The sequence below is a fragment of the Agarivorans sp. Z349TD_8 genome (assembly GCF_050870825.2).
GTDB lineage: Bacteria > Pseudomonadota > Gammaproteobacteria > Enterobacterales > Celerinatantimonadaceae > Agarivorans.
Genome location: NZ_CP194037.2, coordinates 1,152,278 through 1,209,312 on the forward strand (window position 1 = coordinate 1,152,278; position 57,035 = coordinate 1,209,312).

General features: G+C 45.7%; 54 protein-coding genes (1 of these 54 cut by a window edge). 30 read left to right on the forward strand and 24 right to left on the reverse strand.

The genetic code is table 11. The annotated features are described in order from the left end of the window. Both mgrA and ACRRS1_RS05140 read right to left on the reverse strand, forming a co-directional pair. Positions 1–720 carry the 5' portion of an L-glyceraldehyde 3-phosphate reductase gene (mgrA, locus tag ACRRS1_RS05135; RefSeq protein ID WP_432454220.1) on the reverse strand. 306 nt of this gene lie to the left of the window's left edge, so only the first 720 of its 1,026 coding nucleotides appear in the window; it begins with the start codon at positions 718–720; its stop codon lies beyond the left edge, outside the window. Positions 721–817: 97 nt separating this feature from the next. Next, the gene (locus tag ACRRS1_RS05140; protein ID WP_432461079.1) at positions 818–2,353 is read right to left on the reverse strand and encodes a phospholipase effector Tle1 domain-containing protein; all 1,536 of its coding nucleotides are present in this window, start codon (positions 2,351–2,353) and stop codon (positions 818–820) included. A 321-nt stretch (positions 2,354–2,674) separates the two neighbouring features. Here ACRRS1_RS05140 and ACRRS1_RS05145 point away from each other — a divergent pair, with 321 nt between their 5' ends. The 11 genes from ACRRS1_RS05145 to ACRRS1_RS05195 all read left to right on the forward strand — a co-directional run bounded on the left by ACRRS1_RS05145 (position 2,675) and on the right by ACRRS1_RS05195 (position 13,764). After that, on the forward strand, positions 2,675–2,866 hold the full coding sequence (locus ACRRS1_RS05145) for a hypothetical protein (RefSeq protein ID WP_432458812.1): 192 nt from the start codon (positions 2,675–2,677) through the stop codon (positions 2,864–2,866). A 488-nt stretch (positions 2,867–3,354) separates the two neighbouring features. Beyond that, a complete protein-coding gene (locus ACRRS1_RS05150) occupies positions 3,355–4,278 on the forward strand; it encodes a LysR family transcriptional regulator (protein ID WP_432458813.1) in 924 nt (307 codons plus the stop codon). 296 nt (positions 4,279–4,574) lie between these two features. Beyond that, positions 4,575–6,068 (forward strand): ABC transporter substrate-binding protein, encoded by a 1,494-nt coding sequence (locus ACRRS1_RS05155; protein WP_432458814.1) that lies wholly within the window; start codon positions 4,575–4,577, stop codon positions 6,066–6,068. A gap of 65 nt (positions 6,069–6,133) precedes the next feature. After that, the gene (locus tag ACRRS1_RS05160; protein WP_432454216.1) at positions 6,134–7,078 is read left to right on the forward strand and encodes an ABC transporter permease; all 945 of its coding nucleotides are present in this window, start codon (positions 6,134–6,136) and stop codon (positions 7,076–7,078) included. Beyond that, positions 7,075–7,893: an ABC transporter permease gene (locus ACRRS1_RS05165; RefSeq protein ID WP_432454215.1), complete on the forward strand. Its 819-nt coding sequence runs from the start codon at positions 7,075–7,077 to the stop codon at positions 7,891–7,893. Before ACRRS1_RS05160 ends, ACRRS1_RS05165 begins: the two co-directional genes overlap by 4 nt. Then, positions 7,890–8,717 carry an ATP-binding cassette domain-containing protein gene (locus ACRRS1_RS05170; protein WP_432458815.1) on the forward strand — a complete coding sequence of 276 codons (828 nt, stop codon included), beginning with the start codon at positions 7,890–7,892 and terminating at the stop codon, positions 8,715–8,717. The genes ACRRS1_RS05165 and ACRRS1_RS05170 overlap by 4 nt, the downstream gene beginning before the upstream one ends. Next, positions 8,714–9,529, forward strand: coding sequence for an ATP-binding cassette domain-containing protein (locus ACRRS1_RS05175; RefSeq protein ID WP_432458816.1), 816 nt, complete (start codon positions 8,714–8,716; stop codon positions 9,527–9,529). The genes ACRRS1_RS05170 and ACRRS1_RS05175 overlap by 4 nt, the downstream gene beginning before the upstream one ends. Next, positions 9,465–10,973: an amidase gene (locus ACRRS1_RS05180; RefSeq protein ID WP_432468254.1), complete on the forward strand. Its 1,509-nt coding sequence runs from the start codon at positions 9,465–9,467 to the stop codon at positions 10,971–10,973. Before ACRRS1_RS05175 ends, ACRRS1_RS05180 begins: the two co-directional genes overlap by 65 nt. Before the next feature lie 108 nt (positions 10,974–11,081). After that, positions 11,082–12,311, forward strand: a complete 1,230-nt coding sequence (locus ACRRS1_RS05185) for an ISL3 family transposase (protein WP_432467308.1) — start codon at positions 11,082–11,084, stop codon at positions 12,309–12,311. A 314-nt stretch (positions 12,312–12,625) separates the two neighbouring features. Next, complete coding sequence (locus ACRRS1_RS05190; protein WP_432458818.1) at positions 12,626–13,018, forward strand: UPF0158 family protein; 393 nt, start codon at positions 12,626–12,628, stop codon at positions 13,016–13,018. Between the two features lie 428 nt (positions 13,019–13,446). After that, a complete protein-coding gene (locus tag ACRRS1_RS05195) occupies positions 13,447–13,764 on the forward strand; it encodes a YciI family protein (protein ID WP_432454208.1) in 318 nt (105 codons plus the stop codon). Between the two features lie 227 nt (positions 13,765–13,991). Here the strand turns inward: ACRRS1_RS05195 and rnr are convergent, their stop codons facing one another. Continuing rightward, positions 13,992–16,334, reverse strand: coding sequence for a ribonuclease R (gene rnr, locus ACRRS1_RS05200; protein ID WP_432468253.1), 2,343 nt, complete (start codon positions 16,332–16,334; stop codon positions 13,992–13,994). 524 nt (positions 16,335–16,858) lie between these two features. On the opposite strand from rnr, the gene ACRRS1_RS05205 reads away from it, so the two are divergent. Then, entirely contained in the window at positions 16,859–17,653 is a 795-nt protein-coding gene (locus tag ACRRS1_RS05205; RefSeq protein ID WP_432458821.1) for a PEP-CTERM sorting domain-containing protein, read from the forward strand. A gap of 64 nt (positions 17,654–17,717) precedes the next feature. Here the strand turns inward: ACRRS1_RS05205 and yjjX are convergent, their stop codons facing one another. The 3 genes from yjjX to ACRRS1_RS05220 all read right to left on the reverse strand — a co-directional run bounded on the left by yjjX (position 17,718) and on the right by ACRRS1_RS05220 (position 20,122). Next, positions 17,718–18,263, reverse strand: a complete 546-nt coding sequence (gene yjjX, locus ACRRS1_RS05210; RefSeq protein WP_432468252.1) for an inosine/xanthosine triphosphatase — start codon at positions 18,261–18,263, stop codon at positions 17,718–17,720. 527 nt (positions 18,264–18,790) lie between these two features. After that, positions 18,791–19,303 (reverse strand): methylated-DNA--[protein]-cysteine S-methyltransferase, encoded by a 513-nt coding sequence (locus ACRRS1_RS05215; RefSeq protein WP_432458823.1) that lies wholly within the window; start codon positions 19,301–19,303, stop codon positions 18,791–18,793. A gap of 30 nt (positions 19,304–19,333) precedes the next feature. Beyond that, positions 19,334–20,122, reverse strand: a complete 789-nt coding sequence (locus ACRRS1_RS05220; RefSeq protein WP_432458824.1) for an isocitrate lyase/PEP mutase family protein — start codon at positions 20,120–20,122, stop codon at positions 19,334–19,336. A gap of 148 nt (positions 20,123–20,270) precedes the next feature. On the opposite strand from ACRRS1_RS05220, the gene ACRRS1_RS05225 reads away from it, so the two are divergent. Further along, positions 20,271–21,170: a LysR substrate-binding domain-containing protein gene (locus ACRRS1_RS05225; RefSeq protein ID WP_432458825.1), complete on the forward strand. Its 900-nt coding sequence runs from the start codon at positions 20,271–20,273 to the stop codon at positions 21,168–21,170. Between the two features lie 207 nt (positions 21,171–21,377). Here ACRRS1_RS05225 and ACRRS1_RS05230 read toward each other — a convergent pair whose 3' ends face one another. Then, the gene (locus ACRRS1_RS05230; protein WP_432458826.1) at positions 21,378–21,851 is read right to left on the reverse strand and encodes a DUF1203 domain-containing protein; all 474 of its coding nucleotides are present in this window, start codon (positions 21,849–21,851) and stop codon (positions 21,378–21,380) included. A 158-nt stretch (positions 21,852–22,009) separates the two neighbouring features. Between ACRRS1_RS05230 and ACRRS1_RS05235 the strand changes: the two genes are divergently transcribed. Next, positions 22,010–22,852, forward strand: a complete 843-nt coding sequence (locus ACRRS1_RS05235) for a methylated-DNA--[protein]-cysteine S-methyltransferase (RefSeq protein WP_432454200.1) — start codon at positions 22,010–22,012, stop codon at positions 22,850–22,852. A gap of 116 nt (positions 22,853–22,968) precedes the next feature. On the opposite strand, the gene ACRRS1_RS05240 is transcribed toward ACRRS1_RS05235, so the two are convergent. After that, positions 22,969–23,448: a GNAT family N-acetyltransferase gene (locus tag ACRRS1_RS05240; protein WP_432454199.1), complete on the reverse strand. Its 480-nt coding sequence runs from the start codon at positions 23,446–23,448 to the stop codon at positions 22,969–22,971. 514 nt (positions 23,449–23,962) lie between these two features. Between ACRRS1_RS05240 and ACRRS1_RS05245 the strand changes: the two genes are divergently transcribed. Beyond that, complete coding sequence (locus ACRRS1_RS05245) at positions 23,963–24,952, forward strand: transposase (RefSeq protein ID WP_432468251.1); 990 nt, start codon at positions 23,963–23,965, stop codon at positions 24,950–24,952. Positions 24,953–25,526: 574 nt separating this feature from the next. Here the strand turns inward: ACRRS1_RS05245 and ACRRS1_RS05250 are convergent. The 3 genes from ACRRS1_RS05250 to ACRRS1_RS05260 form a co-directional block, all read right to left on the reverse strand. Beyond that, positions 25,527–26,714 carry a methyl-accepting chemotaxis protein gene (locus ACRRS1_RS05250; protein WP_432468250.1) on the reverse strand — a complete coding sequence of 396 codons (1,188 nt, stop codon included), beginning with the start codon at positions 26,712–26,714 and terminating at the stop codon, positions 25,527–25,529. A 296-nt stretch (positions 26,715–27,010) separates the two neighbouring features. Continuing rightward, a complete protein-coding gene (locus ACRRS1_RS05255; protein WP_432468249.1) occupies positions 27,011–28,843 on the reverse strand; it encodes a right-handed parallel beta-helix repeat-containing protein in 1,833 nt (610 codons plus the stop codon). A 347-nt stretch (positions 28,844–29,190) separates the two neighbouring features. Continuing rightward, on the reverse strand, positions 29,191–30,609 hold the full coding sequence (locus ACRRS1_RS05260) for a PLP-dependent aminotransferase family protein (protein ID WP_432464491.1): 1,419 nt from the start codon (positions 30,607–30,609) through the stop codon (positions 29,191–29,193). Positions 30,610–30,822: 213 nt separating this feature from the next. Here ACRRS1_RS05260 and ACRRS1_RS05265 point away from each other — a divergent pair, with 213 nt between their 5' ends. Continuing rightward, on the forward strand, positions 30,823–31,083 hold the full coding sequence (locus tag ACRRS1_RS05265) for a DUF1127 domain-containing protein (protein ID WP_432468248.1): 261 nt from the start codon (positions 30,823–30,825) through the stop codon (positions 31,081–31,083). A gap of 34 nt (positions 31,084–31,117) precedes the next feature. On the opposite strand, the gene ACRRS1_RS05270 is transcribed toward ACRRS1_RS05265, so the two are convergent. From ACRRS1_RS05270 to ACRRS1_RS05280, 3 genes are all read right to left on the reverse strand, one after another. Continuing rightward, complete coding sequence (locus ACRRS1_RS05270; RefSeq protein WP_432464493.1) at positions 31,118–31,726, reverse strand: glutathione S-transferase family protein; 609 nt, start codon at positions 31,724–31,726, stop codon at positions 31,118–31,120. A 60-nt stretch (positions 31,727–31,786) separates the two neighbouring features. Next, positions 31,787–32,944, reverse strand: a complete 1,158-nt coding sequence (locus ACRRS1_RS05275; RefSeq protein WP_432464494.1) for an iron-containing alcohol dehydrogenase — start codon at positions 32,942–32,944, stop codon at positions 31,787–31,789. A 107-nt stretch (positions 32,945–33,051) separates the two neighbouring features. Continuing rightward, positions 33,052–33,741 carry a type 1 glutamine amidotransferase domain-containing protein gene (locus tag ACRRS1_RS05280; RefSeq protein ID WP_432464495.1) on the reverse strand — a complete coding sequence of 230 codons (690 nt, stop codon included), beginning with the start codon at positions 33,739–33,741 and terminating at the stop codon, positions 33,052–33,054. 167 nt (positions 33,742–33,908) lie between these two features. On the opposite strand from ACRRS1_RS05280, the gene ACRRS1_RS05285 reads away from it, so the two are divergent. After that, positions 33,909–34,808, forward strand: coding sequence for a LysR family transcriptional regulator (locus ACRRS1_RS05285; protein WP_432454190.1), 900 nt, complete (start codon positions 33,909–33,911; stop codon positions 34,806–34,808). Between the two features lie 66 nt (positions 34,809–34,874). On the opposite strand, the gene ACRRS1_RS05290 is transcribed toward ACRRS1_RS05285, so the two are convergent. The 3 genes from ACRRS1_RS05290 to ACRRS1_RS05300 all read right to left on the reverse strand — a co-directional run bounded on the left by ACRRS1_RS05290 (position 34,875) and on the right by ACRRS1_RS05300 (position 36,547). Then, the gene (locus ACRRS1_RS05290) at positions 34,875–35,189 is read right to left on the reverse strand and encodes a 4Fe-4S binding protein (protein WP_432458833.1); all 315 of its coding nucleotides are present in this window, start codon (positions 35,187–35,189) and stop codon (positions 34,875–34,877) included. A 60-nt stretch (positions 35,190–35,249) separates the two neighbouring features. After that, positions 35,250–36,017, reverse strand: coding sequence for a DODA-type extradiol aromatic ring-opening family dioxygenase (locus ACRRS1_RS05295; protein WP_432458834.1), 768 nt, complete (start codon positions 36,015–36,017; stop codon positions 35,250–35,252). Between the two features lie 137 nt (positions 36,018–36,154). Then, complete coding sequence (locus ACRRS1_RS05300; RefSeq protein WP_432468246.1) at positions 36,155–36,547, reverse strand: DoxX family protein; 393 nt, start codon at positions 36,545–36,547, stop codon at positions 36,155–36,157. Between the two features lie 139 nt (positions 36,548–36,686). On the opposite strand from ACRRS1_RS05300, the gene ACRRS1_RS05305 reads away from it, so the two are divergent. Beyond that, a complete protein-coding gene (locus ACRRS1_RS05305) occupies positions 36,687–37,580 on the forward strand; it encodes a LysR family transcriptional regulator (protein ID WP_432464498.1) in 894 nt (297 codons plus the stop codon). 139 nt (positions 37,581–37,719) lie between these two features. On the opposite strand, the gene ACRRS1_RS05310 is transcribed toward ACRRS1_RS05305, so the two are convergent. Both ACRRS1_RS05310 and ACRRS1_RS05315 read right to left on the reverse strand, forming a co-directional pair. Beyond that, the gene (locus ACRRS1_RS05310; protein ID WP_432468245.1) at positions 37,720–38,148 is read right to left on the reverse strand and encodes a GNAT family N-acetyltransferase; all 429 of its coding nucleotides are present in this window, start codon (positions 38,146–38,148) and stop codon (positions 37,720–37,722) included. Between the two features lie 55 nt (positions 38,149–38,203). Then, on the reverse strand, positions 38,204–38,665 hold the full coding sequence (locus ACRRS1_RS05315; protein WP_432468244.1) for an acyltransferase: 462 nt from the start codon (positions 38,663–38,665) through the stop codon (positions 38,204–38,206). Between the two features lie 252 nt (positions 38,666–38,917). Here ACRRS1_RS05315 and ACRRS1_RS05320 point away from each other — a divergent pair, with 252 nt between their 5' ends. Further along, a complete protein-coding gene (locus ACRRS1_RS05320) occupies positions 38,918–39,718 on the forward strand; it encodes a PhzF family phenazine biosynthesis protein (RefSeq protein WP_432468243.1) in 801 nt (266 codons plus the stop codon). Positions 39,719–39,743: 25 nt separating this feature from the next. Here the strand turns inward: ACRRS1_RS05320 and ACRRS1_RS05325 are convergent, their stop codons facing one another. Together ACRRS1_RS05325 and ACRRS1_RS05330 are read right to left on the reverse strand one after the other, a co-directional pair. Beyond that, complete coding sequence (locus ACRRS1_RS05325; protein ID WP_432468242.1) at positions 39,744–41,666, reverse strand: alkaline phosphatase D family protein; 1,923 nt, start codon at positions 41,664–41,666, stop codon at positions 39,744–39,746. A gap of 143 nt (positions 41,667–41,809) precedes the next feature. Then, positions 41,810–42,844 (reverse strand): DUF2157 domain-containing protein, encoded by a 1,035-nt coding sequence (locus tag ACRRS1_RS05330; RefSeq protein ID WP_432468241.1) that lies wholly within the window; start codon positions 42,842–42,844, stop codon positions 41,810–41,812. A 185-nt stretch (positions 42,845–43,029) separates the two neighbouring features. Here ACRRS1_RS05330 and ACRRS1_RS05335 point away from each other — a divergent pair, with 185 nt between their 5' ends. Further along, positions 43,030–43,788 carry a hypothetical protein gene (locus tag ACRRS1_RS05335; RefSeq protein ID WP_432464504.1) on the forward strand — a complete coding sequence of 253 codons (759 nt, stop codon included), beginning with the start codon at positions 43,030–43,032 and terminating at the stop codon, positions 43,786–43,788. Here ACRRS1_RS05335 and ACRRS1_RS05340 read toward each other — a convergent pair. Next, the gene (locus tag ACRRS1_RS05340) at positions 43,774–44,709 is read right to left on the reverse strand and encodes a pyridoxal-phosphate dependent enzyme (protein ID WP_432454179.1); all 936 of its coding nucleotides are present in this window, start codon (positions 44,707–44,709) and stop codon (positions 43,774–43,776) included. The two genes, ACRRS1_RS05335 and ACRRS1_RS05340, sit on opposite strands and share 15 nt — an antisense overlap. Before the next feature lie 1,182 nt (positions 44,710–45,891). Between ACRRS1_RS05340 and ACRRS1_RS05345 the strand changes: the two genes are divergently transcribed. Both ACRRS1_RS05345 and ACRRS1_RS05350 read left to right on the forward strand, forming a co-directional pair. Next, complete coding sequence (locus ACRRS1_RS05345) at positions 45,892–46,362, forward strand: methyltransferase family protein (protein WP_432454178.1); 471 nt, start codon at positions 45,892–45,894, stop codon at positions 46,360–46,362. Positions 46,363–46,558: 196 nt separating this feature from the next. After that, positions 46,559–49,222 carry a family 14 glycosylhydrolase gene (locus ACRRS1_RS05350; protein WP_432468240.1) on the forward strand — a complete coding sequence of 888 codons (2,664 nt, stop codon included), beginning with the start codon at positions 46,559–46,561 and terminating at the stop codon, positions 49,220–49,222. Positions 49,223–49,233: 11 nt separating this feature from the next. Here ACRRS1_RS05350 and ACRRS1_RS05355 read toward each other — a convergent pair whose 3' ends face one another. Both ACRRS1_RS05355 and ACRRS1_RS05360 read right to left on the reverse strand, forming a co-directional pair. Continuing rightward, positions 49,234–49,734, reverse strand: a complete 501-nt coding sequence (locus tag ACRRS1_RS05355) for a GNAT family N-acetyltransferase (protein ID WP_432468238.1) — start codon at positions 49,732–49,734, stop codon at positions 49,234–49,236. Positions 49,735–50,396: 662 nt separating this feature from the next. After that, entirely contained in the window at positions 50,397–50,684 is a 288-nt protein-coding gene (locus ACRRS1_RS05360) for a DUF6471 domain-containing protein (RefSeq protein ID WP_432458847.1), read from the reverse strand. Between the two features lie 114 nt (positions 50,685–50,798). Between ACRRS1_RS05360 and ACRRS1_RS05365 the strand changes: the two genes are divergently transcribed. The 8 genes from ACRRS1_RS05365 (at position 50,799) to ACRRS1_RS05400 (ending at position 56,764) form a co-directional block, all read left to right on the forward strand. After that, on the forward strand, positions 50,799–51,203 hold the full coding sequence (locus ACRRS1_RS05365; protein ID WP_432454174.1) for a DUF2170 family protein: 405 nt from the start codon (positions 50,799–50,801) through the stop codon (positions 51,201–51,203). Beyond that, positions 51,200–51,895, forward strand: coding sequence for a PspA/IM30 family protein (locus ACRRS1_RS05370; RefSeq protein ID WP_432454173.1), 696 nt, complete (start codon positions 51,200–51,202; stop codon positions 51,893–51,895). Before ACRRS1_RS05365 ends, ACRRS1_RS05370 begins: the two co-directional genes overlap by 4 nt. Then, a complete protein-coding gene (locus ACRRS1_RS05375) occupies positions 51,896–52,939 on the forward strand; it encodes an ion channel (protein ID WP_432454172.1) in 1,044 nt (347 codons plus the stop codon). Positions 52,940–52,944: 5 nt separating this feature from the next. Next, a complete protein-coding gene (locus ACRRS1_RS05380; protein ID WP_432454171.1) occupies positions 52,945–53,592 on the forward strand; it encodes a YjfK family protein in 648 nt (215 codons plus the stop codon). A gap of 11 nt (positions 53,593–53,603) precedes the next feature. Next, positions 53,604–54,017 (forward strand): DUF350 domain-containing protein, encoded by a 414-nt coding sequence (locus ACRRS1_RS05385; RefSeq protein WP_432454170.1) that lies wholly within the window; start codon positions 53,604–53,606, stop codon positions 54,015–54,017. Positions 54,018–54,025: 8 nt separating this feature from the next. Then, positions 54,026–54,625, forward strand: coding sequence for a DUF1190 domain-containing protein (locus tag ACRRS1_RS05390; protein WP_432458849.1), 600 nt, complete (start codon positions 54,026–54,028; stop codon positions 54,623–54,625). 2 nt (positions 54,626–54,627) lie between these two features. Further along, entirely contained in the window at positions 54,628–55,794 is a 1,167-nt protein-coding gene (locus tag ACRRS1_RS05395; protein WP_432458850.1) for a glutathionylspermidine synthase family protein, read from the forward strand. A 205-nt stretch (positions 55,795–55,999) separates the two neighbouring features. Further along, complete coding sequence (locus ACRRS1_RS05400; protein WP_432458851.1) at positions 56,000–56,764, forward strand: exodeoxyribonuclease III; 765 nt, start codon at positions 56,000–56,002, stop codon at positions 56,762–56,764. Positions 56,765–57,035 lie beyond the last annotated feature (271 nt).

Consider the following 57,035-nt stretch of genomic DNA (forward strand, 5'->3'; position numbering starts at 1 on the left):
GTACTTATCCGTTAAAACCCCCTGTGCCAGTGGCGAGAAAACAATGCTGCCAATACCCTGTTGTTTTAAGACATGGCACAAGCCATCTTCTATCCAGCGGTCAAACAGATTGTAACGTGGTTGGTGAATCAGCAGCGGTGTGCCGAGCTGTTTTAAAATAGCCGCTGCTTGTTCGGTCTGTTCGGCAGAATAGTTGGAAATTCCGATATATAGGGCGCGACCCGAGCGCACTAAATAATCGAGAGCCTGCATGGTCTCTTCTAGCGGAGTCTCGGGATCCGGTCGGTGGTGATAAAACACATCAAAATAATCTAATCCTGTGCGTTTTAGGCTTTGATCACAGCTCGATACTAAGTATTTACGCGAGCCGCCACTGCCATAAGGGCCTGGCCACATATCGTAGCCAGCCTTACTGGAAATAAATAGTTCATCGCGGTAGCCAGCCAAGTCTTGTTGCATGATTTTGCCGAAGGTTTGTTCTGCTGCCCCGTAACTAGGACCATAGTTATTAGCTAAATCAAAGTGATTAATGCCTAAGTCGAAGGCGGTTCGCAATAGGTTTCGAGCATTTGCCAGTGGATCGCTTGAGCCAAAGTTTTGCCATAAGCCAAGCGCAAGTCGGGGAAGTTGTACACCACTCTGTCCACAACGCTGATATTGCATCTTATGGTAGCGTTCGGGCTTCGCCACGTAGATAGGATTAGGGGTTGTTGTAATCAATGAGTCATTTCCAAACAGCAAGTACTATCGTATTATAAATAAAATTATTGATAAGCGCGAGCCCTAAGTCGCGCGAAGGTCGTATTATTTGTTTGATTTATAGACGTTGCACTTGAACCCGCAGATGGCCAGTATTGTTGCCGTAGTAGCTATTTAAGTCGTTGGCAAATAAACATAACTCTCCAGTCTTGGTGGCCGTGAACTGGATCCGATTCCCCACATAGAAGGCGTCTTCATCACTGTCATCAATAGTGGCGCATAAACTAAACCAATCGGCATCTGGCACCCGCCGATATGCCTCACTAATTTGTATGGGAAGCTCGCCTAGACCCAGTTTCACATCACTGCGATCCCAGCCCTCACCATCAACCTCTTGCAAATTGCCGTCTTTCCAACGTGCTTGATGGGTATTCTCAATTAAATATTGTTTGCCTTTCACTAAGATGATCCCAGTATGATTGTATTTTCGATGCGCTAATACTTTGCTTGTGATGGGCTGTTCGGCCAGTTGATAGTTGTTTAATAAGCCGAGTTCATGAACGGCGGTCCCTTGAGATGGTTCTGGTGCGGTGCGCCAAGGGTCATACATGATTTGGTGTGAGACATTTTTTAGCGATTTGGGGCGATAATTACGATCCCCAGCGATACGTAAAGCGACGGAAATGTGAACCTTCGGTTTGATATTGGGTGATACTTGGTCATTTTCTAAGGCGCAGCACAAGCGGTCATCAACGGTGAAAAGTGTTGCTAAAACGCCGCGTTGTTGTTGATGATTCACCCCGTAGCAATAGGGTTCAATTAACATGTCATCGATACTAATGTTTAAGCGCGAGTTATCGGGGAAAATACTTAAGTAATCGATGGTGGAGGGGCTGTTAAATTGAATGTTTAAGTCGTCGAGGTTCTCCAGCCAATCCATGGCAAAGCGTAAACTGGTATCGGATAAGCCATCATAATTATACCCACCACCTACGTCGGAATGGGCGCCTGCAAACCATATTTCGGTTACTCGTTTATCGATATTCATTAAGGTCGGTTGAAAAGCGGCCCGTTTATCATCAAGTGATAGCATATGCAGTGCATGGCAAACTTTGTTTGGGAGAGTATGACCATATTCAAAAACAACGTCAGTGCTGGGGCGTTCGGATTTTTTCAAGTTGGGCAGTCCAATGGAGGCGACGGTATCAAATACCACTTCGATGATCTTGAAACTGGCCTTGGGATAATCACGTGAAATAATTGAGGCAAAACGTCGTGCTAGTGCAGCCCCGCGACTGAAACCAGTAATTAGAACTTGTTCGGGGGGATGCAGCTGATAGTGTTTGGCAAAGTCTTGCTTGGCAGAGGCTAAGATGGTTTTTACATCTGAATTTTCTAAGGCTAAGCCGGCATTAAATTTACGTTCAAAGTAATTTCCATAGGTTCCCACGCCTTTGTAATAAAAGCTGACACAGTGCTTACCTAAGTCGCTTTTCCCATTGTGATCTTTTAAATTGCCGCCAAGTAGTAAATGTAGCTTGAGGATATTGGTGATGCTGTCATCTTCAACAACACCACTGTCTCGCTTGTCTTGCATTGCATCTGCAGGTTCGTTATCTGTACCATCAAAGTTGAATATTAGTAGGTTTTCCATTGTTGCTATCTCCTTGGTTATTTTACTAACCCTAGTTGGCTAATTAATAATCAGCAAAGTAATCGAGGTGAAGATAAGCTTGGTGCCCGAAGGAGGGAAAATACCGTTGGATACAGGCCCACTCATCCGCTCGATATCTAGCTTTGAGGGGCCAAGAATAGGGGGATCAGTTTCGTCAAATGAATAGCCTTACAACGGTTTATTGTTTCTTGCATCAATAAGCCGAGAGGCGTTTGCTTTAGAGTGATGTTTTACCCGTGTGGATGATTCTTAAAAGGTTGGTAAATTCAATCTGTTTGCGTGTTTTTAGCGATGCTTGTGTTGGCGTTATTGAGAGCCTGTACCCGCACTGTGGGCATGCTTGAGCAGACCCAAGACCGTGCACCTATTTGTGCTAATTATGCGGGGATTTGGCAAGTGATTTCTTCCACTGATGCTGCCGACGGTCATGGCAGTGGTCGTCGTATCAAGCCGCTCTTTCCGTCAGCCAGCAACAATGCAACTGAACGCTAGCCGATGGTATTTGAGGCCGCATTCAAGCGCAGTCAATCAATGCCGCCAATAGAGCTTACAGGAGGTATTCTTAGTCTAGCAACGGCAGATTAGCGGCGCCTACCAGTGGCAGTGGAGTTATGGCTGTGTTACTTGCTCTGGCAGCACTCAGGTGGCGGGGCGTATCTTGGCGGGTTTAGTTGCCACACCACTAAAGGCGGGCATACTTGGCGTTATTGGAATGGGATATCTAGTGAAGTATTAAGGGGTATTTCTCGATTTTTAAGCCCCAAACTGAGTTTTCCAATTCCCCTTGATAGCGGGGTCGATCAGAAACCTGCGCCAATCGATAGTGGCTCAAGCATCGTGATTTGTGCTCTGAAGCGCACGCTCTAGCTGGGATAGGCTAAGCGAGCACGCATTGAATGTACTTCCCATCATGTAAAAAAGACTTGCCTGAGGCAAACCACTTCGATTGAATGAGCGCATAACTCATTTCAGAGAATGATATGAAGCTTCAGGCTATTACTTATTTCAATGAGCTGGTTCGTTCACGTTCGATTCGACAGGCATCGGAAACTTTAGGGGTTTCTCCGACCGCGATTAGTCGTCAGCTGGAAAACTTGGAACACTATTTTGGTGCGCCCTTAGTGACCCGAGGTGCGCGAGGTATTATGTTAACCGCAGCAGGGGAGCTGCTAGCGACTCGTTCTAAAAGTATGATGCGTGATCTCGATAATGCCCGCCAAGTGATCGATGATCTGCGAGGTCTTAAGCGTGGTCATGTGTCGATCCATATTAACGGCGCAGCAATTAATGCCATCTTGGCTCCTGCGTTGTCGGAATTTTATAAGCTGTATCCAGGGATATCGATTGTGGTGACGGTTTCATCGGCACAAGAAGCCAAGAATGCGGTGATTAATGGTGACACCGATATGGCTGTCACGATGTTCTCCTCTCCCGACTCAAAAATGGATGTGCGCTTTAAGCTGCCGATTCACCATGAAGCGATAATGGCAGCTCATCACCCGCTCGCTAAGTTTAAGCAGATTTCCTTAGAGCTGATCCGCCAACATCCGATTGCGATGCCAGACCACTCATTTGGGATCCGGCGTAATTTTGACCAGCGCCAACGTTCTGCTGGTTTTGTGCCAGTGGAGGCGGTGTTTACAACCTCGTCTCTTGAATTACAAAAGGAACTCGCCCTGCGCGGCGCAGCGGTGCTGATTTTACCTGCGATGTCGGTTATTCGTGAAATTAAGGCCGCAGAGCTTGTGGTTCGCCCTTTTGTTGAGGCATCCGAAATCGTAACCGCGCTGCAGCTTGGACGAGCGATGACGACAGCGCCAAGCTTTGCCGCTGCTAAATTAGCCGATTTTCTAGAAGAATTTTTGCCAGAGCAAGCGCAATCGATGCAGCGAGCCAATCGTTAAATGAGTGGGGGCTAGAGGTATAGTATATGAGTTACGCATTCACTGAAAAATTGTTGACTTAGGGCTGACGCGGCTCGCCATCAAGCCAGCGAACTTGCTGATTTGTTTAGAAGGATCTTTCATCGACTAAACGGGTCAAGCCGCGATAAAATTGCTTAAGCTTTAGAAACAGTGCAACGGTTTTAGTTGCACTGTGCGCTAATAAATCTTATTGCATTTACACTACGTTCTCGGGCAAGGTAAAGGCATAACGAACAGAAAGGGTTTCTAAAACCACTATCAGAGGTTTCCGTTTTATGATACGTAATTTTCGTTCTCTCTTGATTGCGACAGCAGCCATTGGATTGTTTGCGACGGGCAGTGTGATTGCTCAGCCACGCAGTGACCTTATTTTAGGCATGAGCTTAGAGCCTTCTGGTCTTGACCCGACAGTTGCTGCGCCAGTGGCCATTGGACAAGTGGTTTGGCAAAACCTTTTTGAAGGTTTGGTTGCAATTGACCAAAACGGCAACATTGAGCCTCAGCTTGCCGAAAGCTGGCAGATTTCTGATGATGGTTTGACTTACACCTTTGATATGCGTGATGGAGTCGCTTTCCAAAATGGTAAATTGTTCAATGCGGAGACCGCGAAATATACCCTTGATCGACTACTTGCCAATGATTCGGTTAATCCACAAAAAGTGCTCTATAAGCCGATTAAAAGTGTTGAGGCGCCCAATGCGGATACCTTGGTTCTCAAACTGTCGAAACCATCTGCAGATTTGCTTTATTGGTTAGGTTTTCCTGCTGCAGTCATGGTTGAGCCCTCAAGTGAAGCAACAAATGCTACCCATCCAATTGGGACGGGCCCGTTTCAATTTCTTCATTGGAAGAAAGGTAATCAGGTGACGTTGGTCAAAAACAACAATTATTGGGGCCAAGCAGCACTACTGGATAAAGTCACTTTTCGTTTCATTAGCGATCCACAGGCACAAGCCGCGGCACTTAACTCCGGTGGGATTGATGCGATCCCAGAATTTAACGCACCAGAGTTGGTGAGTCAGTTCAAACGCAATCAAGCCTTTAGCACCGTTATCGGAACCACCAGTATGGAAGTGGTTGCTGGTATGAACAGTGCTAAAAAGCCATTTAATGATGTTCGGGTGCGTCAGGCACTGATGATGGCGACGGATCGTCAAGCCATTATTGATGCCACCAACGAAGGTTTTGGTACGCCAATTGGTAGTCATTTTTCCCCGTCCGATGCGGGTTATGAAAATCTGACGGGGGTATGGCCCTATGATCCAGTGAAGGCCAAGCAACTACTCGCCAAAGCGGGCTATCCGAATGGCTTCAGTTTTACCATGAAAATGCCGACCCGAACCTATGCTGAACGCGCAGCTGAGATCATGCAGGCCTACTTTTCTATGATAGGCGTGACCATGAATATCGAAACCTCCGAGTTTCCTGCGAAGTGGGTTCAGGATGTTTTTAAAGACACCAACTACGATATGACGGTGATTGGTCATGCAGAGCCTCTTGATATTGGGATTTATGCACGCCATCCGTACTACTTCAATTATCAAAATCCTGAGTTTGATGGAGTGATGGCGGCCATCTCTGATGCAACAAGCGAAGCTGAACGGATTGCGGGATACCAGCGCGCCCAGCAAATTCTCGCCCAAGACGTGCCGGCGTTGTTCCTTTACGCCGCACCTAAGATCGGTATATGGAAAAAAGATCTTCAAGGGATGTGGCGCAATGAGCCAGTTCCATCGAACGATGTTAGCGCTGCTTACTGGCGCGAATAAGCGTGCCGAGTTCCAAAAGTAAACGCAGTCAACAGCGAGCAACATACATTCAAAGGTGAGAGCCAATGCGCCATATTATGCAATCGCTGGTAGGGTTAATCGTCACCCTGCTGGTGGTCTCTTTTGTCATTTTTTTAGTGATGGAAGCTGTGCCAGGGGATCCTGCTGAAATCATACTCGGTATGTCTGCAGCGCCCGATACATTAGAAGCACTCCGAAGCCAGTTGGGATTAGATCAATCATTTCTGGTTCGCTATGTAAACTGGCTGGTCGGTTTATTACATGGAGATTTGGGAAACTCTTATACTTATTCTACATCGGTGGCGCAGCTGATTGGTGAGCGACTCACTGTGACACTGCCGCTGACTGGGCTGGCGGTGTTTCTTTCGGTGCTGATTTCACTGCCTTTGGGGGTGATTGCTGCCGCAAAACCCAACGGTATAGTTGATATCTTCGCTTCCTTATTCTCGCAAATTGGCATAGCAGTTCCCAATTTCTGGATCGGCCTATTACTGATCCTTGGCATCTCACTCAGTTTTGGTTGGTTTCCCGCGGGTGGTTTTCCTGGCTGGGAGGCGGGTTTTTGGGCTGCGCTTCAGGCGCTAATTCTCCCTTCCATTGCATTGGCAATTCCGCAGGCGGCGGTACTCACACGAGTCACTCGGGCTGCCGTGATAGAGGTGACCAATGAGGATTTTGTGCGCACCGCTCGAGCCAAAGGCGCAACGCCAAACCAAGCGCTTTGGCGGCATATCATGCCCAATGCCCTGATCCCTATTGTGACCATGTTGGGGATGCAAATCTCGGTTTTAATCGCTGGAGCTGTACTCGTAGAGAATGTGTTTAGTCTACCGGGGATGGGCACGCTGGCTTACCAAGCGCTGGCACAACGTGACCTGATTGTAATTCAAAATGTGGTGTTATTCTTTGCCGCCATTGTGATGATTATTAACTTTATTGTTGATGCCTTGTATACCGTACTTGACCCAAGACTGAGGACTCGCCGATGAAACGTCTTCCTTGGTCGCTGATCATTGGTGGCTCGATTACCACGGTGCTTGTGATTGCAGCCATCCTTAGTCAATTTTGGACACCATTCGATCCTACGGCGATCAACATCATGAATCGTTTGAAAGGACCGGGAGTGGGTGGTTTGCTCGGCGCTGACCATTTTGGGCGTGACGAACTGTCGATGATTATGGCTGGAGCCTGGGTGTCTCTCGGGATCGCTTTTTCGGCGATTACTATCGGCGGGTTGATTGGCACAGTGCTTGGTGTGGCAGCGGCCTGTAAACGAGGCCGATTTGAATCGCTGGTGATGCGCGTGAATGATGTGTTATTTGCTTTTCCGCCTGTTCTCTCTGCGATTTTGCTGGCAGCAATTCTTGGTGGGGGACCGACCACCACGATTGTTGCCATCGCACTGTTTATGATCCCGGTGTTTACGCGTGTGACCCGTGGTGCAGCCTTACAAATCTGGGCTCGAGACTACATTCTTGCAGCGCGTATGGCTGGTAAAACCAATACCGGGATCACCATTGAACACGTGATTCCGAATATTGCGGCGCAAATTATTGTTCAAGTGGCAATTCAAACGGGCCTTGGCATTTTGACCGAGGCTGGCTTGTCATTTCTTGGCCTCGGCATCGCGCCTCCCACGCCGAGTTGGGGACGCATGTTGGCAGATGCGCAGACTTATCTTTCTATCGCCCCTCATCTGGTGTTGGTGCCTGGTTTGGCGATTTGTACCGCGGTACTGGGTCTTAATTTGTTGGGTGACGGGCTACGCGATCTTACGGATCCGAGAAGGGGGCAATCAACATGATGCTCGATATTAAAGACCTTCGGGTGAGCTTTCAAAATGGCGATGGCCAAGAAAATGAAGTAGTGCATGGCATCAATCTGTCGCTCAACAAAGGTGAAACGCTGGGAATTGTTGGAGAGAGCGGCTCCGGAAAATCAGTATTGTCGTTGGCCACAATTGGCCTGCTTCCTAAGACTGCAAAGGCTTCTGGCGAGATCCTTTTCAAGGGCGAAGATATTTTAAGGATGACCGAGCGGCAGCTGTGTGCATTGCGTGGTTCTCGAATTGGAATGATTTTTCAGGAACCAATGACCGCGCTCAACCCTGCGATGAAAGTAGGAAGTCAGATTGCCGAAGGCCTAAGGTTGCACCGTCATCTCAGTCGTAGAGAAGCAAGTGCGGAAGCGCTTCGCCTACTGGAGATGGTGCGGATCCCCGATGCTAAGCGGAAAATGCATTGTTATCCTCACGAAATGTCTGGCGGGCAGCGCCAGCGTGTTGGGATTGCGATTGCGCTCGCACTTAAACCGGATCTGTTGATTGCAGACGAACCAACAACCGCCCTCGATGTCACCGTGCAGGCTGAGATCTTGGACATTCTTGACGATCTAGTGAGTGAGTTGGGGATTGCCTTGATCTTGATTTCTCATGATCTTGGGGTGATTGCTCGTATCGCCGACCGAACGTTGGTGATGTATCGCGGCAATGAAATGGAGCAAGGGGAAACTGAACGGGTGTTACGAGAGCCGAGCCATGAGTATACCGTTAAGCTTCTCTCTGCCTTGCCACAACGGGTGCGAATGGGGCTTGAAATCACCACGCCAAATTCAGAAGGTAAGGCATGAGCAAAAAAATTCTTGAAATTATTGGCCTGACACGTGAGTTCAAGCTTGCTGATACTAGCGTGAAAGCACTTAACAATGTATCGCTATCACTTGAAAAGGGACAAATACTTGGGGTGGTTGGTGAAAGTGGCTCAGGCAAGTCAACCCTTGCTCGTATCGTGATGGCCTTGGATAAGCCTAGCGATGGCAATGTGCTGTTTGAAGACCAAGATATTTTTGCGCTTACCTCAGCCAAGTTACGCCGCCTGCGAGCCGATTTTCAAATGATATTTCAGGATCCTTATGGGTCCTTGGACCCGCGGCATAAAATAGCTCGGATCATCGCTGAACCTCTTCATCTAGAAGAAAACGCCCCAAAAGGTAACGCGCTTAGGGCGCGTATCGCAGCGCTGCTTGAAGAGGTGGGTCTAAGCGCTGACGACATGGACAAATATCCACATGAGTTTTCTGGTGGTCAACGACAACGCATCGCCATTGCGCGGGCACTGATCACCAAGCCTAAGTTAATCGTCGCAGACGAAGCTACTTCTGCCCTCGATCTGACGGTGCAAGCTCAGATCCTAAAGTTGCTTGTGAGCATGCGCGATAAGCACGGTATATCGGTGCTGTTTATTACTCACAATATCGGCGTTGTTGATGAAATTTGCGATAGCGTTGTTGTAATGCAATCCGGCCAGTTGGTCGAGATCGGCCCGGTTCGGCAGGTCCTCGATAATCCTCGTGAAGCGTATACCAAACGACTGCTGTATGCCGAACCCACGCTTAAACAGATTGGTCGAAAAAAGTGTCGGCAAGATCCAATGGCTCTCTGAGCGCTTAGCAGCCAAGACCTTTCGACTTAAGCTATTAATATTAGATGGATTTCGTAAGATGATCGATTTTTCAAAGTTAAACACCCGCGCCCTCTTGCAGGCTTATGCCAATGGCGATACCACGCCTTCCGAATATATGCGCTGGCTGATTGAGCGGGTTGAAAAAATAGAGCCACAGGTTTGCGCACTTTATGCTTACAAGCCTGAACAAGCCATGCAACAGGCGGAAGCGTCGACTCTGCGTTGGCTTAAGGGGGAAACGCTTGGTCCGCTCGACGGCGTACCTGTTACCGTGAAAGAGTTGATTGCCACCCAAGGCGATCCAATCCCGATGGGGACGGCAGCATCAGATAAAGCCCCAGCAAGCGAAGACGCCCCAATCGCTGCACGTCTAAAAGAAGACGGTGCGATCATCTTTGCCAAGACCACTTGCCCGGACTACGGCATGTTATCGTCTGGTTTGTCAACCTTTCACCATTTGAGCCGTAATCCGTGGGACTTAACTCAAAACCCAGGAGGCTCTTCGGCCGGGGCCGCATCGGCGGGAGCAGCAGGTTTCGGGCCATTGCATATTGGGACCGATATCGGTGGTTCAGTCCGCCTTCCTGCTGGCTGGACCGGACTGTTTGGCTTTAAGCCAAGCCTTGGGCGAATTCCAATTTATCCCTATTATACGGGGCGTTCAGCAGGCCCAATGACCAAAACAGTTGATGATGCGGTGATGGTCATGCCAACTTTAGCAAAACCAGATTGGCGAGATGCCACTTCGCTTAAGTTCGAAGCCTTGGATTGGAATGTTCCGCCTGCAGATGTTCGCGGGATGAAAATCGGTTTGCTCTTAGATGCGGGTTGCGGCATTGAAGCGGAGCCAGAAGTGAAAGCCGCAGTGCTTGAAGCGGCTCAACGATTTGCCAGCGAGGGGGCCGAAATCGTTGAAATAGATCCGGTTCTAAAAAGGGAATGGCTAGATGGCTTAGACGTATTTTGGCGCAGCCGTTTCTGGGGAAGCATGCTAGAACTGAGCAATGAGAAGCGCCAATCGATACTTCCTTATATTTATGAATGGGCAAAAACGGGGGGAGACGCCAGTCCGCTGGATGTAGTGAAAGGCTTCGATGCTACTTTGGCAATGCGAGACCGCTGTGCGGAGGTCTTCACCGAAGTTGACGCAGTGCTTTCTCCGGTGAATCCCAATGTTTCTTATCCGGCAGAATGGGCGTCACCAACCAACGATCCTCAGCAACCGTTTGAGCATATCGCGTTTACCGTGCCATGGAATATGGGAGAGCAACCCGCCGCCTCGATCAATTGTGGTTTCTCTAACAGTGGGATGCCGATTGGCTTACAGATTGTGGCCCCACGGTTTGAAGACCTAACAGTAATTGCATTGGCGAAGGCTTACGAAAATTGGCGTGGGCCAATAAGTAATTGGCCTGAGCTCTAATCAAACACTTTCGATCGTATCCGGCTCTTCACCGAATGTAGTGGAAACACTTTCAACAAACATTAATGAGCGAGATAATAAGTAAACGTTCATGAATACCTCGCGACCATGCAAGACACGACGCTTTATCAATCTATTCTTGGATTAACTCATCCTTGGGCTGTTTCATCTGTTGAACTCAATGAGTCAACCCAAACCATCACCGTACGCGTTGACTATGACCGAGGTTCATTAACGGCTTGCCCCTCTTGCGGTAAGGCTGTTCGTCGACACGATACTCGGCGGCGGGTTTGGCGACATTTAGATACCTGTCAGTTTGAAACACGTATTGAGGCTGAAGTACCTAGGGCTGATTGCCCCGAGCATGGGGTACAAACACTTCAAGTGCCTTGGGCCACGAGTAAGAGCCGCTACACAGAGCTGTTTGAGGCTCGCGTTATAGAGATGCTTAAAGTCAGTTCATTATACGCGGTGAGTAAAACCTATCGGCTTAGCTGGGGAGCCATTGACCGGATGATGACTCGGGCCGTTCAACGTGGTCTGACAGCCAGAACCACCATCAACTACCAAGACCTGTTGGTCGATGAAACGGCATTTAAGAAAGGCCATGACTATGTCACGGTATTATCCAATCGTGATGGTCAGGTGATATCGGTTGAAGACGGTCGAACAGGCCTGAGCTTATCTGCTTGCTTTAAGGCATTGCCCCCTGAGTCAACAATGGTTACACGTTCCATATCGATGGACATGAGCAGAGCATATATAAACGCAGCATATGACTACTTCGGTGAGCGGGCTAAGCAAATGATAGCCATAGACCATTTTCATATCGCAAAGGTCCTCACTAAAGCGGTTAATGAAGTGAGAAAAAGCGAACTCATGGCGTTGCCCCAGCATTTAAAAAGAGAGTGCCACCAAACACGGTATGGATGGTTAAAACGAAACAGCCACCTACATGGGACATTGAGAGAAAGAGTGAGTGCGCTGGCCAAAATGATGCAAAACACAGGCTTGAGCTGGATATTTAAAGAGCAAGCAAGAGCCATTTGGTATGGCGATGCAGCTAACGCCAAAGCGGCTTGGAATGATTGGTTAGCACTCATAAAGGTCAGTCAAATCAGGCCGATGATGACAGCAGCAGAAACCGTGAAAACGCACTTAAAGGGCATCATCAATGCGATGCGTTATAAGGTATCAAATGGCTTAGCGGAAGCGATAAATGGAAACATTCAGCGCCTAAAAATACGTTCGATGGGTTTTAGAAATAAAGAACGCTTTAAGCGAGCTATTTTATTTCACTTTGGAGGGCTTGATATGACTTTCCACCAAGAACGGTGAAGAGCCTCGTATCCACAGTACTGTTCCCAGAATAAGGGGCGGGAATGGTGTTGTGGCTTGAAATGGTGATATTCCTAAGTGGACCACTTTTAGTCAGCGCATAGCATTTGCTCAGGTTTTGACGCGCTTCGCACAGAGAAACAAGGATAAGCGTCGCTAAAGCCAGTTTCTGCAAACGTGGTTGGATACTTCTTGTATGATTTTTGCGCAGCACCCTCTGTTTCGCGATAAAAGCTATGTTATCCTCGTAAAGGCCTTAGCTGCTCAATAGAAAACAGGAGGTGAACAGAATGGCGATTAAGTTCAGTGATATCTTGGATTTGTTTGAGTTGGTCAACTTTGGCTCGCCATTCGAACATCAAGGATATATTTGCAAAGTATCTGGTAAAAGCTATTTTCACTCTGAATTTGGCGATAACGAAGAGGCGTTGCCCGATGATATTGATGATGAGAAATATCTAGCGATTCCTGATAAAAATGACCTAGCTTTAGGTTCCGAGCTGGTTTTTGACTTTGTGCAGCAATATTTGCCGTCAGAGTATGACCATATCCGTTCGATTTTTCGACATAAAGGCGCCTATTCAAGGTTCAAAGCGTTGCTGGAACACGCCGAAAAAATTGAAGCATGGTATCAATTTGAAGCAGAGCATACTGAATTAGCCTTGCGGGAATGGTGCGCCGCGCAAGATATTGAAATTATCGGCTAGTAGTTTTTCTAATGCAGTATCATGGCCCCAAAATTAGCTAATACGTGGGATTAGGGGATGATTTTAGATACTGGGTGTTATTTTTTACTGGCGATTCACCCGCTGACTCGTTAAATCAATGGGAAAACCCATTGTACGGTTCTGAATAAAATTACAATTTCGAATCGACAACGATGAATCATTTCCATACTGTAAATGTAACTACAGAATTAATTTATATTTATACGACAGTCTCTGAACCAGCATCGGTGTTGCTCTTTTTGTTTTGGGTTGATGGGGATAGTTTTAAAATAATACACTGGCTCATATTCCAATTCGCAGCGATGCTTCATACAAGTGTCTAGAGTGGATGGATTGGCGAGGCAAACTATTTCGCTGATAAGGGCTGGCAATACCTCAATTTTTAACCACAGGTCGGAGAATAACAATTGCGTAAATTTGTGGCGTTTCTTTCAGATAAAAATAAAGACCTTTTTAGTGAGCAATTGTTACTTGCACATATCAAGCATTTACAGCAACTTGATGCATCAGGCAAGCTTCATTTATGCGGACCTTTTACCGACAATGATTCAGCCATTCAAATTTTAATGGTGCAGAACATTGAAGAGGCAACGGCGCTTGTAAATCAAGATCCATTTGTACATTACGGGTATTATAAAACGGTCGAAATTAAGGAATTGATTGAAGCAAATGCGGATAACAATTGGCTTACGAGTCATCCACAGACAGAAGAAAAACGAAATTAATGCGCTTGTATGATTGTTTGGCTTAAGCTCTCAAGTCAAAATTTAATCATTAAATTCTGGTTTTCAAATGCGTATCTCGACTGCATTTGAATACTTTTTTCAGTGAGGTGCAAGATTCCGGTGCCATGCGCCCACGGCTAAACGCGATAATGACTCGCGTCAGAGGACTGGGGGAACGCTTAATTTAGTGATCAGCGTAACCCCAAAATATGCAGAAAAGCAGCGCCTTAGGCGGCTTTTATCGATTTGGTTTTTGCCTTCGATTTGGCCTTCGACTTACGCTTGTTACTTTGGCCTTGTTGTTCGGCAAGCACCAGTTCAATCTTACGTTGCTCCATGTCGACTCGAGCTATTTTCACTTGGATTTGTTGGCCGATGGCATAGCTTTTACGGCTATTCTCTCCGGTTAAACGCTGTTTAGCGGCATCAAAATGATAGAAATCACCTTGTAGCGCAGAAACATGCAGCGCACCTTCGACACCGCTGTCTTGCAGCTCGATATATAAACCAAAGTTGTTCAGGCCACTGATCATACCGGTAAAGCATTCGCCCACACGGTCTTGCATATATTCGCATTTTAACCAGGCATCTACGTCCCAGCTGGCGGCATCGGCACGACGAGCGACTTGCGAGCAATGCTCGGCTAAGATCAACATTTGCTCCGTTTGATAGGGATAGTTGACCTTTGGTGCCGAACTAGGTGCGCCAGCAATACGGCGAACGGGATCTAAGCCTTTACCACTCATGCTTTTTAAGGCGCGGCGTAGTAAACCGCCGCTCTCTTTGGCTCGGATCACCGAGCGGATCGCACGGTGGACCAATAGGTCGGGATAGCGACGAATGGGCGACGTAAAGTGCGCATAGGCGTCAAAGTTTAGGCCAAAGTGACCTTGGTTTTCGGGGCTATATATTGCCTGACTCATTGAGCGTAGCAGAATGGTTTGGATCACTTGCGCATCGGCGCGCTCACTGGTGCTGCTTAGTAAGCGATTATAATCTGCAGGAGTGGGGGCTTCGCCACCGCCCAATTGTAATCCTTGTTCGCCAAGAAAAGCCCGCAAGCTGGTGAGCTTCTTCTCTTTAGGGCCTTGGTGAACCCGGTATAAGGCTGGCAGTTTGAGTTGCTCTAAGAAGCGAGCAGTGGCGACGTTGGCGCACAGCATACATTCTTCAATTATTTTGTGAGCGTCGTTGCGAACCACCGGTACGATCTGTTCTATTTTTCGTTGTTGATCAAATTTGAAGCTGGTTTCCTGGGTTTCAAAGTCAATGGCACCGCGCTCATTTCGAGCCTCACGTAGCACTGCGTACAAGCTGTGTAAGTCGTGTAGCTGTGGCAGTACCGCACGATAGTGCTCGCTTAAACGGATACCTTTGCGGCTGTCACTGCGTTCTAAGATACAAGCCACTTGGCTATAAGTGAGCCGAGCGTGAGAGTGAATCACCGCTTCAAAAAATTGATAGTTAGCTAGTTGGCCAGTGGCGTCAATATTCATCTCACAGACCATGACGAGGCGATCCACATGCGGATTTAATGAGCACAGACCGTTGGAGATGGCTTCTGGCAACATCGGAACCACATGCCCCGGAAAATACACCGAGGTGCCGCGTTTTTGTGCTTCTTCGTCTAAGGGGCTGTTTGGGTGGATGTAATGCGATACATCGGCAATGGCCACTAATAAACGCCAGCTACCTTTGGCAGCGGGTTCGCAAAATACGGCGTCATCAAAGTCTTTGGCGTCTTCCCCATCAATGGTTACAAAGGGGGTGGTACGTAGATCGACACGGTGGCGCTTATCTTGTTCACTCACTTCACTGGCCATTTTTTTTGCTTGCTCTAGCGCCGCTTGTGGCCAGATATGCGGGATCTCATGGCTACGGATCGCCACGTTAATTTCCATACCGGGTGCCATAGGGTCACCGATTACTTCGGTAATTTTTGCCATGGCGTTATTACGCTTGTAGGGATAGCTAATAAGCTCGGCCATCACATATTGACCCAGCTTCGCACCGGCGAGTTGAGCGACAGGCACTTCAATACGATGAGTGATCCGCTGATTTTCTGGTTCAATATAGTGTTGGCCATCTTGCGATTTTAAACAGCCGATAATGCGGTGCGTATTTTGCTCGAGGATCTTGATGATACGAGCTTCTTCGCGACCTCGGTTATTAAAGCCATTGGGTAAAGCTTGCACCACATCGCCATCAAATACCTTGGCCATTTGGCTACTATGCAGCACAAAATCAGTGTCGCGCCCAGGGCATTTTAGAAAGCCAAAGCCTTCTCTATGACCAATCACTGTACCGGTGACGAGTTCGCTATCGTCCACTGGCCAATAGGCTCGGCGACGATCACTGTGAAGCTGGCCATCACGGCTCATCGCGATTAAGCGACGGCGCAGTGCTTCTAAGTCATCCTCGGTACTGAGCCCTAATGCACTGGCGATTTTTTCGCGAGTGAGGGCTTCACCGTGTTGGTCGAGTAGGGCGATGATCGCGTCGCGATCAGGGATAGGATTCGCATATTGCTGCGCTGATTTGCTAGTTGCTGAGTTTGAGTCTTGACTCATCGTTATTGCTCTCTTTAATTCGGGGCCAATAACCTTGCACTAGATGAAATGTTCTATTGATGCAGTTCAGATATAACTCTCAAGGTTGTTAGGCTAAATGCGCTCGCGTTGCGAGTCGCTCAAATGGTCTCTTGCGGCTGTTACGCCGAGTAAAATTAGGCTGGCGAGCAAGAGTGGTTGCGCATTGACTTATAAGTGGTTTGTATGACGTTTTGGTGACAAACCATGTTGCAGAGTCGATGCTCTCAATTGGAAAAACAAGCTGGGATTTAAAACGACGGAACGAAGGTTAAATGAAGGCAACCAAAGCAGAGTTCAAAAAATAGACTGATTTTCTAATGTTTGCCACTCTATACACTTGTAGAAAATTGTCAACCTATTGTTTCGCTTTGCGGCTTTCAAATCTCAAGCCAGCCTGTGTTCACAAATCGAACACTTGCTTGTGGCACTTAAAAATTAGTGACGTTATTGTCACCAGCGCTAACAGTTCAATAAAAAATATAAAGAATACATCCGGGAATTTTATGAAAAAAATATTAATCAGCTTGTCGCTGCTGCACTTTGGTGCTCAGGCGATGCCATTTACCGATCATGTGCTAAATGACCACTATAATGGTCAGGCCAATGGGATCCCCACCGCGAACGATCATAACGATGGTGTGCCAGATCTATTTGATGCCGCAAATGTATTGCTGGGTACCTCTTATACTAGTAATGCCGACCTCGACGCACGCTTTGTTGCCGATGATCAAGTGTTTATTGGTCAGGGGAAGCATAACATTGCCTTAATCGGCTTAACGGCAGGGAACTACAATACTCTGGGGGTTTATACCGACAAGGGAAAAGGCCAAGATAAGCTCGCCTTATTGCCTTCCGATCCTCAGTTTGCTTTTACTGGTGATGGCTCTTCACTCAATCCTTTTAGCGGTGCAGCGTTTGATCTGGTTGGCGAGTTTGCGTGGTATTTAGAGCAAGGTGGGCCCTATAACCAAACCACTTACTATTCAGAAAATCAGCTTAATGGCGGTTGGGATCATATGATGACCTTTGCCCTGCCGGAGCTTAACGGCATCACTAAGTTCTTAGAAATTGGAGGCCAAGTGCTGGAATATAGTTTTAGCAATGCTTTTTTGATTGGTTGGGAAGACCTTCCCTATGAGTTTCAATCAGCTGGCGTATTAGGCGATGATGATTATGACGATATGATGTACTTAGTCGACTTCAAACCTGCCAGCACGGTACCCGAGCCTACCAGTGCTTGGTTAATGGCGGCGGGCCTCATCGGCCTTGGCTTTACTCGGCGTCCAGCAAAAAGCTAGCTAAACGCCTAAGTGGTTGCCTACCGTCATTCACTCTGTTAGCGCGAGGGTAGGCAGCTTCACTTTATTCGTTGCTAAATAATTCACGATGAGCAAAGGTCACTAAGGCGAGGATCAGCGCGTGAGTATAATTACCTTGGCGGGTCGCTAATCCGTTGGTGAGCAGGCCAATAGCCCCCCCTTTTTGCTTAATGTTGGTGGTATTAAAAAGCTTGTCCATCAAGGGGCCGAGTTCGTCACCTTGAGCAAGAGCTTGATAAACCGACACAGGCAAGGGCATATTGGCCCCACGTCCGACCGACATCTGTTGTCGATCGGCAATCACCGCATAAGCAAAGGTAGCTGGACCATCTTCAAACAAATCGACACCGCCCTCGATGGCTGCATAAAAATCAGCATCTTGTTGTTGCTGACAATAGCGAAGGCGGTTCACTGCTCCATCGCGAGTTTCTTGGCTGGTCATGGGCTGTTCTGCAACCAGAGAAGGGGCATGCATGCCCTGGCAATCAATCTGCGGCTCCGGGTAATAAAGCGCCAAGGCCTCTTTAACCGCGGCAATCTTTACCGGATTAAGTGAGCCTACAATCACTTTAAGTGTTTCATTCGCCATTGATTATTCCTTGTTTGGATCTATAGGGCGATGCTAACACAGCTTGCTTCGGCTGTGGAATGACTGTTTGGTGATGAGATCGCGGCTTGATACGATGGAAACCGTATTGGCGAGACCACTGCTTGGGGGATCGAGCAACAGGTTTTAAGGCTGGTATAAAACGGAAGTAGAAAATACGGCAAGAAATTTAAGTGGCTTCATGATCTTTTCCTGCTTCGTTCGGTGGTGAGCAATTTAGAATAAAAGGGCTTATATCTATAAACAGGAAATGGAAATGATCACCGGGCGAAGGGTATCAAGGTATTCGCGGTCGCAGAGCAGCGGGGCGTAAACATCCCGCTCAAACAGATGAAATGTATCTGCCCCCTTTATTTGAAAGTTCTCTGTAGGAAGGTCACCGTTTAATAAAACTTTGATGATTAAACGCTGGCGACTAGCGAATGGCAAGGACACTACGGTGGCGGGGGATCAAGCAAGCCGGCTGCTTTTTATGTAAACAGAGGCTTTGTTATTCGTAGCGTTTTAAGCTAAATGAAGAGATTTTGCTCTAACGATAAAAGACGTTTTTTTAATGACAATCCGCCAGCATAACCTACCAGCGTACCTTGAGAACCAATAATACGGTGACAAGGAATGATAATCGCTAAACTATTTGCGCCATTTGCATTACCGACAGCTCTCACTGCCGCTTCATTTCCAATTGAACGAGCTAAATCTTGATAAGTGGCAGTGTGACCGTATTCCACCTTTTCTAATGCGCCCCATACCGACTTTTGAAAATCTGTACCTACCAGCAATAGGGGAATATCAAAAACGCGACGTTCACCAAGAAAGTATTGTTCAAGCTGAGTCTTGGTCGATTCCAAAATATCGTCGTTTTGTTCTGTAAATGATGCATTCAGACCACGCTGAATGCGTTTATCAACAGACGCTCTCATTTTGCGATATCGAAAGTCGCACAAACAAAGCTGACCTTGATACGAACCGAGAAGAAACTCCGCATAAGGATGTTTAAAATACTGAATATTGATCTGTTGCACGGTGTCTGCCCCTTAAACAAAATGGTATAGCTAAAGTCCCATCGACAGCTGTTTTTCTTGAGAAAATAAAGACTGCCAGTTTCCTGTTTCTGTTATCTCAAGTAATTGGTGTTGTAGCCTTTTATGCATAGCTTGATGGGCAAAGTTACCCATGCTGATACGTTTCACTCCTAAACTTGCTAATATCTCGAAGTCAGGTAATTCAGGTATTGTCATTACATTGATCGGGAGTGACGCAGCTTTGACGATTGTTTTGATATCATCAATTTGGCTCAGGCAAGGAAAGAATAGTCCATGAATCCCAGTCCTTTGATAAGATGTTATCCGTTTAACTGCTTCTGCAACGGCATTATCTACGCCCAGTAAAAAGACATCACATCGTACATTAATAAATACATCTATCTCACGTTGCTGTAATTGATAACAAATAGCAGCGAGTAGCTTGGTAAATTCACTGGTATCAACCAAGGTTCTGTCTGCGCCGACTCGACTGTCTTCAATATTGATACCGACAACACCAAGCTCAAGCAATTGCTGAATATTGTCGACAATGATTTTAGGATCTCGGCTAAATCCCGCTTCAATATCCACTGTTAACGGAAGACAACTCGCTGCTTTAATACGCGAGACAATGTATCGTAATTCTTTAAAAGGAATTTCTTCACCATCTTCGTAGCCCAGCAGGCCAGCGATTGCGGCACTGGACGTTCCCAAAGCTTGATACCCTGCATTTTGTGCACATTTTGCGCTGATTGCATCCCACACATTTGCGATGAAAAGTGGCTGCGCTTGTTGGTGCAGAAGTTTAAATTCTTGCATCTTACATATCCTCTATTGGTGGTCGCTATCGTGATGCTGTTGTAGTGATTATTTAGAAAAATGAGAATGTGTACCAATGATATGAATCGACTTGTAATATAAGTCATGCTTATAATATCTGCTGCAGTTAACCCTGGGTTTATCTATTTTGTTTAAAAATATCAATCTGTTAGTTACATTTGAATGTGCAGCCAGACATAAAAGCTATAGTTTAGCTTCGACTGAGCTGTGTATTTCTCAAGCGGCTGTTAGCCAACAAATGCGACAACTGGAGCAGGCGCTAGGCGGGCGCATGTTTATCCGTAAACGCAGACAGATGGTGTTAAGTCAACAAGGACAGTTATTATTCGAACATACTCAAAAAGCACTCGGGATTATCAATCAAGGTTTAAGCCAAGTTCGCCAAGAAGTCATCGCTGGTGAACTTACGATTAGCTCAACCCAAGCCTTTACTTCGCTGTGGCTTATGCCACGATTGCAGTGTTTTTCTGAGCAGTATCCAGATATACAAATTCGCGTTGTGTCTTCTCCTCATTTTGAAGACTTGAAACAAGCACATATTGACTTGGCTATACGTTTTGGCAGTAAAGTCGCTGAATATACGCCAGATAGTCTTGCGTGTGATTATTTGGGGCAAACAGACGTATATCCAATATGTTCTGCACAATTAGCGAAAAAACTGCCGTTAAACTCTCCTATCGATCTGCTTTCTACTTGGCTTGTCACTTTGGAAAGCCCCGGCGCTTATGATTGGAAAAGCTGGTTTAATCACATCGGTATTACTGAGTATGAACAGCATAAGCAATGGACCAAGGTAACAAGCACCGATATGGCGTTAAACGCAGTTGTAAATGGTCATGGTGTTACGCTAGCAGTGCCTTATTTATGCCAGCGTCAGCTTGATTCTGGCGAGCTAGTGATTCCTTTTAAACTTGCTCATCCTTACCCCGTGAAGCGTTATATGGTCTATGACCCGCACTCTTCCAAATTAGCTCGTTTAAAAGTATTTATGGCGTGGTTAGCAACCGAGATGCCAGCCAGCAATTAAACCAGTTGGGGCTGGGGCTTAATGGCTACCCAGGTACCCTCAATTTATGAGGCTTTGGCTTTTTTTGTCATACATCTATAGGCCATAAAACTTTCAAAATTATCAAGCTCCCATCATAAAGCTTTTTTAAGATGGGGCTCAAATCTAGGTTCCATATTTCGATGCTATCGATGACTTACTTTTGATGCTAGGTTTCTCTTGGTACTGTCAATCTCGTTCAATTCTAAGGGCGTAGCATCCATATGCCGCAAATCTTAGCAGTACAAACTCGACAACAGGATTGGATAAAAAATTATCCAGCACGAGCTGAGCGTTACTTGGGCTAACCAGTTCGGCATCTACAATTTCTTCGCCGCGATTGTAGGCTCTTAGTACAAAGTTTTGCCCCAAGTAGTCGGTATCTTTGCCGCTTGGCAATGGGAGTTGAGTCAGATCTGGTTGTTCATCGCTTGCTTGAGCACGAATAAAAATTGGCCCATATTCTTTGTAGGGACCGGGAGCGCCGAACGGACAATAACTAGCAAGAATAATTTTTTCCCCAGCACGGGCCCTGCGTAAAATATCGCGACATGGCTCACCGCCTTCAGCAATTTTAAATACGACCGCTTGGTTTTGATCGTCGAGCCCTGCATTTCGTGCTTTCAATAAAAAGTCGGGACGTATTGGTGTAATAAGCGCCATAAATTATTCCTTGTAATCAATGTATTGATGAACAGCTTACGAGGAAAAATTAAGTTATACGCTCCGATTCTTGCGCACTTGAAAGCGCAAGAATCGGATGGCTGCGAAATAGACCATGGGATATGATGAGGGCAAACAGCTCCCTTGGATATAGAATCATGGCCGATACAGATGCACGTATAGTGCAGGTTGCTCAGAGAATCGAAACCGATGCCGACGAAGCGCTTAATCTTGAAGAATTGGCTAGGCAAGCAGCGATTAGTCCTTGCTACTTACAACGTAAGTTCAAGGCCATGTTTGGCGTGTCGCCCAAGATTTTTCAGAATGCCATCCGCATCAATCGATTAAAGCAATCACTTAAAAAAGGGGGCGGTATCAGCGATGCGATATTTGAAGCGGGTTTTGGTTCAACCAGCCGAGTCTATGAGCAAGTCAACCGAAAGCTAGGTATGACACCTTCTGCTTATCGTGACGGGGGCAAAAACCTCACCATCTCATTTGCCTTAAGGACCACCGTCTTCGGTCAGTTAATGATGGCCGCCACCGAGCGAGGCGTATGCTTTGTGCACTTAGCCGACGACGCAACGCATCTTCTACAAACACTGCACCGTGAGTTTCCCAATGCGCAGCTGGTAGCAAGCCCTGAAGATATGTCTCATGAGTTGGACTTGTGGATTGAAGCCCTGGAGAGTCACCTTGCCGGCAAAGGACCAAAGCCCGACTTACCGCTACACCTGCGCGGTACCGCATTTCAAATAAGCGTCTGGAAATTTTTAATGAGTGTCGAAGACGGACAACAGGTATCGTATAAACAAGTCGCGGAAGGTATCAATGCACCAAAATCGTTTCGTGCGGTGGCTAACGCCTGTGGTGCTAACAATATTGCAATATTGATCCCCTGTCACCGAGTACTACGCGGAGATGGTCAGCTCGGAGGCTATCGTTGGGGGGGACAGCGCAAAGCAAAACTACTCTCTATGGAAGCTGATCGTAAAAGATGATTTTATTTAAGTGATTGCTTTTAAATATAAAATTGTTGATTATTCTAGCCGCTCAGACAGTGACCCCTTTTATTTCTGATCCGCATTTAGGGGGCTAGCTCCCTTTGGCAACCCAATTATGGCTTGATGATTTTACGCATGTTGTGACTAACCATTTGATAACCGATGCTATTGTATAAATATTGGGCACCAGTGTTTTGATTAAAAACATGCAGCCCTATGCTCGTGACTCCCTGCTCTGCGACGACTTTTTCAATTAAATGAAGTGCAGATTTTGCGTAACCTTTTCTACGATAATTTTCATATATACCAACGTCATATATAAAAGCAGATTTGCTACTCGCTTGATCTTCAACTTTAACCCAAATATAGCCAGCATGATCACCACTTGTGTTTTCTATCACATCAAATAAGTAATTATTTTTGCTCTTTAATCCCTCGGGTAAAAGATTAAAACACTCGTTTTTAGACCTCTCTAATGCTCCTGATTTATCCCAACGGCCAGATTGAACATTTTCATTTGCATAAGCAGGGATCATTATATTTTGATACTTCGAGAATGACTCATCATTCATCGGTTTTAATGAAATTTTCATACGATTGTAAACTCTTGATTGGGGCACACTAGGCCAAGTTATGGGGCTACGTTGAGCGTTAGCGGAAAATTCGCCTGAATGAGTAAGGATAAATGCGCTGAAAGCCCACTATAGGGGCTGACTATCCAGTAACTATCTGATGATTAAACGCTAAGGTCTAGTGAAAGGCAAGGGCATGAGCGTGAGGAACTGAATGAAGCCAGACACCTTTTTACTTAAAGAGAGGGTGAGCTGAAAGAAAAATAACAAGACAGCCATCCCAACTGGCGTTTAACCTAAAAGATCGAGAACAAATATTTAGACAGCCATTCTAACTAGCCAAATTCCTGTAATAATCTAAACTGTCAATAGTTGATTTTTGGGAGTTATTGCCATGCCTCGGTCAAGACAGTCGCAAGTGAGCTTATCGGATACACCTTATTATCACGACCCAAATATTTAGACAGCCATTCTAACTAGCCAAATTCCTGTAATAATCTAAACTGTCAATAGTTGATTTTTTGGAGTTATTGCCATGCCTCGGTCAAGACAGTCGCAAGTGAGCTTATCGGATACACCTTATTATCACTGTGTTTCCCGCTGTGTTCGGCGGGCTTTTTTATGTGGCGAAGATAAGCAAACGGGCAAGAGTTATGAGCACCGACGCCAGTGGGTGGAAGACTATTTATTGCAACTTACTGCGGTTTTTGCCATTGATGTTTGTGCTTATGCAGTGATGAGTAATCATACTCATGTGGTATTGCACATCGATAAGGCCAAAGCCGAAGCCTGGTCCATGGATGAAGTCTTGGAACGCTGGCATCGTTTGCACCAAGGCACCTTACTGACTCAGATGTATCTCAATTCTGAGTTACGTCCAAAGTTAAGTGAGGTGCAACTACAGGCCATTCACGCCACAGCTGAAGTCTATCGGACTCGCCTTTTTGATTTAAGCTGGTTTATGCGCCATTTGAATGAATACATTGCTCGAGCTGCCAATAAAGAAGACCAATGTACCGGTCGTTTTTGGGAGGGGCGTTTTAAATCTCAAGCGCTTTTAGATGAAGCAGCCCTCGCAGCTTGTATGGCCTATGTGGATTTAAACCCGGTTCGCTCAAATATAGCGAGCACGCCTGAAACCTCGGACCACACCAGTATCAAACAGCGCATTCAGCAAGCCAAACAAGGTCAGCAACCCAAGCCGCTAATGCCTTTTGTCGGTAACCCCAGAGAAACCATGGCCGAAGGTTTACCCTTCGAGCTTCAAGATTACCTGCAACTGGTGGAACTTACCGGTCGCGTTATCAGAGAAGATAAACGCGGTTATATCGATGATGCACAAGCGCCCATTTTACAGCGCTTACAAATCGATGAAGAAAGCTGGTTAGCCTTGAGCACGGGTTTAGAGCATCACTTCGCCAGTGTGGTTGGGGCTGGGCATTCACTAGAACGCTATAAGCGTGAGCACAATCAACTTCGCATCAAAGGCATGGCTGCGGTTAAACGCTGGCTTGATGCTGGGTAAGTAATTTATTTATAGTCTGATTTTTTGTCGACTGAGTAGGTATTTAGCATATCTCGAATCACTATGTCTTTCGCCCTCGTGAATCGCTTCGCATTGACTAAAGCCCCAATATTTAGCGTTTTCAAGAACAAGTTGGCTCTTCAAAATTGATTTGAGTTGATGACATCGACGGATGCTCATTGGATAGTTAGAATGGCTGTCTAATTAGTTATATCTCGAATCACTACGTTTTTCGCCCTCATGAATCGCTTCGCATTGACTAAAGCTTTGATTAACGCCCCAGTATGTAAGGTTTTTAAGAACAAGTTAGCTCTTCAAAGTTGATTTGAGTTGATGACATCGACAGATGCTCATTGGATAGTTAGTATGGCTGTCTAATTAGTTTATTGGATAGTTAGAATGGCTGTCTAATTAGTTTAGTCTAATTAGTTTAAAACTCGATACACCAGCCAAGGGGAAGTCGCATCAAGTTAACCAGTTTTGGTCGGATACAACTAAACGATTTTAGCCTCACTAAAATATTGACGTTGATACTCAAGCTGCCTTAATTCTGTGAATTACAAAGCAACTACCCTCATGTGGTTTTTTGAACATTAAGACTGAAACGAGCCAAACGCGTTCTTAATTGTAGAGACTCATCTCGTTGGCTTGTGCTCTGGTTCGCTAATTTTAGTACTGCGTTGCCAATCTCGGCTAATGAGTTGTTGATCATCACAACGTTTGTATTGATTTCTTCGGTGACGGTTGTCTGTTGCTCTGCTGCGGTGGCAATCTGCGTGACCATGTCACTAGCCTCAACCACATCAGAAAAAATAGATTTTATTTCAGTCGCTTGATTATTAATAGCGTTAACGGCTTGTTCTACATTACTGGCAATAATATGCATCGCATCTAGCGAGTGTTTAGCCTTCGAGTTTAGGCTTTGGATGGTATTTTGAATTTGATGCGTCGATTGTTGAGTGCGGCTAGCTAGGTTTCGTACTTCATCTGCGACCACAGAAAAACCTCTTCCATGGGCTCCTGCTCTTGCCGCTTCGATGGCCGCATTGAGGGCTAACAAGTTAGTCTGTTCGGAAATATCTTCAATCATCTTAGTCATCTCATTAATCTGAATCACACCGCTGTTAAGTTCATCAACATGTTGACTGGATGAATGAATATGCGTCGCGTCCGCTTTGGTTCCTTCGGCCATTTTTTGCATAATAAGGCTACCGTTTTGAGCGCTGGCACTTACGTTTTGAGTTTTATTGGCGGCCACTTCGGCATTTGATGCGATTTGCACAATGGTCGCCGACATTTGAGTCATCGCTGAGCCGAGTAGCTCCATTTGTTCTTGTTGTGATTGAATTTGCGCACTACAACTATTTCCTAGTGTGTGAAATGTTTCTCCATCGTGATGCGCTTGATCTAGTAAAGCCATTGAGTCACACAAAATTTGTCGAATCGTTTCTCTGAGCAAGGCTACGCTTTCGGTGATTTTAGCGAATTCTCCCTTTTCGAAAGGTTCACTCTTTACAGAAAAGTTGCCGAGATTCATTTCTTCTAGCTGTTGACGGACTTGTCTGATCTGGGCGACCAAGCTTAGATAAAATCGAATAAAGGCCAAAATAATGGCAATCGAACAAAGACCAAGAGTGACGATTAAATAGTTATTTTGAATGTTTGTAGAATAATGCACGAAGTTTGTAATGAAGAGGGCTGACAAGGATACGAACATCAGAAGTAACAGGCGCAGCTTGATGGAAAAAATTGTATTCCGCATAAAAATTTAACCAGTAATGGATCGCAATCTATGATCTCATATTCCAAATACGGTTTGCCAAAGCATCTAAGGGAAGTGATTTTTCACCTATGAAACATCGACCTGAAGGCGCGTAAATGTTGACTAACTATCGATCCAAACAGGTCATATCGAACGATAATAAAGCTCGAGCATTTTTGTTTACTGGGATGAGTTTGTTTATAGGGGCTGTTGGTCGTAAGGGAGGGATTGAATAGGGGCTACCCGAGTGGCTCTGTTCGGCAGATGCGGCCTATTCGCCACATCCACCGAGATGTTTATTGCTTCTCAAAAGCACCTAAATCTGGTGCAAGGCCTAAGCTGGGTAAACCTACGTCAACGCCAGCATCGATTAAGTCGCTGTCTGATTTCAGTTTGAATAAATCGTTATCGGCTAAGCTGCCATCGATATTTCTTTCCATGGTAGCTAAAGAAAGATCCAGGCTGAGAAAATCTGCCGCGCTGAGCGATACACCGCCATTCCATGAATTCGCCAGCTGGTCGGCATTGCTAATATTCTCACTGCTAGATAAGGATATATTGTTGCGGAAGATGTGCGTCTCGCCATCGTTGAGGGAATTACCAAAGCCAAAATTAATGCCGTTATCATAGGCGGTGTTATTGAGCAGTGTGATTCCGCCAGCATTGTTGTTTTGGTCAAAACCTTTCAGCGGATTCCCAAAAGCGACGGAGTTGCTGATCCGATTATTGGCCGCCTTAAAATTTCCGCCTAATTTAAATCCATTACCGTTGCCGGAGAAGCCGCCATAGCCCCATACGTCAACGCCATTACGAAAAGCCCAGCTATTTTCGATAATCACCACTTCATCACTGTCGTAGGTATCAAAGCCATCGTCGGAATTTTCCCAAGCGCGACAACCAATAAACTTATTGCCCGGCCCTTGGGTTTGCTTGGGGCCAAAGCCATCGGCCATGCTACCATCCTTTTTAGGGTCGTAATTACGATAAGCATCGGAGTTAATCACCGTGGTATAGGCCCCCCCTTTATTAATTTCTAAACCAGTATTGCGATTGTGGTGGAAAGCGCAGTTTTCAAAAGTATTATGTTTACCCTTTACATAAACCCCTTGATAGCCAGCACGAGTCACTTCAATGCCTTTGAAATACCAATAATCACCATTTAAGGCAAAGCCATAGGAGTTTTGTACCCATTGCTGTTCGGGGAAAGAGAAATCGATAATCGCACGGCCACAATTGGCTGCCACCACACTGATTGGTGCGCCAGCCTGTCCCGATTTGGCGAGAGTGATGGTATTGGCAACACCGCTGGTATAAGGAATGTTGTAGCTGCCAGCTTGCAACAGGATCATTTCGCCTGCACCGACTAAGTTCAGTGCACTGTTAAAATCTAAGGCTGAGTTGAAGCTGTCGCCATTGGCCCAGCTGGTTCCTGTGGGGGATACGTAGTAAATATGATTGGCGATAACGCCGCTGGTTTCCCCTGCACAGCTGGCTGCCCCGCTAGCCGTCGCTTGTGCTGTATTCGAGTTATATTGGCTGCCCGCTAAACCATATTTGATCCAATAGTAATAGGTGGTTCCCGCGCTGGTATCTTGATCGACATAAGTCTGTGCGCTATTGCTAAGACTAGCGATCCGCACTCGGCCACTGGGATCGGCATCTGTATCGCGATACAGTTGGATACTCGATACCTCTCCAGCCTTCGACCAATTTAAATCAATGGTTGCGTTGTTGGCACTGGCATTTAAGCACAGGTATTCGCCACAGACTGTATTGTAAGTGGTGGCACTGGCTACGGCTGAATTATACTGCTGACCGTTGGCGGTGAATTTGAGCCAGTAATAATAAGGGCTGGCGAGTTGTATGGTGTTATCGCTATAGCTGGTGGTTGTAGTATTTAGGGTGGCTATGCGCGTTCGGCCACTGGGGTCGGCGTCGGTATCGCGATAAAGCTGAAGATTGCTTACGGTTCCTTCAATGGTCCAATTAAGAGCGATTGCTCCGGCACTGGGGCTGGCCGCTAAACAAACACTGGCACCGCCGCCACTGCCACAATTTGCCGCGAGTACTGCAATACTTGAAGAGCCGCAGCCAAATAATAATAAGCTGATGAATACGGTACGTAACATGTTTAAATCCCTCTATTTATACTTAGTCCGTTGATAAGGATTACAGTTGGTCTCTGTTGTTTGATCGTTAGCTGCTATCTATGGCGTATATACGAGTTATCGCTTCGGCTAATAACAATCAAATAACAGGATGCTTAAATTAATCGAGAGCTTACGGATTACAGCTATTTCGCAGGCTCTTGTTATTTGTAATATCTTAGCATTAGAGAATTGGCTCGGGCATGGAATGCTACTGATTATTTGAATCATGTGGACTCGAGCAACTTTTTGCCTCTTCGTGCTGGTGACCGCAATTGATAAAGTTGCGCCAATTTTGATTGGTGAGGGAGCGCAGATCCTGCGCAAGTTTAGGCTTGCTGCAACATCAATTGAACTTGTTTACCAATAGTTTCGATGGCTCGCTCTATTCGCTCGTTGGGAAGGTTGGCATAATTGAGGCGTAAACAGTGCTGATACTTATTGGCTGCCGAAAACAAGTTTCCCGGAGCGATACCAATGCGTAATGGTTTTAAGCGTTCATTCAGTTGTTCGGCATTGATTTGTTCTGGTAGTTCGACCCACAAGAAAAACCCGCCTTGCGGACGACTGATTTTGGTTCCTTTGGGGAAGTAGCGCTTGAGCCACTGTAGCATCAGGTCTCGATTGCTTTGGTACTGTTGTTTGGCCAGGCGGAGGTGTTTTTCGTAATACCCTTGTTCAATAAAATCGGCCACTGCCAATAACGGTAGGCTATTGGCGCCTAAGGAACTTACAAATTTTAAGTGGGTGAGCATTTTACCGAAACGTCCGGGGGCAACCCAGCCCACTCGTAAACCGGGGGCGATGGTTTTTGAGAACGAAGAACAAAACAGCACTCGCTCGTTACTATCGTAAGATTTAAGGCTGCGTGGCCGAGGGTGTTGATACACCGTATCCCCGAGGATGTCATCTTCAATAATGGCGAAGTCATACTTTTCTGCCAAGCGAAGGAGTTTGAGTTTATTTTTTTCGGGCATCTGATAACCCAGCGGGTTATTTGAGCTAGGGATCAGCTGTAGTACCTTAATTGGCCATTGCTCTAGCGCAAGCTCGAGAGCGGGCAGACTAATTCCCGTTTCGGGGTGGGTCGGAATTTCTAAAACTTTGAGCTGATTTGACTGAATGGCCTGCATCGAGCCGTAGAAGTTAGGAGAGTCTATCGCAACAATGTCACCGGGTTGGGTGAGAGCTTTTAGGCTTAAGGACAAGGCTTCTTGGCAGCCAGCGGTAATTTGAATGTTATCGGGGTGGATATGGCAGCCTGAGTTTTGCATTAAGCGTGCGATCTGTACCCGAAGTTTATACAGGCCATTTCCTTTGTCACAGCTAAATATTTGTTTGCTGTTGTTTTTAATTTGCTCGGTCATCAAGCGCTTTAAGGGCTTAAGGGTTGTCGCAGTGGTATCCGGTGAGCCTCGACCAAGCGCCAGAAAGTGGTCGTTACTTTCGGTCATGGTGAGATCTAATACCTGCTGCCAGTTATCAATTAGCACTGGGCGCTGTTCGGGTTGACTCAGCGAAGGTAAGGGTTGTTCTTGTTGGCGCGGACTCACGTAGTAACCGGACTTATATTTGCTATGCACAAAACCAGCGTCTTCTAACAGGCGGTAAGCTTCTTGAACGGTTGAAATACTCACGCCGCGTCGTTGACTCATTTCGCGGATTGACGGCAGCTTTTGCCCAATCGGGTAATAGTCTTGCGTGATCTGTATTTGTAGTTCGTGGGCAAATTGTTGATATAAGGTCATCCTACCTCCTTCTCTGCAGGGCTCAGTAATAACATGTCTAAGTACAGATTAGCAAAAATAAGTAGAAGAACATGACAGATAGATGGATGAAAAGCATTACAGATGGCCATTTTGTGGTTCTGTCATGCAAAGATAAAAATTATCTGAATCTGTCATGCTCGGTGACTGAATTTTATACTGAAAGGGTCATCATCAAAGTACAGGAGAGATGCAATGAGACTCTTATTTCAAGTTCGTTTATTGGCTCACCGTTTACAGCAAACACTAGCTGCTTATCAAATGCTCGCACGTAGCCGTCGGGCCTTGGCAAAGCTGAGTGATGATCAGTTGGCTGACATTGGGGTAAGCCGAGTGCAGGCCCAACGGGAGGCTGACCGTTTTTTTTGGCAGCGGACAAAGTCTCGCCCGAAAGTTAATTTACAGCGTCCTGCGCCAGTGGCTACAAGCCATAAATCGGTCTCATTGGGCCTCTAAGGCTCTCAAGCTTGTTGGGCCGCGCTCCAGTCAATTATCCTTGTTTTGCTGCTTTTAAATAAGCGGGGCGTAGCTGAACTTTGGCAAGGTAAGCTTGGGTATGGCTTCGCTCTTGCAGTAAGCCTTGGCTGTCGGCGATTTCTAATACAATTGTCATCATAATGTCGGCAGCACTGAACTGCTGGCCTGCAAAGTAGGGCTGCTGGCTTAAATGTTGTTCAATATAAGTAAAATCAACGGCGAGTTCTTTGCCAATGTAAGAGTCTAAAGGCTGACTTGCATCGCGTTGTTCTAAACCTAACAGCAGGTGAGTGATCACCGGTAAGGCGAGCGAGCCTTCTGCAAAATGCAGCCATTCCACGTAACTGTAATAGTCTGGGCTGTCTTTCGTGGGGCGAAGCGCTTGTTGCTCGCTTTTGTCTAACAGATATTCCATGACTGCTCCCGATTCACATAGAGTTCGCTGCTCATCAACAATAATCGGCGCTTTTCCCAGAGGGTGGATTTTTTTCAAACTTGGTGGTGCTAAATTACTCACCGGATCGCGTTGATGAACGACGACTTGATAAGGCATGGTGAGTTCTTCGAGTAACCACAGAACGCGCTTGGAACGAGACTTTTGTAGATGGTGCACAGTAATCATGAGTTTTCCTTGGAGATGTTGAATGGCGCTTCAAGATGTATTGAAGCGCCGCTGTTTGGCTTATAGCGCCGCTTGGTAGATTTGACGGCTAAGATCTAGGTTGATTTGTTGGTCTTCACCGAGTGCTAGCATTTGGTGCTGTTCAAGCTTGGCTAATAATAATTCGACATCTTGGTCGCCCAAGTCTATTTCCGATAAACGGGTTGGCACCTGCATCGCTTTAAAAAATGCTTCGGTGGCAGCAATTGCTTGCTCGATCCGTTGCGGTTCATCGCCTTCGGTGATGCCCCAGATCCGCTCTGCATATTGTAATAACTTGGCGGCTTTGGTCTCTCTACGGATTTTCATTACTGCGGGTAGAGTGATCGATAAACTGCGGGCGTGATCCACACCAAACGCGGCCGTGAGTTCGTGGCCAAGCATATGACTAGCCCAATCCTGTGGTACCCCAGCACCAATTAATCCGTTTAAAGCCATGCTGGCGGCCCACATAATATTGGCGCGAACCTCAATGTTATCTTTGGTTTCGGCGGCTAGGGCTTTTGGCCCTTCTTCGATGAGGGTGAGTAAGATCCCTTCGGCGAAGCGGTCTTGAATTTTACCATTCACAGGATAGGTGAGGTATTGCTCCATCACATGAACAAAGGCATCTACTACGCCGTTACTAACTTGGCGCGGCGATAAACTTAAGGTGACACTGGGATCGAGGATAGCAAATTGCGGCCGTACAGCTGCCGCCATGAATGGCAATTTGTTCCCATCACGGGTCACGACCGCACCAGCATTGGTTTCAGATCCGGTGGCTGGCAAAGTGAGCACTGCACCTAAAGGGAGCGCGCTGTCTACCGGATGGCGTTTAGCAATGATGTCCCAAGGATCATCACCTTGATAAAGCGCCGCTGCGGCGATGAATTTACTGCCATCGATGACCGATCCACCGCCAACGGCGAGAATGTAGTCAAGCTGTTCTGTTTTGATTAATTCAACGGCTTTGATCAAGGTCTTGTACTGCGGATTTGGCTCGATCCCAGAAAATTCAACCCAGTGATGGCCTGCCAAGGCTTCGGTGACTTGCTGATAGACGCCATTATTTTTAATCGAGCCGCCGCCATAGGTGAGTAATACCCGCGCATCGGCAGGTAGCTGTTGTTGTATATTGGCGATTTGACCTTCACCAAAATGAATTTGGGTGGTGTTTTGAAAAGAAAAATTTAACATCTTAATTCCTTCATAGTTTGTTTTTTCGGCTCAAGGCTGTTGAGTGATGCCGCTTTGTCAATGGAACAAAGCAGCATTCTTCAGCACAGTATCAACAGGTCTTAAACTTAAGCGAGTTGTTGTAAGAGTTTCTCGGCGGTCATCTCAGATGAGGCTGGGTTTTGACCGGTAATCATTAAGCCATCTTGTACAGCATAGGGATTCCAGTCGGCGATACTTTGGTAGTCTGCACCGCGGGTTTTGAGTTCATCTTCTAGTAAAAACGGAACTACCTCGCTTAACTGCACTGCATCTTCTTCACTATTGCTAAAGCCAGTAACGCTTTTACCTTTGACTAATAACTCACCATCGCTTTGCTTCACGTTGAGCAGTGCAGCAGTGGCGTGACAAACGGCAGCCACAGGCTTGTGTTGTTGGATAAAGCTTTCCAATAAGCCAATTGATTGGGGGTTATCGCTTAAGTCCCAAAGTGGGCCATGACCGCCAGGATAGAAGACTGCATCGTAGTCACTGGCATTCACATCAGCAAGTTTTAGTGTATTGGCAAGATGTTTCTGAGCTGTTTCATCTTGGTCGAAGCGACGAGTGGCGTCGGTTTGAAAATCGGCTAGTTCACTGTTTGGATCGATTGGTGGTTGGCCGCCCTTAGGAGATGCAAGGCTAATCGTTGCGCCAGAATCTAAGAATACGTAATAAGGGGCTGCAAACTCTTCTACCCAAAAACCAGTTTTGTGGCCGGTGTTGCCTAGTTCATCGTGTGAGGTTAGAACCATTAAGATTTTTTTTGCGTTGCTCATATCGCGATACCTTATTGAATTTATTTGTTTAGGGCGTGGGCATCACGCCAATGACCAGCAGTGTAGTCCTCTATAAACAATGCGACAATGTAGATTAAATAGACATTATTGGTTTAATTATTGATACAATTGTAGCCAGATAGCTAATTAACTAGGGGACTGGTCCCATGAGTATGTCTTTTGAGCAGTTAAAAAGTATGGTGGTATTTGCTCAAGTGGTTGAACAAGGCAGTTTTAGTGCTGCGGCCAAACACATCGGGATTACCCGTGCAGTAGTGAGCTATCACGTTAAAAAACTTGAGTCTAACTTAGGTGTGAGTTTGCTTAATCGCTCCACTCGCAGTTTGCATCTGACTGAGGCGGGAGAACAGTATTATCAGCGCTGCCATAATATTGCCGAGCAAGCTAAGGCTGCCAACATGCAAATGGAAAATATCAAACAGGAACCGGAAGGTTCGTTGAAAATTTCTTGTCCGGTGAATGTTGGTTTACGGATTATTGTGCCTGCGCTTAATTTGTTTCGAAGCTTGTACCCCAAAATCAATATCGATTTAGTGTTGAGTGATGAAGTGGTAAATGTCATTCAAGAGGGGTTTGATTTAGCGATCCGTGGCGCTGTATTGGAAGATTCAGGCTTGCAAGCCAGCAAACTGATTACGCTGAATACTTGTTTATGTGCCTCGCCACAGTATTTAAATCAGTATGGTCGTCCTCGTTTGCCTGCGGACTTAGATGCTCATCAATGGGTGATTTATACCACGGGTTCGAATACTTTAAACCTGCGTAAAGGGCACCGCTCTTTTAGTATTCGCACCAAAGGCGGGATTAGCACCAATAACGCAGCAGCTCGTACAGCCTTCATTGAAGGGGGCCATGGCCTAGGCCGAGTACCGTTATATGATGCTCAACCTCGGATAAAACTGGGTTTGTTAGAAGTGCTTATGGAAGATTATCAGCTGGATGACATTGATGTGTACGGGGTTTATCCCAAGGGGGCCACAAGGTCTAAAAAGTTGCGTTTACTCATCGATTATTTAAAGCCTTATTTGGCCAAACAGGCTCGTTAGTCAAGTCAGTGGCATCAAGCAAGGCCATCGTGAGTCATGGCTTGTTGTATGGGCAGCGGGGCTTCGTTATCTCGCCCCTTCGCGCCTGTTAAGCGTAATTGCCTTTTCTGGGCATGCCGCAACACATAAGCCACAACCTTCACAGGCCTCAATGTTGGGCATTAAAGCTTGCTGCCAGCCATGTGCCAAGCCTTTAAGTTTTCCTAGTAAGGAAAGCTTGCTGCGTTCCGCTGCGGGTAATACATCGATGAAGAATACATTTTTTGGGCAAACGACTGCGCATTCACCTTTTCCCTCGCACTTGTTGCGATTAATCACCGGCACAATAACACCAGGCTCTTGTTTGCAAACTCTAGTCTGAGAATGTTGTTGATGACTCATAATCTGTACCTTTGTTTGTGGTGTTGTAAACGAAAACTATGTGGCATGAAAGATCTGCTGTTAACGCCATAAAAAGCCAGAAATACGTTTGCCGAATAAGAGTCCGGAATAGATTTTTTCGGCGGACTCGGTGCGTTTCATCGCAGCTCCAAAGCAGATATGCATTGGTAATAAGTGATCTTCTCTACGATGGCAATCTCGCGCCGATGGCGCAAGCTCCCAATTTAGTAATCTATTTATGGTTTCTTCGATTGGTGTTGCTACGAGTGTCTCGGTGAGCCAATCATCAAACGCCGCGCTATGTTCGAAGCTTCCGTTACGTTCGTGGAACGACATCCCCGATCCAATGATCAATATGCCTTGCTCCCGTAAGGAGGCGATTGCTTGCCCTAAAGCGATATGTTTAGCAGGGTCTAAGGAATGTAATAAAGATAACTGTACAACTGGAATGTTGGCCTCAGGATACATCAGCATTAAGGGCACGAAAGTACCGTGATCATAACCTCGATGTTGATCCAAATTGCAGTGGATATCGTGAGCCCGTAATAAATCGGCTACGTTTTGAGCGAGGCTTGGCTCTCCCGGCGCAGGATATTGGTATTTATAACATGCCGCTGGAAAGCCACCGTAGTCATAGATCATTTGTGGCTGAAGAGCAGATGAAATGGCCGCAATATGACTCTCCCAATGAGCGCTAATCATTAAAATTGCTTTGGGTGTCGGCAGTTGTTTATGCACGCTTTTTAAAAAAGCAGTGAGATCTTGATGGCCGGGTTCATCTAAAAGTGGCATGGGGCCACCACCGTGCGGTAAATATAAAATCGGCATCAATTCCTTGTGCCCAATATGCTGATGAGTCGCGAGCATGAAAATACCTATATAGACCAGTTGTTATTTAACTTACTGTGATAGCTTGATATAGAAAGACCACCCAAATTGGTGGTCTCTTATTGAACGTTTCGATCTTATGAGGAAAGCTCAGCACTTGGTGTTGTTTTTTTAGCAAACAGCAGACTGTCTTTTTTACGAGCAAAGAAAATGATGATCGAAAAGACCAATAGCAAGGCAGCAGCGGGCAGTCCTTGAGGATCGTACTGAAAGTGGTAGTAGATCGCTCCAAGCATGATCAGAGCTAGGCCTACGGCCGCGAGTGAACTGAGTTTTTTGATGAAAATGCCAATCGCACCAGCAATTTCAAATAAGCCAATGAAGTAGCCAAAAAAAACTGGGAGGCCGAGAGTGGCAAATGATTTATGCAGCATTTCAACGCCCATTAATTTACCAATGCCGCCAGCAAGAAAAGCCAAAGCCGTGAGAGCAAGGATGACCCAAAGGCCATACTGTTTAAATTTATTCATAGGTCACCTATTGAAGTTGTTGAGTTAATTTTCGTCAGTATAGGCTTAAGCTAATTAATTAAAATTGATTGTATTTCATCAAGAGTATAACTTTAGGTTATGATTTTGGGCGGCGGCTACAATAAAGGAAGATGACAGCATGACATTAGAGCAATTAAGAATGCTACAAGCCGTGATACAAGAGGGTTCATTACAGGCCGCCAGTCATCGACTGTTTAAAACGCAACCGGCGATAAGTAAAGGTTTACAGCAGTTGGAAAGCGCTTTAGGCATTAGTCTACTTGATCGCTCTGGATATAAATTGAAGTTGACTCAGCAAGGAGAGCAGATCTATCAAAAGGCATTGATGTTGCTTGAGCAGAGTGAACAACTCAATGAAATGGCGAAACATTATAAAACAGGTTATGAACCTAAGGTGGTGATTGCGGTGGATGCCATGTTTGATTTGGCAACCCTGGTGCCCATCTTTGAACAAATTCAAAATGAGTTTCCGCAAACCCAAATTATATTGAAGCAAGAATTTGTTACGGGTGGAATTGACTCGGTGGTTCAGCGAAATGCTCAGCTTGCGATTTCTGCTTCAGAAGCTGATTTTCTCAATAGTTTTAAATTGGTAACTCAGCATATTCATACCCAAAGTATCGTTAATGTTGCTGCGCCAAAGATGCTTTCTAGGTATCCGCATCTAACCGAGTCTTCTCAATTAAAAGACGAATATCAAATTATTGTTCAGGACTCCGGCAGTTTGACTAAGGATGTTGAGTTAGATGTACAGCAAGGCCAGCGAAAATGGTATGTGAATGATTTTCATAGTAAGCGCACCTTGTGTTTAAGCGGTATTGGTTGGGGGCGTTTACCATATTTAATGGTAAAAGAAGATATTCAAATGAAAAGATTAACTCCGATTGAACTGATTGATACCCCGGTGGAAATTGAAGTTAAAAGTTACGTGATGAAGCTTAAAAGCCAAGTATTGGGCCCCGTCGCAAATCGCTTATGGGACCTAATTAGTCGCTTGGAACATCGATCATGAGCGTTAAGCTTTAAGGTATTTGAATTCTGATTGATGACATGTTCTAGCTCTTTCTAGGGCTGCGCTGGAGAAAACTATTATTGGTTTACTTAGGTATTAGCCCATGGGGGAAAGCTATGATTAGTTGTTCATAGTCGTGTTATTGATAAACCTTAGGTTGCCATATTTGCATTAAGTTTTCTGGGTTTTCAATGGCTGTAAATCCGTATTGAGCATACAACTCGTGTGCATCTCTGGTCGCTAATAACATACGCCTTAAGCCTTGTAATTCAGGATGAGAAATAATCTTTTCAAGCAGCCATTTACTCAAGCCTTGTCCGCGGTGCGATTCAACGATGAATACATCGGCTAAGTAGGCAAAAGTGGCCCTATCCGTAATTAGGCGTGCAAAGCCAACTTGTTTTCCAACTGTTTCGAATACCCCAAAACAGAGTGAATTCAAAATCGCTTTTTTGAGGGTTTCTCTAGGGATCCCATTTGCCCAATAGCTTTGAGATATAAAGTGATAAATAAACTCAAAATCTAAGTCATTTGGATCGGTACTGATCTGAAAACCTTGCACTGACATATTCTCCTGAAGCATCAAGTACTATCGATGTAAGTTGTTTATTGGCTTGCGCGGATTAGCAGCGCCGTAATAATCGAGCGGGATTACCAGCATAAATACCCGGTTTGGTAATATCTTTGGTGACGACGCTACCGGCACCAATCACCGTTTGGTCACAAATAGTTACAGCTAAAATGGTTGCATTCGAGCCAATCGTGACTTGGTCCCCAATTTTGGTTCTGCCCCAAGAATCAGGGTCTGCGTTTGGCTTACCATCTTTAAATAAATCGTTGGCAAACATGACGCCGTGTCCGATAAAACAATCTGCGCCAAGGGTGACAAATTCGCAAATAAAGCTATGAGACTGAATTTTAGTTCGAGGGCCAATCGAGGTGTTGTTTTGGATTTCGACAAAAGGGCCGATAAATACATCATTCGCGAGTGAACAACCATACACATTGGAAGGCTCAATAATGGTAACGTTCTCGCCGCATTCGACATCTACAATTTGTGCTTTTAAGAGCCGAGGATTTGCCATCTTGCCTCCAAAATATAAGACCGAACAATCGGCGAGCAATTGTCTCGAGCTGCTACTTTGCCTGATTTTGCTGTTTACCTTTGTAAGCTAGAGTTTATGAGGCTTGGCTAAATGAATCAATGCTAATGCGACTTAGTACCCATAGAGGCTGAATTGATGACATATTGGGGCACTCATTTTTAGCTTGCTATTCTTTACTAAATGGGTTGTATTTATCGACTTTGGTGTTGGTTTTAGGTGCAGGGCGGTTGAATGGAATTACAGATATATCAAGTGGATTCTTTTACACAAGAACTATTTAAAGGGAATCCTGCTGGGGTATGTATCACTGATAAACCCTTGGATGAATCATTAATGTTTTCGATTGCTACGGAGATGGCTATATCGGAAACAGCTTTTCTATCGCTCAATGATATGAATTTGCGTTGGTTCACGCCCAAAGTTGAAGTGAAACTGTGTGGTCATGGTACCCTTGCTGTGGCGCATATTCTGCAGCAGAGCGGTGTCGCGGAGATAGGCCAACAGCTCGCCTTTTCCACTTTATCTGGAACTTTGTTGGCCAACATTCAGCCTCAACATATTGCCATGGACTTCCCAGAGCCTGTGCTCGAAATGTCCCCGACCGTTGACACTCAGTTTCTTGAGTACTTAGGGATTAGGGGGGAGCAAATCTTGGGGATGGCAAGCTTTGATGACAAGCTGTTAATCGAAATTGAGAGCGAGCAACAGCTTTTAGCGCTACAGCCCAATTTTGAGGCCTTAAAACAGTTGGTGGGACGTGGCGTATTGGTTACTTGCCATGCTTCTCGCGATGATTTGGATTGTATTTCTCGTTACTTTGCGCCTTGGGTTGGAGTGAATGAGGATCCGGTGACAGGCTCTGCACATTGTGCCTTAGCGGCCTATTGGGGCGATAAATTGTCTCGTACTTATCTCAAGGCTTACCAAGCTTCAGAGCGGGGCGGTTTTGTTCAACTTGAACGGATTGGCAAGCGCCGGGTTAGTTTGATTGGTAATGCCGTGACCAGCTTAACCGCAACTCTCAAATTGTAATGATGGAATGAGATACAAGCCGTTATTACTCCCAGTGAGCGGCTTGTTCTTCTAACTCAAAGGCGATGGAACGGCCTTTGTCCACTAGCTGTGTCACTGTGCTTGGCGAGCCATCGGCATTCAAGCTCACTAAACCAATACCCGAAGCATTTAGTAAACGCTCACCTCGTGCGGCTTGTTCTGGTCGATGAGGGATAATCTTCATTCGCCGACGTTTAGTGAACCAGTTAAGTGGTGAACTAGGCGAATAGAGCCAGCGATTGGCTCTGTCTAGCCAATCGAGTAAACGGCTGGGGAATTGATTTTTAATACCGCTACTGGTGATCTGCCAAATATCTGGGCCAGCGTTTTGTCCTCGTAGTTCAATGCGATAGGCAAAGGAGTAATGTACATCTCCTGATAGGATCACAAAATGACGGGGAGTGTTGGGGTGTCGAAATAAGTTTAATAGCGCGTTTGCCGAACCGGGGTGCGCCATCCAGTTTTCGGCATCAACTAACAACGGTTTGCCCAACCAAGTAAATAGTCGTTGAATCGCTTCAATTAGTTTCACTCCAAAAATGGGGGCAGGTGATACCATGATGACCGCATCGAGGCCGAGTAACTGCTGCTGTAGATCGGTTAATGCTTGCCAATCCATGAGTCCCGAAGGGGCGCTTAGCTTGCGCTCGGAACGCCAGCGGTGGGTGCGAGTATCAAGCACAATTAAGGGCGGCTGAGTCTTCCACTGGTAATGCCAGTCAGCAAAGCTGAGCAGCTGATCAATTAAGCTTAAATGGGCTTCGCTGCCGGGTTGCTGTAAGGCTGCTTGTAAGTCGTTAAGCATATTTGCAGAAAACTGTTGAGGATTGTTTCCCCAAGCCTGACAAAGTAAATAGCCACACAAGGCATTGCCGATAATTCGTTTGGAAAAAGCATGTGAATAGGCACTTTGCTCCCATGCGGCGGATAGGTTCCAATCGTCGGTTATATCGTGATCGTCAAACATCATGGCACTAGGTAAGTGAGCCAGTATACGCTGTACCTGAGTGAGGCCAGCAGCGAAGCGAGTGATCACTTCTCGTTGTTGCTGATAGTGCGCGAGTTGCTCGGGTTTGAGTGCTTCCGGGGGCGTTAAATCAATATTTTTCCATACACTGGGCGACCACACTAACAGATACATGGCTAATACTTCAGCCAGTGAAATCAAGTGATTTTGCGCGCTGTCAGAGGTGAATATGGGCTTTTTCACGCCGCCAAATAGAGCTTTAGCGACTCCACCTTGTTGTTGCTCTACAGGAAGTAGCTGTTGTCGAGCCATATAATGGGCTTGTTGCTGATGTAATTGTTGGCTGTTTTGAATTTGCGCGGCAGTAAAGCTTTCCTCGGCGATGGCCAGTTGTTCGATTAGTTGGTGGATCGCGACCAACATGGGGGTGGCCACGTCGTCTGCGTAAATTTGATCTCCGCTCATCATGAGCAAGCTAGGCCATTGCGCGTGAGGATGTTCAGCTAGGTAACGGTCGGCCATGACTAAGCCGTCGGCGCTCGCAAAATGAGGCTTGCGGCATGAACCATGGAACAAACGATTGATTTGCTGCGGAACCTTAAACCCTGGGAGTTTACGTGGTGGATATACGAGATCCGGTGCCCAATCTTGCCAACTTAAAGCTTGTGTTTGTTGCGCTAAATACAGCTTTAAATCGTAGCCAATCCAGGTCTCCAGTGGCAGGGTACGAGGCAGTTTAATGTCGAGTAAGTGGTAGTAGAGCTTTTCACCAGCAACGATACTACATAGGCTGTCGGCCAGCTGCGTTTGCGTGAGCTCAATCGCCGATTGCTGCTCAGGATAGAGCTTGAGGCTGATCGATACCGCTTGTGAAGTGGCGAACCAAATGGTCACCTGCTTGCGTTCAATACGGCGGAGTATAGGACCTGCTAAAACCAATGCTAATTCATTATCATTCATGAGAAAAGTATACTAACGATGCTGTAAATGGCCACTATTCCCCCAAAAACATCGTATTTTGGTCATGAAATCAAACAGTAATCGCTACTACTCTCGCTAGCTTTGTTGTTGAAGATGGATTTTAAAGTCAAAGCTTGCTCATATTAGTGTTGTTTGTTCTCGAGTAATTGCTGTAGCGCTAGTGGTAAGTAACTGCGTAAGCGTTGGCTTAGATTATGTTGTTTTTTTTGCCAAAGGATCCCCAAATAAACAAGTGCTAAACCAAGCAAACTTAAGGATATGGGGAATAACCAGCTATCTTTGAAAACGCTATAAGACAAGTGGTACAAGTAATAACAGCAGCCGAGTGAGCCAAAAATCACAAATACGCGACGCACCAAGATCACTCCACATAGCATTAAGCTGAGATTGATGAGGCAGTAAACCAATTTGGCTAACTCACTATCCAATTGTTGCATGCTTAAACCACCCCAAAAGCTTAATACGCCGAATAGATAGAGCCAAAAAGCATAGTCGGCAGAATGTCGGCTGCGAATGTCGACCCAGAAGGCAATCAAACACATCATTAAACCAAAGTACATCGACACCAAGGCTCTAAATTGGTAGTCAGGACGTTCACCAGTCAGCATCACGGCAACATCCATGCTTAGGTACCAGAGGGTCACCGAAATCGGAAATAGCATGAAGGGAAAGCGATATATCCAGCTGAGTAGCAGGCCCACCGCTAAAGTAGCCAACTCCATATACAGCCATTGCCATTGCACATAACGATGGTAATCTTGATAGTGACTTTTTGAAGGCCACCACCCCATGGCTTGTTGTAAACCATAGACTGCTAGTGGGGTGAGGCAAATCACCAAGCTGGCCGTTAGCCCAGCGGGGATGAGATGACCCTGCTTTTTAAAATGTTGGCAAAGAAATATAGCCAGCACCGCATAGCTCAAACTGATGCCCACCAAGCCCCATCCGCCAAAACTTTCCCAGCCTAGATTCATAAACACGGTCATCGCGCCAATCGCGATTAGTCCACCAAAGTAATACAGCAAATGTGTGAGATTAAAGCGCGGACGACTATTTTCTTGTTGCTGTAAAAATTGAAATAGGGCTTCGGCTTGTTGAAGGCTAATAATGTTGGCTTTTGCTGCTTGGCGTAAGTTCTGCAGGGTAATATGAGGCATTGAGTCGATCCGTGATGGCGATTGGTCTGCTTGTAGTTTGCCAAGATTTCGCTTAGAAATCTCATGTTTGAGCTAACTTTGCGAAAGCTAATTGTGGATGCTTGTTTACCCTTGAGCGTGGTTCAATTTAAGGGCGCGAGCTTTGAACTACACTTGAATGACGTGAGGGAAAAATAGGACTCAGCATGAAGCGAGTACTCACATACTGGATAGGCTTTTGCTGTGGTTTATTTAGTGGCGATAGTTCAACTGACGATTTGCTGGTTGGTAAAGTCTGTCCGGTAAGCTATCAGCAGCAAGCTTTGGGGATATTGGTGTTTTCTCAAGCTTGGTATCATAGTGGCCGACAGCAGGCTTCTTATGTCGCCCGTGATAATGCCACTGGCGTGGGGGTCGAGATCCATCTTTTCACCAACCGTTCAGGAGAACTCGAGCTAGAAAATCAGGCGAATTGTTCTCGTTATCGGATGTTGCAAGTGCGAACCACGAATCGGCGTTTACTCGCCGATGAACTTGGCTCTCAGGTCGATGCTCCTGCTCAGTTGTTAGAGCCTTTCTATGATACCGAGCCTCTTGAGTACGGTTATGGGGTGCATGCCACGCCACAAGATCACTTCGATAAACCTTGGCAAGGCCGACCTAAACGGGCCTCAACGCTTGCGATTTACGATACCCCTTTTGTCTCCGATGCGCTGGGTAAACTTGGTCAGAATATTGAGGTCGATTTTGAAACCTGCGTGGTATGCCAACGAGACGTAGGTTATGACAGTATATTGTCCTGTGGGCGCTGGGGTTATCAGCGCGAGTTTTTAGATGAGCGTAGCGGTTGGGCGGAACCGGAGTATAAGGAGGCGACCTGCCTCAACTTTCCCAGTATTGGTTTTAGGCAAACGGTAGATTTAGCTGAGCCTTTCGAGTATCAACATTGGCTAAATTGGCGTTAAGTCGGGATATTTTCGCTGGTATCTTGGCAGCATGCTTTGATTACCCAGTAAACCTCCTTGGTGGATGTACAGGGTTGGCGTTGTTTCTTCTTGTTTATCGAGAAAATCAATTAAGCACTGCCAGCCGATGGGATCGTAGAGCAAATCAAATTCAACTTGGCTTTGCTGTATCAAGGTTAGCCATAACTGGTAGAGTTGACGATACAACTTACCAAAATGGTAATTCTTTCGGCGTGGTAAAATCTGCGGATGACAGTTGCTGTCCGGGTTGAGTAGGCTAAATTGCTGGCTTAGGTAAGCCTCGTTCCCAACACAGGCACAGCTCAATACTTTGACTTTACTTTGGCGTTGGTGAAAATACTCACTCAAATATAAGGCGGTGGTGCCAGTGCCCGCTGGTAGCATAATGTTTAAATGGCTAATGTCTCGCTGAATCTGCCATTGCTCTATTTCTTGGCCGAGCAGTTGTACACCTTCTCGCGCATAGTGGCAACGGCCTCCTTCGGGGATCAATAGTTGATGATTTAATAAGGTTGGCTTTATTTGTCGTTGCATAAATGCGTCTAAATTACGTTGTTGTTGTCCGGTAATTTCGCTGACATCGATAATATTCGCACCGAGCGCCAGTGCCGCTTGATAATTACCACAGGGGTTTTGGCGAAGCTGTGAAGGGATATGATCGACGTAAAAATCGCATTGTAAGTCTTTGAGCTGGGCTAAGGCTGCTAATGAATATAAAGAATTTGCCTGCGCCGAACCGCTGCCCACGAGGTAAGTGATACCAGGTAGATCGTTAACTAAAAAATGGTAGAACTTGCGAGCTTTATTACCTGAAAACTGTGGATGAAGTAAATCATCACGTTTGAGATAAAAGTTATGGTCATTGAAGCGAAGTGACTGAATGGGTGAGGGATTAAACAACAGTTGGCCTTAATGAGCGCTATAAAACGATGGCTTAGTGTAACGTTTCACTGTTGGCAGCGAAATGGATTCTTGTTGCTCTCCTATAGAACTGTGGCAGATACTTTACGCGACTAGTTATTTTCAAGTTCATGTGAAATTATTGTGACCTATTGAGGTGAGTAAGAAGGATCTCAATGATGTGGTCGTGATCCGTTATTGATCAAGCTAGCTGCCCCGTATTTACGGCAAATTAATTTTTTTGTGGACGATGACAGAGTTCTAACAAATAAATGTAGAAGCCTTTGTTGAATTTTTTGGCCCTCGAGATAGTTACAGCTGGATTGGGGATAAAAAGCGATATATTCCACTGTATTTACAGCTTTTTACCAAACAGATTTTCCCACAAAAACAGTGCACAAAGCTGTGGATAAAATTCTACACGCTATAGAGAACGTGGCTTGTAGCCAATTGACTTTTTGCGTCAAGATTGTCACTTAAAATTAGTAAAAAATTCTTTTTTGATGCTTCTTTGTCAATCATCGTTGACATTTTTACGTTAGTCAAAAAAATACCAAAATTGAATATTTATTGACGGTTATTCTCCGTGGTAAATCTTTATCTTAGGAACAAATAATTTTTAATTTACTGTTAAATTATTGATATTAAAGTTCTTTTTTTACCGTTCCTTGTGTTTTGTATTATATTTTTTATCGGCTGTTCATCGAGAGTGAAGTGCTTAGCTCCCATGTTTGATTGTTGTCACAAGATTCACTTTCGATGCCTAATTCTTATTGAAGTTTGGAGTTTCATCAATTGGTTTGATAGCAGACTATTTTCGACTTAATTGGAATTTTAGTTACCTAGTTTAGATAAATGTTAATAGCTTGAGCTTATGTGTATAAGTTTATCCAAATATGTTGATGTGACATCTAGAGCGGCCGTTTAGCAGTCGCGACTCATGATCGATATTCCTAAGGCGCAGCTGTTAGCAGACACTTACTTTGTTGCTTTTTTGTTGTAGCAGTAAGGATCATATAAGTAATACAAGATCCGAAAAGCAACTTGAATGCACCCGATAGCTTTGCGGCTAAGCATAATCACTATGATTTACTGTCGGGTATCCTAGAGTTTTAATGAGGATAAATACGATACGCTTTTTTTGCTGTAAAATTACAAAATGGATACATGTCTAAAGGGTCGATGATGAAACGTTTTCAGCTACTCATACCGCCACCAGTCTTGTTGGCTATCGCTGCTTCGCTTGCTTATGGTTTGGCGTATTTAAATACCTATTGGCTTGTTGCTCGCTTACCATACTGGCTAAATAGTTTACTGTGGCCTGTGGTGCTTTTAGCTTGCGTGGTGGGGGCAGTGAGTTTGCTTCCTTTTATGAAAAAACGGACGACGATTAATCCGCACCATCCGGAACGCAGCCGGCAGTTAATTATAGATGGATTATATCGATACAGTCGCAATCCGATGTACCTTAGCTTGTTGCTGTTATTAACTGCCTGGTGTTTTCATTTGCAGGCTTTGCTGAGTTTGCTGAGTATTTTGGTATTCGTATACTTGATTAATGAATTGCAGATCAAACCGGAGGAGGCTGTTCTCGACTCACATTTTGGTGAGCAATATCAACAATATTGCCGTAAGGTTCGCCGTTGGTTGTAGCTTTAAGGCCTTAATAAAACCGTTTGTTGTCGCTTATGCCGGGTGAATCACTTGGCAATTTGCAAGATTGGTTTACACTGATGAATATTGAAAATGTGATCTGGATCTCTTTTTTTTCAGCTGAAAAGCTTTGCAGACTTGCTGTTCAGCCGCTGACTAGGGATAACTAGCAAAGTTTTTTTAGAGTAAGCTAACAATGGCTAATCCAATTACAGCGCGCAAAGCTTGGGTAAAGGGATCTTTACCTTTGGCTGAGTATGCGGCTTCTTGTTCCGAGGTTCAGCTTCAGAACCTTTCTCCACAACTTTGCTCTTTGCGCCAAAATGGAATTGACGCTTTGGTTGTTCCTGTTCACTGGCGTTACATCGCCCCCTTTAGTGAACAACAGTTGTATCAGGCTGACTCTTGGCAAGCCTTACAGCGCCTGTCGAAACATTTGTTATCCCATGGCTTTAAACTGCAGTATCAATTGTTTTTCTCTTCGGATATCCAGCAAGATACCGAGCAGCGTCTCCCCGATTGGTTTTGGGGTTCGATGTTGGACCTGTTGCCCACGGAACTGAGTGCTGATGCAATTAAATATGTGAACCAATATGGTCGTGATAATACCCAAAGTCCCAGTTTATGGGCTGGCGAAGGTTTGCTCGAAATGTTTGCTAAGTGGATGCAATGTTTTGCTAAACATATGAGTGAATTTGCCCCCCATTGTCAGGCGATTTTGCTGGGGCTAGGACCGAATGGGGAGGCCTGTTTACCGTGGAGTGAGCGTGATGGCCAACCTGTATATCAAAGTTTTAGCCCAACGGCTTTGGCGGCACTAGCTGCAGATATGCAACAACAATATGGCGAGCAACAATCGTGGCTGAGTTTGTGGGAGTTAAATGAAGCACAAGATTGGCCGTCGCAACTCAGTGATAAATTAATTCGAAGTTACCAAAGTAAAACTAACAATACTTGTTTTAGAGAATTTAATCTTTGGTACGCTTCGCGTTGGCAAGCCTATGTGGCGAAGATGCTGGGGCAAGCGGAGCTTGTCTTCAATCAAACTTGGGCGACTTGTCAGTTGAGTTTAACGCTCCCCATGCTTGAGTTAAGCGCGAGCGATCATCCTTGGCTGAGTTGCTTAAGTGGTTTAAATCCCTCGCCTTGGCAAGAGCGACAGCAGTTAGTAGATTATCAAACGGAACAGCTAGGCCGTTGGCAGAAACAGGCCAAAGGGCGGCTATTATTGATGGTGAGTGGCGCAGAGTCGAGTCATGCCACACGAGTCAATCAAGCTTTGCTTGTGGCAATTCGTAGCCTAGCTATTCCAGCGTTGGTGCAAAATAGTCAACCGCAAGCGTTGGCCAGCCATCCGGGGTGGGACCAGCTGTACCATTCAGTATTGCATGGCAACAGCTTTGTGGGTTGGTTATTCAATGATATGTCTCAGCTTAACCAACAGGCAATTGTGAAAGGACGTTTGTCACAGCTTAACAAGTTTAAGTATCAAGAGACCGAAACTAAGCAGCTTGGTAAAAAGCAATTTCGAGTGATGGGCCCCTTGCACCTAAAAGTTGCCAATCAAAAGCAGATGCTTGAAGAAGAAAACTGGCAACAGTTTGAGGCGCAACTCCGTCAACTGCGCAGTATTGGCGTGACTGCTATTTCCACCGATATTTGGTGGGGCTTAGTTGAAGGTGATAAACCGGGTAAATTTGATTGGAGTTACTACGATCGGGTGGTTGCGCTGTTAAAACGTTTAGGTTTGCAGTGGGTGCCTATTTTGTCTTTCCACCAAGCGGGTGGGAATGTTAATGATGATTTTATGCAAGCAATCCCGCTGTGGTTATGGGGGCGTTTGTTAGAGAGTCATGATCAACTTAATTCGGTGCAAGACTTACAGTATGTGTCTGAAACCGGTGATGCCTCGATGGAATATGTATCGCTTTGGGCTGATGAATTTGTAATGCCCTATTATCAGCGATTTATGGAAGCGTTTAAGCAGAATTACATCAACAAAGCGGGTTTGATGGATGAAATCAACATCAGCTTAGGCCCCGCTGGGGAGTTACGCTATCCCAGCTATAACGCCCATGACTGGGGGAATTACCCAAATCGTGGAACCTTGCAATGTTATAGTCGCTTAGCAAAACAAGATTGGCTGGGTTACTTGAAGCAAAAATTTCATAGTATTTCGGCTTTAAACGCCAGTTTTGGTTTTACTCTGGAGCGTTTTGATGAGGCGACTATTCCCGATGCAGATTGGCTGTTTAGCCATAAGCGTTATATTCATAATGCTTGGGCGCGGGAGTTTTTAACTTGGTATCATCGTGCTTTAGTTGCTCATGGACGTCGTATTTTTGAGACTGCCTTGGCGGTATTTGCAGACGATTCTTTTCGCCAGGTGCCTGTGGGGATTAAGATCCCAGGGATCCACTGGGTGGTGAGTGATCCCAAGTTACCTCGTGCAGCCGAAATTACAGCAGGCCTGATTGCAGTGCACCCCACCTTAAGTCGTCACAACCAGCAAGAATATTTAGGTTTGCTGAAGGCCTTGCTACCGGAAGGTAAGCAGAATCGAGCCGCGATCCATTTCACGTGTTTGGAAATGATCAACAAGGATTACGAAGGCTATTCTCGCGCTGCCGATCTGGTGGATTGGATGGCTGATGCGGCGACTGAGTGTCAGGTTTCCTTGATGGGGGAAAATGCTTTGGCTGGTGAACTGTACGGTGAACAAGGCTGGAAACAAATGGCGCGCGCACTGACTCGCTCGCCTGGATACGATGGCTTAACCTTATTACGGATGCAGAATTTCTTCGATGATGAGCCGACGCCACTGAATCAGCTAAAAAAGCTGATTAACCGGATTTCTTAGTTTCTGTTCGATTAAGCGCAGTTGCGGTAGTGCCACTGCGCTTTTTTGGGAACGGCAGCCTGTGCTAAAAGCGGAGATGATTTGGCCAAGCTGAGGTAGTGCTGATGTCGCGTATAAGGACCAAAGGGTGCAGTCGTTTGGTAGCCATGTTTTTGATAAAATTGTATCGCTTGATGATTAACTTTGCGGGTTGCCAAATTAATTTGTTGATACCCTCGCTCTACAGCGAGCTGTTCTAGCGCTTGTAACACGAGTGTCCCTGCACCCGCTTGATTAGAGAACAGGCGTTTAATTTCACATACGCCCGGTTGTAAATATCTAAATCCACCGCAAGCAATGGCTTGCTCCTGGTTTTTTACCAGTAAGAAGACGCCTGTGTGGTGATTAAATTCAGTTTCATCGAACTGTTCAACAGCTTGGTTACCGCTTAATTTAAGCAGCGAATCGGCAAGCGCGCTAATCAAGGTTTGACTCTCGGAACTGAAGGGATCTGCGCGGCAAATACTCAACATGTGGATAACTCACAGTGCACTCATGTCGCTAGTATTACCAACAATGATTGCAATTAGGTTAAAGCGAGATGCTGATTGTTTTAACCGTAGATTTGGTTATACCAATCTAACTCATTATCGGTTCATTCTTACTAGGCTCCATCACCGTTAACGGCGTGATGTATCGAGTTATTAGAGCCACTAGTGACTGCTCTTCATACCTCGTTATCGGCAGATTTATGCTGCGCAATACATTGATCGTATAACGAATCAGATTGCTATTCATCCCTCAATAACGCTTATTTATATCTAATAAACTATTGCGACGAACTTAAAAATCTAGTTGGCGTTGTTCTATAAAGTGGATTTATGATCTGAGTTGAATGTTGGGTGCTACTGGCTGGCGGCCTTCATGTTTGGGCTCAGTCAGAACTCACGATGACTGCTTTTGCAACTCGCCCCACTTTGCTGACTGTGGTTAAGGTGGATAATACAGGTTCAACCTAGATTGGGCTGTGCCAATGTTAAGCCCTTCGTGACAGCGAGTGCGCTTGCTATGCTTGCCTTGTTCTATTCGTTTTTGTGTTTGCTTGTTTGGTGGTGTAGTTCATTAATAACTGGTAACGTCTGGTTTGCCAAGCGATATAATCCGCTCATGTTGCGAGGCCAGAGCGCGCCTTTGATCACTCGTCTAAACTTCTATCTTTGTGACTAATAATATCGCGGAGTGCGTGGTCGGGCATTTCGAGAATTTCCACTAAGACGATAAATAAATCGGTTGGTAGGGTGCCCGCATATACCTTACTACGCAGGTTTCCTTCCTTCATTTCTATATCGCGCTTAGCCAGCTCATCGGATAAATATTTATATTGCACGCCTTTTAACTGCATCGCTGCACGAATATAACGCTTAATACTATCTTTATAAGGCTGCAAGGCTTGTCGATTTCTAATACTCTGTTCTGGGTTCATCGCGTTTGGTAACTCATTCTATTTTTATTTATCTGCAACGAATGTTAGTAAACGTTGACACAAGAGTCAAACTTGCTATATTTGTTAGATATAACTAACACATAAGGAAAGATTATGTCGTGGGATTCAGCATCACTTGAATTACTCGCTAAAGCACATCCAGATTGGAGTGTTGATAGCGAAGGTGGTTGTTTGTGCATTAGTAATGATGAAGGTATCGATGCCTTTGCTTACATTGGTGAGCAACAAATGCTAATTGAAGTTGTTTTGTTTAGCTGCGATTCGGTGACCGATAGTGTGAAATTGAATGATTTGATTTTACGCACGCATCACCTGTTACCCTTGTCGGCCGTTGGCATTAAACGCATCGGTGATAAAGATTACTACACCGCATTTGGTGCCTTATCAACCCAAAGCGTTGATGCTGTCGTCATTGAAGAAATAGAAACCCTCTATTCGAATGTGAGTGAGTTTATCGAATTGTATAGTGAGTTTACCCAGCAGGAGATATCAGTATGAGCTTAAAACGTATTTGGAATGCCATTCGCGGTGCGACCAATGAAAGCTTAGAGGCTGTCGCAGATAGCCAATCAATGCGGATTTTGGACCAAGAGTTACGCGATGCTAAATCGGAGCTTGAAGCCTGCGATCGCAACCTCACCACCATTATGGCGAAACGTAAGTTAGCCCAAACCAAGGTTGAAAGTCTAAGCGCAGATATCGATACTTATACCAACCATGCGGTTGCGGCGAGTGAAAAAGGAGATGAAACCTTGGCGCTTGAGTGTGCCGAGCGGGTGTCTAATTTGGAAGTGCAATTAGCCACTGAACAAGAGATCTATAATAGTTACCTGAATACCGAAACGTCGCTTAAGAGCAATATCGCTAAAGCCAAGGCCAGCGTGAAACGTTTGGGGATCCAAATTGATCAGGTGAAGGCGACCGAGTCTTTACAAAAAGCTCAAGTTGCGGGATCTTCACATCATGTGGGTGCGAATTCTAAAGTGAAAACTGCACTTGACAGTTTAGAGCGGATAAAAGAGAAACAAGCGCTGCGCAGTGCCGAGCTTTCTGCCGCTGAGGAGCTGGCCGCCGAAGATAGTGGTAGTAACTTAGACGAGCGACTCAAACAAGCGGGCATTGAACCTGGCGGTCAATCCACCGGTAGTGATAAACTCAAGCAGATATTGGCCCAAAAAAAGGCAAAATAAGTGCTGCTATATAAAGTGCGCCGATTATTTTCGGCGCTTTTTTTTCGTGCTAACGGCACCGCAATAGCCATCTCAGTGCTATTGTATGTTCTCATTTCTTATTACAGCTTAATGCTGGTAGGCGAACGCGCCTTAGTTCATAGTGAAACCTTTCTATATTGGATAGTGGTGACTGCATCGACTGTTGGCTACGGCGATTTTGGGCCCAGTACGCCACTGGGACGTTTAATTGTCAGCTTGTGGGTTATTCCAATTGGGATCAGTATCTTTGCGGTGGTGATTACCAAAGTCGGTTTTGTGATCAATGATATATACACTAGAGGGGCACGAGGGAAACGCATGTTGAAACTCTCCAATCATACTGTGATTATTGGCTGGAATGGCGCCAGAACATTGCGCCTAGTCGAGCTACTCACTGCTGCGACCAATGATTCTACAGAGACCGTGTTGCTCTGTGTCGACAGCGATATAGAGAATCCTTTGCCCGGTAAGATTGAGTTTGTGCAGGTTGACTCTTTTTCTCATGCTGAGACCATGGCTCGTACTAATCTTGCCCAGGCGAGCAGAATTATTATTGATACTGAGCAAGACGATGTGACGCTGACCTGCGCGCTCTATTGTGCCAAGCTCAATCCGCAGTGTCACAAGACGGCCTACTTACAAGACCCTACCATTGCTGAACTATTGCTCAGCCATTGCCCTCGGGTTGAAGTGATCCCATCGGTTACTGTGGAAATGTTAGCCCGCTCGGCGATGGATCCCGGTTCGGCTCAGGTTCATCAACAGTTACTTGATACTACCCACGGAATGACCCAATATGCTGTGCACTATATGGACTCATCTTCGCTGCCATTTTCCGATGTTTTCCAGCATTTTAAAGAAAACTTACAGGCCACCATTATTGGTTTAAAAGTGGCTGGTAGTCAGCACTTACAACTGAACCCGAGTTTGGATACCACGCTTAACCAAGGAGATGCCTTGTATTATATTGCGGCGCGGCGCTTAAACTCTGATGAGTGTTTTAATTCACCGAAGATAGGATAGTTGCTATGTTTAAGTCTTTGTTTAGTCGACATAAGCCTGAACCTGACAAATATGCAGGGACCCCCGCCATTATGGGGCTTAAGTTGGGTGGCAGTTTTGAACTGGACGCGCTGGCACTGAAGTTAGTGATGGCCGATATGGTGGTGAGTCAGGTCGCTCCCACTCAAATTATTCAATCGGCAGGCATTGTCGACTTAGATGATACGACCATCTATCGTTTTTACACCGATGATGAAGGTTTCTTGCAAGTGGTAGCCAATGGTGAAGGTGAGGAAAATGTGGTGGATGTGAAAATGTTCCATTACTACGATACCCTCGATGTGGCTAATCAAAGCGAATGGGATCGTTTGCTGAAGCAGGAAATTGGCGCAAACACTTATCAGCTGGAAGGACATACATATCATCGGGTATGGACCTCGACCACCGATTATCATAATCCGGTACATATGGAAGAGAAGACCTATCAGGATAATATGGACTTTTCCAGCACCGACCAGTTTACCATGCTATTTGAGCGTGAATTGCCTAGCGGTGAAATGGAATCGCTGTTTCTATCGGCCGAAGAGGTGCTTAACAATAACGCTCTGGAACGCTGCCTGGTGATTAGCACCGGCATGACGATTTCACCAACCCAAATTACTATTCACGGATAAAGGACCAGAACATGGAATCATCGGAACTATTACTCGCCGTCGCAAATTTTGCGATTTACTTTATCGCATCTATTGTTTTCTTGATGTTATTTAAGGTGATTTATGTGCGTGTAACGCCGCATGACGAGTGGGCGCTGATTAAGGAGGGCAAAAATACCAGTGCTGCCATCGCCTTTGGTGGGGCTGTTTTAGGTTTTGCTTTAGCTTTAGCGGGCGCTGCCAGTAACTCTATTTCTTTTGTTGATTATGCGCTGTGGGGACTCATTGCCTTAGTGGCACAAATTGCCGCTTTTGTGATTGTGCGTTTTGTATTTATCCCTGGCATTGTGTCGCGAATAGAAGCCAACGAAGTCAGTGCTGGGATCATGTTAGCCGCGACCAGTGTGTCGGTAGGATTATTAAATGCAGCCTGCATGACCTACTAGGAGGCGCTATGAAACGTTCTAAGTTTATTAACTTATCGGCAATGCGCAAACTCCCTGTTAGCGCTCCTTCATTTTTAGTGAAACCTCTAGTCGTGGCGGTGTCGGCAGCCATGTTGAGTGCCTGTTCCGAGCCTCAAGAAGATGCGATTGTGATTGAGTCCATCGATGATTGTGTCACTAAAACGACCTTTAACGAGCAACAATGTGCAGCGGTCTATCGTAATGCGGAGTTAGAAGCCGAGCGAACTGCACCTAAGTATAGTAGCCGCCAAGACTGTGAAGAAAGCTTTGGTTATGACGGTTGTCGAGCTAGCAGTAGCGGTTTCTTCATGCCGTTGATGTACGGCTATTTATTTGGCCGGATGATGGATCCCAGCCGCCCATCCTCGGTGTATAAATATAATCAGCCGGGGTCATCCTATCGCGATTCGATTATCACTGCCGATGGTTCGGTGATTGGTAAAGCTGGCCAGAGAAACTATAAAGTAGGACAGTCGGCTTATAAGAGTAAACCGACTGTAACCAAAACCGTCTCTCGTGGCGGCTTCGGGGCGAAGGCCTCGGCGAAGTCTTCTTGGGGGGGCTCTAAATCGAGCTGGGGTGGTTAAGGGTGCTACGCGTTCCCACCGGTGAACGACCGCATTGGCAGCAACAAGCCAAAGAATATGGCTTTAACTACCACACCATGTATGGTGACAAGTATTGGGATGAGTCGGCCTATTACCAATTCACCCTTGAGCAAGTTGAGCGTGGTATCGAAGCGCCCACCGAAGCTATCCATCAAATGTGCCTTGAAGTCGTCGCGAAGGTGGTTCACGATGAACAGTTAATGCGGCGTTTTTGTATACCTGAAAAGCACTGGGATTTCGTTCGACAATCCTGGTTAAAAGGCGATCCCTGTTTATATTCGCGACTAGATTTTTGCTACGACGGTAAAGGCGACGCGAAGTTATACGAGAACAATGCCGACACGCCAACCTCGGTATACGAGACTGGCTTTTGGCAATGGTTGTGGCTTAAAGACAAGGTTGATCATGGGCAATTGAACCCAAATAGTGATCAGTTTAATAGCCTTCAGGAAAAGTTGGTTAACCGCTTTAGTGATTTACAATACTTAACGCCCGATCGGGTATTGCATTTTTCCTGTTGTAAAGACACTGATGAAGATCGAGGCACGGTGCAATATTTAGAAGACTGCGCCATTGCCGCAGGCCTTGATACCAAGTTTGTATTTGTCGAAGATATTGGCATGGATAGGGAGCAGCGCTTTACTAATCTTGATGATGAGGTAATCAGCTGGATGTTTAAGCTCTATCCTTGGGAATTTATGTTAGATGAGCAATTTGGTGAGCATCTCGGGCAACAAAATATTCGTTGGTTGGAACCGCCTTGGAAAAGCATTCTGTCGAATAAAGCCCTGTTGCCGATGTTGTGGAAGATGTTCCCCGACCACCCCAATCTACTCCCGGCTTTTTTTGAAGATGAAGTGAAACAGGCGAATTTCAGTAAGGGCATGGTGAAAAAACCAATTTTTTCCCGTGAAGGCTCAAATATATCCATCTTGCATGGCGACGCTGAAATAGAGCATACGCCAGGTCCCTATGGGGAAGAGGGTTATATTTATCAGGCGCTGCACCAGTTACCTAAATTTGCTGAGAATTACACTTTAATTGGTAGTTGGCTGGTAGATGATCAGGCTGCAGGCATGTCGATCCGAGAAGATAGCAGCTTAGTTACCCAAGACATGAGTCGTTATCTGCCGCATATTATTTTATAAATTGAGGCGCGTATTGCAAGCACGCCTGCTTGGTGAGTTGATTAGCCAAGCCAAACCTCTGCACGGCTTTTATATGTACCTAAGCCGTGTTTATTTTAAGGTTTTTTAGCCTGAGTTAAGCCTGCTACAATAAAGCTCTTATTTGATTCAGTGTCGCCTGTAGGCGTTGTTGAAAACCACTTTTAATTATCTAAAGGAAGGGCGAATGCGCTTAGTTTCGTGGAATGTGAATGGGATCAGGGCGGTGATGAAAAAGGACTTTATGTCCTTTTTCGAGGCGATGCAAACCGATGTCTTGTGTTTACAAGAAACCAAGGCCCAAGACGATCAAGTATTGGCCGCTCTGGAAGCCTTGCAAGGCTATCATATTTACAGTAACTCGGCGGTGAAAAAAGGCTACTCTGGTACTGCGATTCTGAGTAAAGAAAAACCGCTTGCTGTTGAATACGACATGGGGATTGAAGAACACGACCAAGAAGGTCGGGTGATTGCAGCCGAATACCAAGAGTTCATTCTGGTTACTGTATATACACCCAATTCGGGCAGCGAATTAAAGCGTTTAGATTATCGCCAACAGTGGGATGCGGACTTTTTAAGCTACTTGAAGAGCCTCGAAGCGCGTAAGCCCGTGTTAGTTTGCGGTGACTTAAATGTGGCCCACAAAGACATCGATTTGGCTCGGCCCAAGCCAAATTACAATAAAAGTGCTGGTTATATGCAGGCCGAGATCGATGGCATTGATAATTTAACTGCCGCTGGTTTTGTCGATACCTTCCGCCTGAAGAAGCAAGATGAAGTTAAATACAGTTGGTGGAGCTATCGAGCTGGTGCTCGTGGCCGTAACATTGGCTGGAGAATTGACTACTTTTTAGTCTCTGAGGCTTTTGCTGATAAGGTGAGTGATGCCGATATTCTTAATGAGGTGATGGGCTCCGATCATTGTCCTGTGCAGGTTGATTTAGCCCTATAATTTCCCGAGCTAGAACCGATGGTGAGTGAGTCTTTGCTTCCATCGGTCGGCTTGCGTTTTGGTGCAACATTCCGCTTTGTCTTAAATTTACATTCGCCACTAAAGATCAACACTTTCTCATCTTGGAGCTAGCCCGTCTACCGCTTCTGGGTTGGATACCATCGACGCAATTTGGGGCGCATCTTATTATAGGATCTAGTCGGTAGTCCTTATGGGGATGCTCATACCAAGCTAACTCATTATCTGTTGATTCTTACTGGCCTAAATCCGC

What these genes read in the sequence shown, in the direction of transcription:
- ACRRS1_RS05315 (WP_432468244.1), bottom strand. Translation starts at nt 38,665, where the DNA reads ATGGCAAATCCTCGGCTCTTAAAAGCACAAATTGTAGATGTCGAATGC.
- ACRRS1_RS05230 (WP_432458826.1), bottom strand. Translation starts at nt 21,851, where the DNA reads ATGGCGCTTATTACACCAATACGTCCCGACTTTTTATTGAAAGCACGA.
- ACRRS1_RS05305 (WP_432464498.1), top strand. Translation starts at nt 36,687, where the DNA reads ATGACATTAGAGCAATTAAGAATGCTACAAGCCGTGATACAAGAGGGT.
- ACRRS1_RS05345 (WP_432454178.1), top strand. Translation starts at nt 45,892, where the DNA reads ATGATGAAACGTTTTCAGCTACTCATACCGCCACCAGTCTTGTTGGCT.
- ACRRS1_RS05350 (WP_432468240.1), top strand. Translation starts at nt 46,559, where the DNA reads ATGGCTAATCCAATTACAGCGCGCAAAGCTTGGGTAAAGGGATCTTTA.
- ACRRS1_RS05175 (WP_432458816.1), top strand. Translation starts at nt 8,714, where the DNA reads ATGAGCAAAAAAATTCTTGAAATTATTGGCCTGACACGTGAGTTCAAG.
- ACRRS1_RS05365 (WP_432454174.1), top strand. Translation starts at nt 50,799, where the DNA reads ATGTCGTGGGATTCAGCATCACTTGAATTACTCGCTAAAGCACATCCA.
- ACRRS1_RS05360 (WP_432458847.1), bottom strand. Translation starts at nt 50,684, where the DNA reads ATGAACCCAGAACAGAGTATTAGAAATCGACAAGCCTTGCAGCCTTAT.
- ACRRS1_RS05155 (WP_432458814.1), top strand. Translation starts at nt 4,575, where the DNA reads ATGATACGTAATTTTCGTTCTCTCTTGATTGCGACAGCAGCCATTGGA.
- ACRRS1_RS05275 (WP_432464494.1), bottom strand. Translation starts at nt 32,944, where the DNA reads ATGTTAAATTTTTCTTTTCAAAACACCACCCAAATTCATTTTGGTGAA.
- ACRRS1_RS05255 (WP_432468249.1), bottom strand. Translation starts at nt 28,843, where the DNA reads ATGTTACGTACCGTATTCATCAGCTTATTATTATTTGGCTGCGGCTCT.
- ACRRS1_RS05320 (WP_432468243.1), top strand. Translation starts at nt 38,918, where the DNA reads ATGGAATTACAGATATATCAAGTGGATTCTTTTACACAAGAACTATTT.
- ACRRS1_RS05335 (WP_432464504.1), top strand. Translation starts at nt 43,030, where the DNA reads ATGAAGCGAGTACTCACATACTGGATAGGCTTTTGCTGTGGTTTATTT.
- ACRRS1_RS05180 (WP_432468254.1), top strand. Translation starts at nt 9,465, where the DNA reads ATGCCGAACCCACGCTTAAACAGATTGGTCGAAAAAAGTGTCGGCAAG.
- ACRRS1_RS05170 (WP_432458815.1), top strand. Translation starts at nt 7,890, where the DNA reads ATGATGCTCGATATTAAAGACCTTCGGGTGAGCTTTCAAAATGGCGAT.
- ACRRS1_RS05310 (WP_432468245.1), bottom strand. Translation starts at nt 38,148, where the DNA reads ATGTCAGTGCAAGGTTTTCAGATCAGTACCGATCCAAATGACTTAGAT.
- ACRRS1_RS05295 (WP_432458834.1), bottom strand. Translation starts at nt 36,017, where the DNA reads ATGCCGATTTTATATTTACCGCACGGTGGTGGCCCCATGCCACTTTTA.
- ACRRS1_RS05140 (WP_432461079.1), bottom strand. Translation starts at nt 2,353, where the DNA reads ATGGAAAACCTACTAATATTCAACTTTGATGGTACAGATAACGAACCT.
- ACRRS1_RS05390 (WP_432458849.1), top strand. Translation starts at nt 54,026, where the DNA reads ATGAAACGTTCTAAGTTTATTAACTTATCGGCAATGCGCAAACTCCCT.
- ACRRS1_RS05165 (WP_432454215.1), top strand. Translation starts at nt 7,075, where the DNA reads ATGAAACGTCTTCCTTGGTCGCTGATCATTGGTGGCTCGATTACCACG.
- ACRRS1_RS05150 (WP_432458813.1), top strand. Translation starts at nt 3,355, where the DNA reads ATGAAGCTTCAGGCTATTACTTATTTCAATGAGCTGGTTCGTTCACGT.
- ACRRS1_RS05250 (WP_432468250.1), bottom strand. Translation starts at nt 26,714, where the DNA reads ATGCGGAATACAATTTTTTCCATCAAGCTGCGCCTGTTACTTCTGATG.
- ACRRS1_RS05285 (WP_432454190.1), top strand. Translation starts at nt 33,909, where the DNA reads ATGAGTATGTCTTTTGAGCAGTTAAAAAGTATGGTGGTATTTGCTCAA.
- ACRRS1_RS05270 (WP_432464493.1), bottom strand. Translation starts at nt 31,726, where the DNA reads ATGATTACTGTGCACCATCTACAAAAGTCTCGTTCCAAGCGCGTTCTG.
- ACRRS1_RS05330 (WP_432468241.1), bottom strand. Translation starts at nt 42,844, where the DNA reads ATGCCTCATATTACCCTGCAGAACTTACGCCAAGCAGCAAAAGCCAAC.
- ACRRS1_RS05290 (WP_432458833.1), bottom strand. Translation starts at nt 35,189, where the DNA reads ATGAGTCATCAACAACATTCTCAGACTAGAGTTTGCAAACAAGAGCCT.
- ACRRS1_RS05355 (WP_432468238.1), bottom strand. Translation starts at nt 49,734, where the DNA reads ATGTTGAGTATTTGCCGCGCAGATCCCTTCAGTTCCGAGAGTCAAACC.
- ACRRS1_RS05265 (WP_432468248.1), top strand. Translation starts at nt 30,823, where the DNA reads ATGAGACTCTTATTTCAAGTTCGTTTATTGGCTCACCGTTTACAGCAA.
- ACRRS1_RS05400 (WP_432458851.1), top strand. Translation starts at nt 56,000, where the DNA reads ATGCGCTTAGTTTCGTGGAATGTGAATGGGATCAGGGCGGTGATGAAA.
- ACRRS1_RS05300 (WP_432468246.1), bottom strand. Translation starts at nt 36,547, where the DNA reads ATGAATAAATTTAAACAGTATGGCCTTTGGGTCATCCTTGCTCTCACG.
- ACRRS1_RS05370 (WP_432454173.1), top strand. Translation starts at nt 51,200, where the DNA reads ATGAGCTTAAAACGTATTTGGAATGCCATTCGCGGTGCGACCAATGAA.
- ACRRS1_RS05160 (WP_432454216.1), top strand. Translation starts at nt 6,134, where the DNA reads ATGCGCCATATTATGCAATCGCTGGTAGGGTTAATCGTCACCCTGCTG.
- ACRRS1_RS05245 (WP_432468251.1), top strand. Translation starts at nt 23,963, where the DNA reads ATGCCTCGGTCAAGACAGTCGCAAGTGAGCTTATCGGATACACCTTAT.
- ACRRS1_RS05185 (WP_432467308.1), top strand. Translation starts at nt 11,082, where the DNA reads ATGCAAGACACGACGCTTTATCAATCTATTCTTGGATTAACTCATCCT.
- ACRRS1_RS05325 (WP_432468242.1), bottom strand. Translation starts at nt 41,666, where the DNA reads ATGAATGATAATGAATTAGCATTGGTTTTAGCAGGTCCTATACTCCGC.
- ACRRS1_RS05240 (WP_432454199.1), bottom strand. Translation starts at nt 23,448, where the DNA reads ATGAAAATTTCATTAAAACCGATGAATGATGAGTCATTCTCGAAGTAT.
- yjjX (WP_432468252.1), bottom strand. Translation starts at nt 18,263, where the DNA reads ATGGCGAATGAAACACTTAAAGTGATTGTAGGCTCACTTAATCCGGTA.
- ACRRS1_RS05385 (WP_432454170.1), top strand. Translation starts at nt 53,604, where the DNA reads ATGGAATCATCGGAACTATTACTCGCCGTCGCAAATTTTGCGATTTAC.
- rnr (WP_432468253.1), bottom strand. Translation starts at nt 16,334, where the DNA reads ATGAGTCAAGACTCAAACTCAGCAACTAGCAAATCAGCGCAGCAATAT.
- ACRRS1_RS05260 (WP_432464491.1), bottom strand. Translation starts at nt 30,609, where the DNA reads ATGACCTTATATCAACAATTTGCCCACGAACTACAAATACAGATCACG.
- ACRRS1_RS05235 (WP_432454200.1), top strand. Translation starts at nt 22,010, where the DNA reads ATGGCCGATACAGATGCACGTATAGTGCAGGTTGCTCAGAGAATCGAA.
- ACRRS1_RS05380 (WP_432454171.1), top strand. Translation starts at nt 52,945, where the DNA reads ATGTTTAAGTCTTTGTTTAGTCGACATAAGCCTGAACCTGACAAATAT.
- ACRRS1_RS05220 (WP_432458824.1), bottom strand. Translation starts at nt 20,122, where the DNA reads ATGCAAGAATTTAAACTTCTGCACCAACAAGCGCAGCCACTTTTCATC.
- ACRRS1_RS05280 (WP_432464495.1), bottom strand. Translation starts at nt 33,741, where the DNA reads ATGAGCAACGCAAAAAAAATCTTAATGGTTCTAACCTCACACGATGAA.
- ACRRS1_RS05205 (WP_432458821.1), top strand. Translation starts at nt 16,859, where the DNA reads ATGAAAAAAATATTAATCAGCTTGTCGCTGCTGCACTTTGGTGCTCAG.